The sequence below is a fragment of the Rhodococcus sp. T7 genome (genome assembly GCF_009872365.1).
In the GTDB taxonomy this organism is placed as follows: Bacteria; Actinomycetota; Actinomycetes; order Mycobacteriales; family Mycobacteriaceae; genus Rhodococcus_F.
The window spans coordinates 57,672-111,333 of the sequence record NZ_WXYH01000088.1 but is presented as its reverse complement, the minus strand read 5'-3'; the positions used below and the strand labels follow the sequence as shown (position 1 = coordinate 111,333).

53 protein-coding genes and 2 pseudogenes (1 of these 55 running past the window's edge) are annotated in these 53,662 nt (G+C 67.3%); 29 read left to right on the top strand and 26 right to left on the bottom strand.

Annotated features, from left to right (window positions below):
- Positions 1-113, top strand: a pseudogene (locus MLGJGCBP_RS53715) (MerR family transcriptional regulator); the annotation flags it as partial.
- A 526-nt stretch (positions 114-639) separates the two neighbouring features.
- Here MLGJGCBP_RS53715 and MLGJGCBP_RS11415 read toward each other — a convergent pair.
- Positions 640-1,233, bottom strand: a complete 594-nt coding sequence (locus MLGJGCBP_RS11415) for a PadR family transcriptional regulator (protein WP_160095640.1) — start codon at positions 1,231-1,233, stop codon at positions 640-642.
- Positions 1,234-1,370: 137 nt separating this feature from the next.
- Here MLGJGCBP_RS11415 and MLGJGCBP_RS11410 point away from each other — a divergent pair, with 137 nt between their 5' ends.
- Both MLGJGCBP_RS11410 and MLGJGCBP_RS11405 read left to right on the top strand, forming a co-directional pair.
- Positions 1,371-2,597: a glycosyltransferase family 87 protein gene (locus tag MLGJGCBP_RS11410; protein ID WP_160095638.1), complete on the top strand. Its 1,227-nt coding sequence runs from the start codon at positions 1,371-1,373 to the stop codon at positions 2,595-2,597.
- 115 nt (positions 2,598-2,712) lie between these two features.
- Positions 2,713-2,991, top strand: coding sequence for a DUF2277 domain-containing protein (locus MLGJGCBP_RS11405; protein WP_160095636.1), 279 nt, complete (start codon positions 2,713-2,715; stop codon positions 2,989-2,991).
- Positions 2,992-3,061: 70 nt separating this feature from the next.
- Here MLGJGCBP_RS11405 and ipdC read toward each other — a convergent pair whose 3' ends face one another.
- From ipdC to echA20, 4 genes are read right to left on the bottom strand one after another with little or no spacing between them, the layout of a single operon-like run.
- Positions 3,062-4,123, bottom strand: coding sequence for a (3aS,4S,5R,7aS)-5-hydroxy-7a-methyl-1-oxo-octahydro-1H-indene-4-carboxyl-CoA dehydrogenase (gene ipdC / locus MLGJGCBP_RS11400; RefSeq protein WP_160095634.1), 1,062 nt, complete (start codon positions 4,121-4,123; stop codon positions 3,062-3,064).
- Positions 4,120-4,881 (bottom strand): cholesterol ring-cleaving hydrolase subunit IpdB, encoded by a 762-nt coding sequence (gene ipdB / locus MLGJGCBP_RS11395; protein ID WP_160095632.1) that lies wholly within the window; start codon positions 4,879-4,881, stop codon positions 4,120-4,122. The genes ipdC and ipdB overlap by 4 nt, the downstream gene beginning before the upstream one ends.
- The gene (ipdA, locus tag MLGJGCBP_RS11390) at positions 4,878-5,771 is read right to left on the bottom strand and encodes a cholesterol ring-cleaving hydrolase subunit IpdA (protein ID WP_160095630.1); all 894 of its coding nucleotides are present in this window, start codon (positions 5,769-5,771) and stop codon (positions 4,878-4,880) included. The genes ipdB and ipdA overlap by 4 nt, the downstream gene beginning before the upstream one ends.
- Positions 5,772-5,776: 5 nt before the next feature.
- A complete protein-coding gene (gene echA20 / locus MLGJGCBP_RS11385; protein WP_160095628.1) occupies positions 5,777-6,553 on the bottom strand; it encodes a (7aS)-7a-methyl-1,5-dioxo-2,3,5,6,7,7a-hexahydro-1H-indene-carboxyl-CoA hydrolase in 777 nt (258 codons plus the stop codon).
- An 80-nt stretch (positions 6,554-6,633) separates the two neighbouring features.
- Here echA20 and MLGJGCBP_RS11380 point away from each other — a divergent pair, with 80 nt between their 5' ends.
- The 6 genes from MLGJGCBP_RS11380 (at position 6,634) to MLGJGCBP_RS11355 (ending at position 12,545) form a co-directional block, all read left to right on the top strand.
- Positions 6,634-7,404, top strand: a complete 771-nt coding sequence (locus tag MLGJGCBP_RS11380) for an SDR family oxidoreductase (RefSeq protein ID WP_442972091.1) — start codon at positions 6,634-6,636, stop codon at positions 7,402-7,404.
- Positions 7,401-8,315, top strand: a complete 915-nt coding sequence (locus tag MLGJGCBP_RS11375) for an SDR family oxidoreductase (RefSeq protein WP_160095624.1) — start codon at positions 7,401-7,403, stop codon at positions 8,313-8,315. Before MLGJGCBP_RS11380 ends, MLGJGCBP_RS11375 begins: the two co-directional genes overlap by 4 nt.
- Positions 8,316-8,525: 210 nt before the next feature.
- The gene (locus MLGJGCBP_RS11370; RefSeq protein ID WP_160095622.1) at positions 8,526-9,389 is read left to right on the top strand and encodes an LLM class F420-dependent oxidoreductase; all 864 of its coding nucleotides are present in this window, start codon (positions 8,526-8,528) and stop codon (positions 9,387-9,389) included.
- Between the two features lie 89 nt (positions 9,390-9,478).
- Positions 9,479-10,726, top strand: coding sequence for a glycosyltransferase family 4 protein (locus MLGJGCBP_RS11365; RefSeq protein WP_160095620.1), 1,248 nt, complete (start codon positions 9,479-9,481; stop codon positions 10,724-10,726).
- On the top strand, positions 10,720-11,460 hold the full coding sequence (locus tag MLGJGCBP_RS11360) for a class I SAM-dependent methyltransferase (RefSeq protein WP_011597010.1): 741 nt from the start codon (positions 10,720-10,722) through the stop codon (positions 11,458-11,460). Before MLGJGCBP_RS11365 ends, MLGJGCBP_RS11360 begins: the two co-directional genes overlap by 7 nt.
- On the top strand, positions 11,457-12,545 hold the full coding sequence (locus MLGJGCBP_RS11355) for a prenyltransferase (RefSeq protein WP_160095618.1): 1,089 nt from the start codon (positions 11,457-11,459) through the stop codon (positions 12,543-12,545). The genes MLGJGCBP_RS11360 and MLGJGCBP_RS11355 overlap by 4 nt, the downstream gene beginning before the upstream one ends.
- Here the strand turns inward: MLGJGCBP_RS11355 and MLGJGCBP_RS11350 are convergent.
- Genes MLGJGCBP_RS11350 through MLGJGCBP_RS11330 form a run of 5 tightly spaced genes read right to left on the bottom strand, consistent with a single transcriptional unit; the run spans position 12,521 to position 16,708 of the window.
- A complete protein-coding gene (locus tag MLGJGCBP_RS11350) occupies positions 12,521-13,183 on the bottom strand; it encodes a class I SAM-dependent methyltransferase (RefSeq protein ID WP_160095616.1) in 663 nt (220 codons plus the stop codon). The two genes, MLGJGCBP_RS11355 and MLGJGCBP_RS11350, sit on opposite strands and share 25 nt — an antisense overlap.
- Positions 13,180-13,572 carry a carboxymuconolactone decarboxylase family protein gene (locus MLGJGCBP_RS11345; RefSeq protein WP_087558137.1) on the bottom strand — a complete coding sequence of 131 codons (393 nt, stop codon included), beginning with the start codon at positions 13,570-13,572 and terminating at the stop codon, positions 13,180-13,182. Before MLGJGCBP_RS11345 ends, MLGJGCBP_RS11350 begins: the two co-directional genes overlap by 4 nt.
- Entirely contained in the window at positions 13,569-14,450 is an 882-nt protein-coding gene (locus tag MLGJGCBP_RS11340; RefSeq protein ID WP_160095614.1) for an NAD(P)-dependent oxidoreductase, read from the bottom strand. Before MLGJGCBP_RS11340 ends, MLGJGCBP_RS11345 begins: the two co-directional genes overlap by 4 nt.
- Positions 14,447-15,196: an SDR family oxidoreductase gene (locus tag MLGJGCBP_RS11335; protein ID WP_160095612.1), complete on the bottom strand. Its 750-nt coding sequence runs from the start codon at positions 15,194-15,196 to the stop codon at positions 14,447-14,449. The genes MLGJGCBP_RS11340 and MLGJGCBP_RS11335 overlap by 4 nt, the downstream gene beginning before the upstream one ends.
- 42 nt (positions 15,197-15,238) lie before the next feature.
- The gene (locus MLGJGCBP_RS11330; protein WP_160095610.1) at positions 15,239-16,708 is read right to left on the bottom strand and encodes an aldehyde dehydrogenase; all 1,470 of its coding nucleotides are present in this window, start codon (positions 16,706-16,708) and stop codon (positions 15,239-15,241) included.
- Positions 16,709-16,821: 113 nt separating this feature from the next.
- Here MLGJGCBP_RS11330 and MLGJGCBP_RS11325 point away from each other — a divergent pair.
- From MLGJGCBP_RS11325 to MLGJGCBP_RS11310, 4 genes and pseudogenes are all read left to right on the top strand, one after another.
- A pseudogene (locus MLGJGCBP_RS11325) lies at positions 16,822-17,709 on the top strand (SDR family NAD(P)-dependent oxidoreductase).
- Between the two features lie 469 nt (positions 17,710-18,178).
- Positions 18,179-19,372, top strand: coding sequence for an NAD(P)-dependent malic enzyme (locus MLGJGCBP_RS11320; protein ID WP_160095608.1), 1,194 nt, complete (start codon positions 18,179-18,181; stop codon positions 19,370-19,372).
- Between the two features lie 385 nt (positions 19,373-19,757).
- A complete protein-coding gene (locus MLGJGCBP_RS11315) occupies positions 19,758-21,998 on the top strand; it encodes an NADP-dependent isocitrate dehydrogenase (protein ID WP_160095606.1) in 2,241 nt (746 codons plus the stop codon).
- 234 nt (positions 21,999-22,232) lie between these two features.
- Positions 22,233-22,547: a hypothetical protein gene (locus MLGJGCBP_RS11310; RefSeq protein WP_160095604.1), complete on the top strand. Its 315-nt coding sequence runs from the start codon at positions 22,233-22,235 to the stop codon at positions 22,545-22,547.
- 43 nt (positions 22,548-22,590) lie between these two features.
- Here the strand turns inward: MLGJGCBP_RS11310 and MLGJGCBP_RS11305 are convergent, their stop codons facing one another.
- The 3 genes from MLGJGCBP_RS11305 to MLGJGCBP_RS11295 form a co-directional block, all read right to left on the bottom strand.
- Positions 22,591-23,172, bottom strand: a complete 582-nt coding sequence (locus MLGJGCBP_RS11305; protein ID WP_160095602.1) for a Clp protease N-terminal domain-containing protein — start codon at positions 23,170-23,172, stop codon at positions 22,591-22,593.
- 60 nt (positions 23,173-23,232) lie between these two features.
- On the bottom strand, positions 23,233-23,760 hold the full coding sequence (locus tag MLGJGCBP_RS11300; protein WP_160095600.1) for a hypothetical protein: 528 nt from the start codon (positions 23,758-23,760) through the stop codon (positions 23,233-23,235).
- A gap of 103 nt (positions 23,761-23,863) precedes the next feature.
- Entirely contained in the window at positions 23,864-24,466 is a 603-nt protein-coding gene (locus MLGJGCBP_RS11295; RefSeq protein WP_160095598.1) for a TetR/AcrR family transcriptional regulator, read from the bottom strand.
- 84 nt (positions 24,467-24,550) lie between these two features.
- Between MLGJGCBP_RS11295 and MLGJGCBP_RS11290 the strand changes: the two genes are divergently transcribed.
- The 9 genes from MLGJGCBP_RS11290 to MLGJGCBP_RS11250 all read left to right on the top strand — a co-directional run bounded on the left by MLGJGCBP_RS11290 (position 24,551) and on the right by MLGJGCBP_RS11250 (position 33,386).
- A complete protein-coding gene (locus MLGJGCBP_RS11290) occupies positions 24,551-25,768 on the top strand; it encodes a cytochrome P450 (RefSeq protein WP_160095596.1) in 1,218 nt (405 codons plus the stop codon).
- A 63-nt stretch (positions 25,769-25,831) separates the two neighbouring features.
- The gene (locus tag MLGJGCBP_RS11285; protein ID WP_160095594.1) at positions 25,832-26,392 is read left to right on the top strand and encodes a TetR/AcrR family transcriptional regulator; all 561 of its coding nucleotides are present in this window, start codon (positions 25,832-25,834) and stop codon (positions 26,390-26,392) included.
- Between the two features lie 5 nt (positions 26,393-26,397).
- Positions 26,398-27,624: a cytochrome P450 gene (locus tag MLGJGCBP_RS11280; RefSeq protein WP_160095592.1), complete on the top strand. Its 1,227-nt coding sequence runs from the start codon at positions 26,398-26,400 to the stop codon at positions 27,622-27,624.
- Positions 27,617-28,402: an SDR family oxidoreductase gene (locus MLGJGCBP_RS11275; protein ID WP_160095590.1), complete on the top strand. Its 786-nt coding sequence runs from the start codon at positions 27,617-27,619 to the stop codon at positions 28,400-28,402. Before MLGJGCBP_RS11280 ends, MLGJGCBP_RS11275 begins: the two co-directional genes overlap by 8 nt.
- Positions 28,399-29,751, top strand: a complete 1,353-nt coding sequence (locus MLGJGCBP_RS11270; RefSeq protein ID WP_160095588.1) for a cytochrome P450 — start codon at positions 28,399-28,401, stop codon at positions 29,749-29,751. The genes MLGJGCBP_RS11275 and MLGJGCBP_RS11270 overlap by 4 nt, the downstream gene beginning before the upstream one ends.
- Positions 29,751-29,966, top strand: a complete 216-nt coding sequence (locus MLGJGCBP_RS11265) for a ferredoxin (protein WP_087561149.1) — start codon at positions 29,751-29,753, stop codon at positions 29,964-29,966. Before MLGJGCBP_RS11270 ends, MLGJGCBP_RS11265 begins: the two co-directional genes overlap by 1 nt.
- The gene (locus tag MLGJGCBP_RS11260; protein WP_160095586.1) at positions 29,966-30,514 is read left to right on the top strand and encodes a nuclear transport factor 2 family protein; all 549 of its coding nucleotides are present in this window, start codon (positions 29,966-29,968) and stop codon (positions 30,512-30,514) included. The genes MLGJGCBP_RS11265 and MLGJGCBP_RS11260 overlap by 1 nt, the downstream gene beginning before the upstream one ends.
- Positions 30,508-31,764, top strand: a complete 1,257-nt coding sequence (locus MLGJGCBP_RS11255) for a hypothetical protein (protein ID WP_160095584.1) — start codon at positions 30,508-30,510, stop codon at positions 31,762-31,764. Before MLGJGCBP_RS11260 ends, MLGJGCBP_RS11255 begins: the two co-directional genes overlap by 7 nt.
- A gap of 11 nt (positions 31,765-31,775) precedes the next feature.
- Positions 31,776-33,386 carry an acyl-CoA synthetase gene (locus MLGJGCBP_RS11250; RefSeq protein WP_160095582.1) on the top strand — a complete coding sequence of 537 codons (1,611 nt, stop codon included), beginning with the start codon at positions 31,776-31,778 and terminating at the stop codon, positions 33,384-33,386.
- 42 nt (positions 33,387-33,428) lie between these two features.
- Here the strand turns inward: MLGJGCBP_RS11250 and MLGJGCBP_RS11245 are convergent, their stop codons facing one another.
- The 3 genes from MLGJGCBP_RS11245 to MLGJGCBP_RS11235 all read right to left on the bottom strand — a co-directional run bounded on the left by MLGJGCBP_RS11245 (position 33,429) and on the right by MLGJGCBP_RS11235 (position 35,877).
- Positions 33,429-34,094 carry a GNAT family N-acetyltransferase gene (locus MLGJGCBP_RS11245; protein ID WP_087561145.1) on the bottom strand — a complete coding sequence of 222 codons (666 nt, stop codon included), beginning with the start codon at positions 34,092-34,094 and terminating at the stop codon, positions 33,429-33,431.
- A 100-nt stretch (positions 34,095-34,194) separates the two neighbouring features.
- On the bottom strand, positions 34,195-34,704 hold the full coding sequence (locus tag MLGJGCBP_RS11240; protein ID WP_160095580.1) for a nitroreductase family deazaflavin-dependent oxidoreductase: 510 nt from the start codon (positions 34,702-34,704) through the stop codon (positions 34,195-34,197).
- 9 nt (positions 34,705-34,713) lie between these two features.
- Positions 34,714-35,877, bottom strand: coding sequence for a steroid 3-ketoacyl-CoA thiolase (locus MLGJGCBP_RS11235; RefSeq protein ID WP_087561143.1), 1,164 nt, complete (start codon positions 35,875-35,877; stop codon positions 34,714-34,716).
- A 160-nt stretch (positions 35,878-36,037) separates the two neighbouring features.
- Between MLGJGCBP_RS11235 and MLGJGCBP_RS11230 the strand changes: the two genes are divergently transcribed.
- Together MLGJGCBP_RS11230 and MLGJGCBP_RS11225 are read left to right on the top strand one after the other, a co-directional pair.
- A complete protein-coding gene (locus MLGJGCBP_RS11230) occupies positions 36,038-37,303 on the top strand; it encodes a cytochrome P450 (protein ID WP_160095578.1) in 1,266 nt (421 codons plus the stop codon).
- 84 nt (positions 37,304-37,387) lie between these two features.
- Positions 37,388-38,359: an erythromycin esterase family protein gene (locus MLGJGCBP_RS11225; RefSeq protein WP_236581031.1), complete on the top strand. Its 972-nt coding sequence runs from the start codon at positions 37,388-37,390 to the stop codon at positions 38,357-38,359.
- A gap of 9 nt (positions 38,360-38,368) precedes the next feature.
- Here the strand turns inward: MLGJGCBP_RS11225 and MLGJGCBP_RS11220 are convergent, their stop codons facing one another.
- From MLGJGCBP_RS11220 to MLGJGCBP_RS11200, 5 genes are read right to left on the bottom strand one after another with little or no spacing between them, the layout of a single operon-like run.
- Entirely contained in the window at positions 38,369-38,782 is a 414-nt protein-coding gene (locus MLGJGCBP_RS11220; RefSeq protein ID WP_160095576.1) for a nuclear transport factor 2 family protein, read from the bottom strand.
- Between the two features lie 10 nt (positions 38,783-38,792).
- Positions 38,793-39,656: a TIGR03619 family F420-dependent LLM class oxidoreductase gene (locus tag MLGJGCBP_RS11215; protein ID WP_160095574.1), complete on the bottom strand. Its 864-nt coding sequence runs from the start codon at positions 39,654-39,656 to the stop codon at positions 38,793-38,795.
- A gap of 17 nt (positions 39,657-39,673) precedes the next feature.
- Entirely contained in the window at positions 39,674-40,849 is a 1,176-nt protein-coding gene (locus MLGJGCBP_RS11210; RefSeq protein WP_160095572.1) for a thiolase domain-containing protein, read from the bottom strand.
- Complete coding sequence (locus tag MLGJGCBP_RS11205; protein ID WP_160095570.1) at positions 40,849-41,913, bottom strand: thiolase domain-containing protein; 1,065 nt, start codon at positions 41,911-41,913, stop codon at positions 40,849-40,851. Before MLGJGCBP_RS11205 ends, MLGJGCBP_RS11210 begins: the two co-directional genes overlap by 1 nt.
- Positions 41,914-41,925: 12 nt before the next feature.
- Positions 41,926-42,906 (bottom strand): Zn-ribbon domain-containing OB-fold protein, encoded by a 981-nt coding sequence (locus tag MLGJGCBP_RS11200; protein ID WP_160095568.1) that lies wholly within the window; start codon positions 42,904-42,906, stop codon positions 41,926-41,928.
- A gap of 79 nt (positions 42,907-42,985) precedes the next feature.
- Between MLGJGCBP_RS11200 and MLGJGCBP_RS11195 the strand changes: the two genes are divergently transcribed.
- On the top strand, positions 42,986-44,023 hold the full coding sequence (locus tag MLGJGCBP_RS11195) for an LLM class F420-dependent oxidoreductase (RefSeq protein WP_160095566.1): 1,038 nt from the start codon (positions 42,986-42,988) through the stop codon (positions 44,021-44,023).
- A gap of 87 nt (positions 44,024-44,110) precedes the next feature.
- On the opposite strand, the gene MLGJGCBP_RS11190 is transcribed toward MLGJGCBP_RS11195, so the two are convergent.
- Both MLGJGCBP_RS11190 and MLGJGCBP_RS11185 read right to left on the bottom strand, forming a co-directional pair.
- On the bottom strand, positions 44,111-45,070 hold the full coding sequence (locus MLGJGCBP_RS11190) for a hypothetical protein (RefSeq protein ID WP_160095644.1): 960 nt from the start codon (positions 45,068-45,070) through the stop codon (positions 44,111-44,113).
- Positions 45,071-45,241: 171 nt separating this feature from the next.
- Entirely contained in the window at positions 45,242-46,066 is an 825-nt protein-coding gene (locus MLGJGCBP_RS11185) for a crotonase/enoyl-CoA hydratase family protein (protein ID WP_160095564.1), read from the bottom strand.
- 79 nt (positions 46,067-46,145) lie between these two features.
- Here MLGJGCBP_RS11185 and MLGJGCBP_RS11180 point away from each other — a divergent pair, with 79 nt between their 5' ends.
- Complete coding sequence (locus MLGJGCBP_RS11180; RefSeq protein ID WP_160095562.1) at positions 46,146-47,798, top strand: acyl-CoA synthetase; 1,653 nt, start codon at positions 46,146-46,148, stop codon at positions 47,796-47,798.
- Positions 47,799-48,914 carry an NAD(P)H-dependent flavin oxidoreductase gene (locus tag MLGJGCBP_RS11175; RefSeq protein WP_160095560.1) on the top strand — a complete coding sequence of 372 codons (1,116 nt, stop codon included), beginning with the start codon at positions 47,799-47,801 and terminating at the stop codon, positions 48,912-48,914.
- A gap of 19 nt (positions 48,915-48,933) precedes the next feature.
- On the opposite strand, the gene MLGJGCBP_RS11170 is transcribed toward MLGJGCBP_RS11175, so the two are convergent.
- The 3 genes from MLGJGCBP_RS11170 to MLGJGCBP_RS11160 are packed head-to-tail and all read right to left on the bottom strand — an operon-like array spanning position 48,934 to position 52,860.
- On the bottom strand, positions 48,934-50,520 hold the full coding sequence (locus MLGJGCBP_RS11170; protein ID WP_160095558.1) for a long-chain-fatty-acid--CoA ligase: 1,587 nt from the start codon (positions 50,518-50,520) through the stop codon (positions 48,934-48,936).
- Positions 50,517-51,638, bottom strand: coding sequence for an acyl-CoA dehydrogenase family protein (locus MLGJGCBP_RS11165; RefSeq protein ID WP_160095556.1), 1,122 nt, complete (start codon positions 51,636-51,638; stop codon positions 50,517-50,519). Before MLGJGCBP_RS11165 ends, MLGJGCBP_RS11170 begins: the two co-directional genes overlap by 4 nt.
- Before the next feature lie 10 nt (positions 51,639-51,648).
- Entirely contained in the window at positions 51,649-52,860 is a 1,212-nt protein-coding gene (locus MLGJGCBP_RS11160) for an acyl-CoA dehydrogenase family protein (protein ID WP_087561130.1), read from the bottom strand.
- A 247-nt stretch (positions 52,861-53,107) separates the two neighbouring features.
- Between MLGJGCBP_RS11160 and MLGJGCBP_RS11155 the strand changes: the two genes are divergently transcribed.
- Together MLGJGCBP_RS11155 and MLGJGCBP_RS11150 are read left to right on the top strand one after the other, a co-directional pair.
- Complete coding sequence (locus MLGJGCBP_RS11155; RefSeq protein ID WP_072947890.1) at positions 53,108-53,299, top strand: ferredoxin; 192 nt, start codon at positions 53,108-53,110, stop codon at positions 53,297-53,299.
- A 104-nt stretch (positions 53,300-53,403) separates the two neighbouring features.
- On the top strand, positions 53,404-53,662 hold the start of the coding sequence (locus MLGJGCBP_RS11150) for a 3-oxoacyl-ACP reductase (protein ID WP_160095554.1). 659 nt of this gene lie beyond the right edge of the window; 259 of the gene's 918 nt are visible here — the first part of the coding sequence; the start codon lies at positions 53,404-53,406; its stop codon lies off the right edge, out of view.

Sequence of the window (53,662 nt, the reverse complement as noted above, 5' to 3'; positions counted from 1 at the left end):
TCGAGTCCGCGTGCCGCATCATCATCCTCGAAGACCAACTCGCCGAGGCCCGACGCCTCAACGCCGAACTCCAACACCCCACAGCGGATGGGCCCCACCCCGCACCCCACTGAAACACCGCCCCCTGTTCGGAACGCCATCGCGAGGCCTATTCCTGGGGATGTCGCCCTTCCCCAGCCTCACCCCGAGCCTTTCCGTGAACGGGCTGTCCGTATCAGCCAGCGCTGCACCACGTGCGCCTCGGCGGGCGGGCCGTTCAACCCCCGATTGGTGCTCGGAAACCATGTGTCAGTCCTCGACAGAGGATTGGTCGAGATTGCAACAATGGAACTGTGACCGATGCAAGCACGTCCCCACCTCCGGAGAGCGACATACTTGCCGTGATGATCCGGCCACCGGCACCGGTTGCACCAAACTCAGTCCGGCAGCGACCAGGAGAACACCGCTGTCGCCCCGAGCAGCCGGCGGTGAGACTCCCTCACGAGTCCACAAGGTCGGCGGGAAGGTGGTGCGGCGTCGGCAAGGGTGTCCGTGTCGGTGGGTTCAGGACCGGTCCCTAGCCCACCGACACATACGTACGTATGAGGAACTGCGGCGCGTCGCCCGTTGGGCTGCCGGGGTGGATGCCGGACGGGAGGCTCACGCGATCACGTCGTGGATCGGCGGTGCGGGCCACGCGAGGCGACCGTCGCGGATACCGGCGATCGTCGACGCGATCCAGTCCAGTTCGGCCCGTGCCGTATGGAGCGCGTAATCCGCCTCGACGACGAACAGGGCCGGCACTCCGTCGTTGAGCGCTCGGGTGAGCTTGTCCTGGTCGGATTCGATTCTCGCGGTGAGACTTTGCGCGCGTTCGGTGAGCGCGTCGACGGCGCCCTCGCGTCCCAGTGTACCGAGATAGCTGATCGCGGCGAAGAACGGTGAGAACTCCCGTGCGGCGCTGCGGATCTGGACGTCCAGTCGGCTCACCAGTTCCGTGCGCCCGGCATCGGTGAGGGCGTAGACGGTGCGGGCGGGCCGCCCTTCGCGTTGTGCACGTTCGTGTTCCTCGATCCAGCCCGCTGCCGCGAGGGCGGCGACCACATTGTTCAGCGACCCACGGTTGAGCGGCCACTGTCCGTCTTCGCTGCGCTCGCGCAGCGTGACCTCCACCTGGTAGGGGTGCATCGGCGATTCGAGGAGCAGGCCGAGCACCGGCAGGACGAGGGGGTTGTCGAGCACGCGTCCAGGCATGGTCGAAATATACCAGTCTAAATAAACTATGACGAAGCACGCGTTTCGGACGGCACGACCTCGCCTTTGTCACGATTGGGTCACGGCCCGCTACGGTGGATCGTTGACCACGACGCCGATCATGAAAGAACAAATTCTTGTTACAGAGTGAATCGAAGTTCAGGGATTATCGTCTCCATGCCGTCGCGCTCCTCGTGGGCGTCCTCTCCGTGGGGGTGGTGGCCTACCGAGAGTTCGATGCGGCAACGGGCTACCTGATGGACCTCTCCGTGTTCCGCGACGCCGGCCACGCCTTCGTCAGCGGGCTGCCGCTCTACTCCGCGGACTTCCCGAGCAGTTCCGGGTTCAGGTTCATCTACGCACCGTTCGCGGCGATCCTCTTCGCGCCGATGGCGGAGATCGACCCCGCGGTCCTGCAGGCGCTGTGGTGCGCCCTCAACCTCGGGCTCGTGTGGTGGATGGTCAAGGTGGCGCTGTCGAAACTCGACGTCGGCCGCCCCGAACTTCTCGCTCTGCTGTCGATGGGGCCGGTACTGCTCCTCGAGCCGATGCGCTCGAACTTCGACTTCGGTCAGATCAACATCATCCTGATGGCGCTCGTGGTCGCCGACTGCACCGGGGTGATCCCGAAGAGGTTCCGCGGAATCGCGATCGGCCTCGCCGCGGCAATCAAGATCACCCCGGCAGCCTTCCTGCTCGTCCTGCTCGTCCGCCGCGACTTCCGCTCGATCGGACGGTCGCTCGCCACGATCCTCGTCACCGTCGGACTCGGTTTCTGGCTCCTGCCGCGGTCGTCGGTGTGGTTTTGGACCACCGAATTCTTCGCCACCGGCCGTGCGGGCGCGCCCGACTTCTTCCGCAACCAGGCCGTCACCGGCGTCATCGCCCGGCTCGGGGCGGAGGGCAGGATGGCCAGCATGCTCTGGGTGCTCAGCGCGGCCGTCATCGTCTCCGCCGCCGCGTGGTCGGCGTACCGGTTCACCCGGTCGGGTGAACACCTGATCGCACTGTCTGTCGTGGCCCTGGCGTCGCTGCTCGCCGCGCCGTTCGCCGTCACCCACCACTGGGCGTACAGCATCCTGCTGATTCCGATCTTGATCGCACCGCAGTACCGCAGCTGGCGGCCGCTGATCGGCGCCGCGACGCTGATCTTCCTGATCGGCCCCAACTTCGTGCTGCAGTCGTCCTCGTCCGGCTGGGTGGAGGCCGCCGTCCGCGAGGTGATCGGCAGCTCGCAGTGCCTCGTCGCCCTGGTCCTGCTCGGCGCCGCCGTCGTGGCCGCGCGGTCGCGCACCCCGCTCCCGGACGTCGAGACCGACGCCGTGCACGCGGACGCCGATGCCCTGGAGCCTGCCCGCAGCTGACACCCCGCTTTCCCGCCGGGCGAATGTACCTTCGGGCGCCTCGGCAACGCCGAGAGGTACATTCGCCCGGCGCCGACGAGCCGCGCGGACGACCGGGCGGCGCTATCGTCGAGTCATGTGCCGAAACATCACCGAGCTGCGCGGACTCGAACCGGCGGCCACCGCGGAGGAGATCGAGGCGGCGGCGCGTCAATACGTCCGGAAGGTCAGCGGAATCCAGAAGCTCTCCGACGCCAACCGTGAACCGTTCGAGGAGGCGGTTGCCGTCGTCACCGAGGCCACCACGAAACTCCTCGCCGCATTGCCTGCGCGCAAGCAGCCACCGCAGACCGTGCCCCCGCTGCGACGGCCGGAGGTCCGGGCGCGCATCGCGGCGAAGGCCGCTTCTTCCTAGCCGGACGAACGGGACGCTCGTTGCGTCAGATCCAACGAGCGTCCCGTTCGTTCGGGCTCAAGCTCAGTCCTCAGGCGCGCAGGCCGCCGAGTGCGTCGATGCGTTTGATCGCGTCGGCGACGATGCCGTCGATGAGGTCCTTGCACGTGGGCAGGTCGTCGAGCAGTCCGACGACCTGACCGGAGGCGAGGACGCCGGCGTGGGTGTTGCCGTCGACGAGTCCGGCCTTGAGCAGCATCGGGGTGTTGGCGGCCATGATGATCTGCTGCCAGGTGCGGTCGCCGGACTTCTTCATGGCGAGACCGTCCTTGACGAGCGTCGACCATTTCATGCCGGTCATGGCCTTGAATTTCGACGCGTTGCGGGCGGCGGCGACGAGCCCGCGGACGTTGCCGGAGTGTTCGAGGCTGTCGACGAGTTCGGTGTTGAGGACCCGGTGGGGCATGCCGTCGACCTTGCGGGAGACGGTGGTGTCCTGCAGTCCGCGGGCGAGGTATTCCTGTTTGACGGAGTCGGGGACCGTCGATTCCTGGGTGAGTAGGAAGCGGGTGCCCATCGCGACGCCGGCGGCGCCGTACGCGAGGGCGGCGGCGAGTCCACGGCCGTCGTAGAAGCCGCCCGCGGCGACGACGGGAATGTCGACGGCGTCGAGCACCGACGGCAGCAGCAGGGTGGTGGCGACGGGGCCGGTGTGACCGCCGCCCTCACCGCCCTGCACGATGACGGCGTCGGCGCCCCAGGACGCCACCTTCTTCGCGTGTTTCGCGGCACCGATCGACGGAATGACCACCACCCCGGCGGCTTTCAGCTTCGCGATCAGTTCCTGCTTGGGGGCGAGAGCGAACGACGCGACGCGCACGTTCTCCCGGATGAGCAGGTCGATGCGTTGCGGGGCGTCGGTGGCGTCGGCGCGGATGTTCACCCCGAAAGGCTTGTCGGTGAGTGTCTTCGTCTTCGTGATCGCGGCGGCGAGTTCGTCGTACGTCATCGTGGCCGACGCGAGGATGCCGAGACCGCCGGCGTTGGCGGTGCCCGCGACGAGACGCGGTCCGGCGACCCAGCCCATTCCGGTCTGCACGACCGGGTGTTCGACACCGACCAGTTCGGTCAGTGCGGTGCGGAGCGTGCTCATACCGATACCTCCCGGTCGCGCAGGCTGCGGGGGTCGAGGACCTCGCGGATCAGCCGCAGTTCTTCCTCGGACGGGTCCCGGGTGACGGGTGCGTCGTCGAGACCGGCGACCTCGAACGAGGTGTTCTCGGCGACCTGTTCCGCGGTGACGCCGGGGTGCAGCGACAGCGCCCGGAACGTGTGTCCGGGTCCGCCGAAGTCGAAGACCCCGAGGTTGCTCACCACCCGGTGCAGGTGGTGGAACCGGTAGGCCGGATTGTCGGGGTCGATCTGGTCGTAGCCGACGCCGGAGACGATGTCGACCTTGTCGCAGAACACCCGCGACGTGTGCTTGCCCACCCAGTAGCTGGTGGGGTGGTTGATTGTGTTGCCGGGCGCGCCGCGGACGCCGAACATCTGCCGGGTCGGCTGTTGCAGCGGGCCGAACGCCGAGAGGTTCTGGTTACCGTGCCGGTCGATCTGGTTGGCGCCCATCACCACGTGGCGGCGACCGGATGCGACGACGTCGAACACCTTCCGGAACGGCATCCAGCCCTCGATCGGTGCCTTCGCGCCGACGGCGGGGGTGTCGGCGAAGATCAGCGCTTCGCCGTCGGTGATGAGCAAATCCGGTTCGGTGGTCAGTCGTGCGAGGCGGGCGCCGATCAACGGCAGCGTCGCCATGGGGCTGGCCATGATCTCGCCTGCGCCGGAGAAGATCTCGGCGCACGCGATCGCGCAGTACTCGGCGCGGGTGACGGCGGTGGTCGTTTCGGTCATGCCTGGGACTCCTCTGCAAATCGCTTCACGGCCGCCTGGTAGTCGTCCTCGCTGCCGGACAGGTAGGTGTCGACGAACTGCTGCCATCCCTCGGGGGTCTTGGCGGATTCGGCGTAGTGGCGCTGGAACTTCTCGTCGCGGCCGTAGCTGTCGCCTGCGAGGGTGAAGTGGGCGCCGTTCGGTGCCTCGACGACGCCCTCGACCATCATGCGGTTGAGGATCAGGTTCTGCAGCGGAACGGTTTTCACCAGTTCCTCGGTCTCCACCACGCGTTCGACGGAGACGAACCGCTTCTCGGCGGCCGCGCAGTACAGGTCGTCGAAGTACGGGTCGACTCCGGTGTAGGCGGCGTTGCCGTGCTTGTCGCCCAGATTCAGATGCACCAGTGCCGCATCGAGATTCAGGGCCGGCATCGCAATCAGCGTCTCCGATTTTCCGGACGCGTCGGGGTAGGGGGAGGTGACGGTGCGCAGTTCGTCGCCCCAGAAGTTCCGGACGTCGGAGCCGAGTCCGGCGCGGATCGGCAGGAACGGTAGCCGGGCAGCGGCGGCCTCGAGTCCGCACTTGACCATGCCCTCGTCCATTTCGCGGACCTCGATCTCGCCGCCGGTGCGCGCCTTCGCGAACCACGGGTCGTAGAACGGGGCCGAATCGAGGGACACGAAGCCGTAGTACGCCTTCTTGACCTTGCCCGCCGAGCAGAGCAGCCCCAGGTCGGGGCCGCCGTAGGTGACGACGGTGAGGTCGGTGACGTCCGAGCGCAGCAGCGCCCGGACCAGTGCCATCGGCTTACGGCGCGAACCCCAGCCGCCGAGGCCGATGGTCATTCCGCTGCGCAGTTCCCCGACCGCGTCGTCGAGCGACATTCTCTTGTCGCGCTTGCTCGCCATCGATGTCAGCCTTTCCTGTTGTTCGAGTTGGAGCGGGGTTTGCCGGTTTCGACGAACTCGTCGCGGTGCTCGTCCGCGACGCCCGCCAGGTTGAGTTCGAAGGTGTAGCCCTGCTCGAGGCGGTAACTGGTCTTGACGTCGACGGGGTCGATGCCGTTGATCGCCTCTTTGGCGCAGCGGATGACCCGGGTGTCCTTGGCCGCGATCTTGGCGGCGATGTCGCGGGCGGTGTCGTCGAGTTTCTCGCGCGGCACCACCTCGTACACCGACCCGAAGTGCTGGAGTTGCTGGGCGGTGACGTTCTGCGCCGTGTAGTACAGGGTGCGCATCATGTGCTGGGGGACGAGCCTGGCGAGGTGGGTGGCGGCGCCGAGTGCCCCGCGGTCGACCTCGGGCAGTCCGAAGACGGCGTCATCCGATGCCACGATCACGTCCGCGTTGCCGACCAGACCGATGCCGCCGCCGACACAGAACCCGTTGACGGCTACGACGACGGGCACGGCGCAGTCGTAGACGGCGGCGAACGCGGCCGCGCAGCCCCGGTTGGCGTCGACCAGCGCGCCGTACCCGTCGGTGGCCTGCATTTCCTTGATGTCGACGCCGGCGTTGAACCCGCGTCCCTCCGCTCGCAGGATCACCACATGGGTGTCCGAGTTCCGGCCCGCGTCGAGCACGGCGTCGGCCAGCTCGAACCAGCCCCGGGAGGGGATGGCGTTCACGGGCGGGTAGTCGACGGTGACCGTGGTGATGCCCCCCGGATCTGTCTCGCTCCGAATTCCCACTGCATTTCTCCTCGTCAGATCCGCACTTCACGCACCAAGCAATTGCTTGGTAGGGTAGCACGATGGAAACAGGTTCCAACATGACCGGAAGTGTCGTGCTCGTGACCGGCGGAGTTCGCGGGGTGGGCGCGGGCATCAGCCGCACCTTCCTGCGCGCGGGGGCGACGGTGGTCGCCTGCGCTCGACGGCCGGGCGACGACCCCGTGGAGGTGGACGGACGCGCCGCCGAATTCCTGCCGTGCGACATCCGCGACCCGGAGCAGGTGCAGGGTCTCGTCGACCGGATCGTCGAGCGCCACGGCCGCCTCGACGTGCTGGTCAACAACGCAGGCGGGGCGCCGTTCGCCCTCGCGGCGGACGCGAGCCCGAAGTTCCACTCGAAGATCGTCGAGCTGAACCTCCTTGCCCCGCTGCTCGTCTCGCAGGTCGCGAATGCTCAGATGCAGACGCAGGATTCGGGTGGCGCGATCGTCAACATCTCCAGCGTCAGCGGGTCGCGGCCCTCGCCCGGCACCGCGGCGTACGGGGCGGCGAAGGCCGGGGTCGACAGTCTGACCACCAGCCTGGCGGTCGAGTGGGCGCCGAAGGTGCGGGTCAACTCGGTGGTCGTGGGGATGGTCCGCACCGAACTCGCGCACCTGCACTACGGGGACGAGGCGGGGATCGCGGCCGTCGGGAACACGGTCCCGCTGGGCCGGATGGCCTGCCCCGAGGACGTCGGCAACTGCGCGGTGTTCCTGGCTTCACCGTTGGCGGCGTACGTCAGCGGTTCGACACTGACCGTCCACGGCGGCGGGGAACGTCCCGCCTTCCTGGCGGCAGCAACGGTATCTACAGAGGAGAAGGCATGAGTGGAGTGGTCGACGGTCGCGTCGTCATCGTGACGGGCGCCGGGCGCGGAATCGGACGCGCCCACGCGCTGGCGTTCGCCGCCGAGGGGGCGAAGGTCGTGGTCAACGACATCGGGGCCGGACTCGACGGTTCCGCGACGGGGGAGAGCCCCGCCGAGCAGGTGGTCGCGGAGATCGTGGCCGCGGGCGGCGAGGCCGTCGTCAACGGCGACGACGTCGCGGACTGGGCCGGGGCCGAGAACCTGATCCGGACGGCGATCGACACGTACGGGCGGCTCGATGTCCTGGTGAACAACGCCGGGTTCCTGCGCGACCGCATGCTCGTCGGGATGAGCGAGCAGGAGTGGGACGCCGTCGTGCGCGTGCATCTCAAGGGACATTTCGCGACGCTGCGGCACGCGGCCGCGTACTGGCGGGCCGAGGCGAAGGCGGGCAATCCGGTCGACGCCCGGATCGTCAACACCAGTTCCGGTGCCGGACTGCAGGGCTCGATCGGGCAGGGCAACTACGCCGCCGCGAAGGCGGGGATCGCCGAGCTGACAATCCAGGCGGCCGCGGAGTTGAGGAACTATGGCGTCACCGTCAACGCGATCGCACCCGCCGCCCGCACCCGGATGACGGTCGGCGCCGGCGGCGCGATGGCCGAGGCGATGGCTGCCCCCGAGGAGGGCTTCGACGCGATGGCGCCGGAGAACATCTCCCCGCTCGTCGTGTGGCTGGGCAGTGTGGAGTCGAAGGACGTGAGCGGGCGGGTGTTCGAGGTCGAGGGGGGCAAGATCACCGTCGCCGAGGGCTGGCGGCACGGTCCCACCCAGGACAAGGGCGCGCGCTGGGAGCCGAAGGAGATCGGGCCCGTCGTCGCCGACCTGCTCGCGAAGGCGGAGGACCCGGTCCCGGTCTACGGCGCCTGAGCAGGTGAGCGGCAATGCGTGCCCCAGCACACATCGCCGCTCACCTGCCCGACCTGCCCCGGACGAACGGGACGCCCGTTGCGTCAGATCCAACGAGCGTCCCGTTCGTCCGGCCGCGCGGAGAACTGGAGAGTTGTTTGGACACATTGATAAACAGGTGTCCAGAAGTTACTGTGCATGAAGGAAATGGCTCTCGGCCAAGGAGAATTCGTGAAATTCGGCATAACGTTGTTTACGAGTGACCGCGGGATCGAGCCGGCCTCGGCCGCGAGGGGTGCAGAGGCCAATGGATTCGACTCGTTCTACGTGCCCGAGCACACGCACATTCCGGTGAAACGCGATGCGGCGCATCCGCAGACGGGCGACGCGTCGCTGCCCGACGACCGGTACATGCGCACCCTCGACCCGTGGGTGGCGCTCGCCACGGCGGCGGCGGTCACCGAGCGGATCGAACTGGGCACGTCGGTGGCGCTGCCCGTCGAGCACGATCCGATCACGTTGGCCAAGACGATCGCCTCGCTCGACCACCTCAGCGGCGGGCGGGTGATCCTCGGCGTGGGGTACGGGTGGAATCTGGACGAGCTCACCGACCACAACGTCCCGCCGGGGCGTCGCCGGACGATGCTGCGGGAATACCTCGAGGCGATGCGCGCGCTGTGGACGCAGGACGAGGCGTCCTACGACGGCGAGTTCGTGAGCTTCGGTCCGAGCTGGGCGTGGCCGAAGCCGGTGCGGGTGCCGCCGGTGGTCGTCGGCGCCGCAGGCAACGACAAGAACTTCAAGTGGATCGTGAAGTCCGCCGACGGCTGGATGACCACTCCGATCGAGCAGGACATCGACGACCGCGTCGCCGCGCTGCGACGGATGTGGCACGAGGCCGGCAGGGACGGCGAACCGCGGATCGTCGTGCTCGACGGCAAGCCGGACGTCGACAAGTTGCGTCGCTGGAAGGACCTCGGCGTCACCGAAGTGGTGTACGGAGTGCCCGACCGCAGCGAGGAGGAGGTCCTCGCCTACCTCGGACGCCTGGCGGGAAAACTCGAGGGATTGCGCGAGTCGACCGCGGTGGGGTGAGTGAGTGCGGTTGGATGGAACGAGGACACACTCGGGTAAGAACGTGTTCTAGTATTGCTTGCCAGTTGCTCGAGGAGAGGCCGAAGTCCGTGCGCATCGCACTCTTGTCGTACCGAAGCAAGCCCCACTGCGGTGGGCAGGGTGTGTACGTCCGCCATCTCAGCCGTGAGCTGGTCGAACTCGGCCATCAGGTGGAGGTGTTCTCGGGCCAGCCGTACCCGGACGTCGACCCCCGGGTGACGCTGACGAAGGTCCCCAGCCTCGACCTGTACCGCGAGCCGGATCCGTTCAGAACGCCGCACCCGCGCGAGTTCCGCGATGCCGTCGACGTGCTCGAGGTCGCGACCATGTGGACGGCCGGTTTCCCGGAACCGCTCACGTTCAGCCTCCGGGCAGCGCGACTGCTGAAGGAGCGCGCCGACGAGTTCGACGTGGTGCACGACAACCAATGCCTCGGCTACGGACTGCTGCAACTCCAGCGGGCCGGGCTCCCCGTCGTCGCCACCATCCATCACCCGATCACCCGCGACCGCGAACTGGATCTCGCGTCGGCGAAGTGGTGGCGCAAGGTGACGGTCCGCCGCTGGTATGGCTTCCTGCGCATGCAGAAACGGGTGGCGCGAGCCATCCCCGCGCTGCTGACGGTGTCGCAGTCGTCCGCCGACGACATCAGTGCCGCGTTCGACGTTCCCGCCGCGAACCTGCGGACCATCCCGCTGGGTGTCGACACCGAGGTCTTCCGACCCCCGTCCGCCGCGCGGGTGCCGGGCCGCATCGTGTGCATCGCCAGCGCCGACATGCCGCTGAAGGGGGTGTCGACGCTCCTCGAGGCGGTCGCGAAGGCGCACACCGAGCGCGCCGTCGAACTGGTGCTGGTCACCAAGCTGGCACCCGGCGGCGTCACGGAGAAGCTCATCGAGGAATTGGCCATCGGCGACGTCGTCCGCACCGTGTCGGGCATCGACGACAGCGAATTGGCGGCGCTGCTGGCGTCGGCCGACGTCGCGTGCGTCCCGTCGCTGTACGAAGGTTTCTCGCTGCCCGCCGTCGAGGCGATGGCGTGCGGTACCCCGCTGGTCGCGAGCCGTGCAGGTGCCATTCCCGAGGTGATCGGAACGGACGAGGAGGCGGGGGTGCTGGTGACGCCCGGCGACCCGCAGGAACTCGCGGACGTGCTGGGCGCGTTGCTCGACGATCCGCAGCGCCGCGCCCGGCTCGGGGGCGGTGGCCGCCGCCGCGTGCTCGAGCGCTACAGCTGGGCCGCAGTGGCCGCGACAACCGCGCAGACCTATGCCGAAGCGATAGCGCAGACCCGTCAAGGAGGCCGATCGTGCTGACAGTGGACTTCGACCGGCTGGGTGTGAAGCCCGGCGACAAGGTGATCGACATCGGGGCGGGTGCCGGACGGCACTCGTTCGAGCTGTATCGACGCGGGGCCGACGTCATCGCCTTCGACCAGAACGCCGACGAACTCGCGGATGTCGAGAAGATGTTCGTGGCGATGGCCGAGGTCGGTGAGGTCCCCGCGGGCGCCTCGGCGCGGGTGGAGGTCGGCGACGCGCTGAACCTGCCGTACGAGGATGCGACGTTCGACGTCGTCCTCATCTCCGAGGTGCTCGAACACGTTCCCCGCGACGGCCGCGCCATCGCCGAGCTGACCCGCATCCTCAAGCCGGGTGGTGTTGCAGCGGTGACGGTTCCGCGGTGGCTGCCGGAGAAGATCTGCTGGGCGCTGTCCGACGCGTACCACGAGGTGGAGGGCGGCCACGTCCGCATCTACCGCGCCGACGAACTGGCGGAGAAGCTCACCGCCGCCGGGCTGGAGGTCCGGGGCCGGGACCACGCGCACGCCCTGCATTCCCCGTACTGGTGGCTCAAATGTGCGGTGGGGGTGGAGAACAACGACAATCCCCTCGCGAAGGCCTACCACCAGGTTCTGGTGTGGGACATGATGAAAGCGCCCTGGCTGACGCGCACCGCGGAGAAGGTGCTCAACCCGGTGGTCGGCAAGAGCGTCGTGTTCTACCTCGAGAAGCCGAGGGAACCGAGCGTGGTGAAGGCGCCGCGGTGAGAGCCGCCGACGTCCCGTCGGTGCCGAACGTGCTGTCGGAGAGCCAGGTCAGGCAGACGGCACGGTCGATCGCGGCAGCGCAGGAGTCGTCGGGGGCGCTGCCGTGGTTCGCCGGCGGGCACACCGACCCGTGGGATCACGTCGAATCCGCCATGGCCCTCTCGGCGGCCGGGCTGCTCGACGAGGCGGAGGGTGCGTACGAGTGGTCGCGGCGCACGCAGCGACCGGACGGTTCGTGGCCGATGAAGTTCCGCGACGGAACCGTCGAAAATCACGATTCCGACAGCAACTTCTGCGCGTATCTCGCGGTGGGGGTGTGGCACCACTACCTGATCACCGGTGACCGGAACTTCGTCGACAGGCTGTGGCCGTCGGTGCAGGGCGGCCTCGACCTGGTCGTCGACATGCAGGCGCTCAGCGGCGAAATCTGGTGGGCCCGCGGCGAGAACGGCCAGGACTGCACCGAGGCGCTGCTGACCGGGAACTCCAGCATTCACCACAGCCTGCACTGCGGTCTCCTGCTCGCCCGGTTCGTCGACGACCCGCAGCCGGAATGGGAGTTCGCGAAATACGCACTCGGCCACGCGATCAGGCAGCACCCGGAGTCGTTCGCGATCAAGGACGAATACTCCATGGACTGGTACTACCCGATCCTCGGGGGCGCCGTCCGCGGTGAGACCGCATCGGACCGCATCGATTCGCGGTGGGACGACTTCGTGGTCGAGGGACTCGGCATCCGCTGCGTGGACCACCGGCCGTGGGTGACCGGCGCCGAAACGTGCGAGCTGGTGCTGGCACTCGACGCGATGGGGGAGCACACCCGCGCGCTCGCGCAGTTCACCGCCATGCAGCACCTGCGGGACCCGGACGGCTCGTATTGGACCGGTCTCGTCTACAGCGACGGCAAACGGTGGCCGGTCGAGCAGACCACATGGACGGGCGGGGCAATGATCCTCGCCGCGGACGCGTTGTCCCGCACCACGCCCGGACACGGAATCTTCCGGGACGCGGCGCTGCCCGTGGGACTACCGATCGGCCTCGACCGGTGCGGCGACTACTGTCAGGCCAGCGGTTCGCCGGTCTGACCGCCCACCCGCTCGAGGACGCGCAGCGACCCGGTGACGGACGTTTCCTTGAATTGTCTTGTCGCCAGTGCTCGTTCGTAGATCTCGAACGGCGGTCGCCCACCGTCGGCGGGGTTCGGGAACACATCGTGGATCACCAGGGCGCCGCCCACGGTCACCCACGGCGCCCACCCCTCGAGATCCGCCGACGCCGCTCCCGACGTGTGCCCGCCGTCGATGAACACGAAGTTCACGGGGGTGCGCCAGAACGTCGCCACCGTCGACGACCGGCCCAGCACCGCCACCACGTACTCCTCGAGCCCCGAATCGGCCATCGTGTGCCGGAACCGGCCGACCGTGTCGAGAAGACCGGTGTGCGGGTCGACGAACGCCGGTTCGTGATACTCCCAGCCCGGCTGGTGCTCCTCGGAACCGTGATGGTGATCGACGGTGACGACGCGGGCGCCGCGCGCCCTCGCCGCCGCCCCGAGATAGATCGTCGAGCGGCCGCAGTACGTGCCGATCTCGACGCCCACCCCGCCGGGAGTCAGGTACTGCATCGCGGCCTCGTGCAGGGCCGTCCCCTCGTCCTCCGGCATGAAGCCGGGGACGGAGTCGGCGAGTCGAAGTAGCTCTGGTGTCAGATGTTCGGTGCTCATGTGGCCTCTGCGTCCGGGGCGGCCGCTCTGGCCGCTTTCTTCCGCTTGTGTAGCACTCCGCCGATCATCGCGTCGAGTTTCGTCCCCAACGGCCAGCCCACGTAGTGGCACAGGAACAGGGCGATCTCGCGGAGTTGGTCCTCGTCCAGTTCCTCGTTGTGCAGGGCCGCGCCCACCTGGATCTCGGCGACGTCGACGAGTCCCTGCGCGGTGAGCGCCCCGAGCAGCAGAAGCCGGCGGTCGCGGATGCTCAGCCCGGGCCGCGACCAGATGTCGGCGAACAGGTGGTCGGCGGTGACGGCGAAATGCGCGCCGGGGCCGTCCTGCATCTCGAATCCGTAGACCTTCTCCATCATGGCCAGGCCACGGGTGCGGGTGTCGTCGGTCATGGCTGCTCCTCCTCGTCCTCGTTCACGGTGCTGTCGACGCCGAGTCCCGGACCGAGACCCGACAGCGCGAGGCGCGCGAGTGGCAGCGCGACGTCGAGTCGGGCGCCGAGCCCGATCGCCAGCGACAGGTCCTTCTCCCCGAGGTCCCGGACGTGGGACATGATCGGGTACCAATTGTCGTCCTCGTCGAGCGCGTCGGTGGTGTCGCGGAGCATGATCGCGCCGGCGCCCCCGGTGATCGCGTCGGTGTGGCGGACCACCTTGCCGAGTTCGGTGATGTCGAGTCCGGCGGCCTCGGCGAGTCGCTGCGCCTCGGCGGCGGCGGTGAACGAGACGAAGTGCAGCAGGTTCCGGGCCAGCTTCATCCGGGTGCCCGCGCCCACGTCGCCGGCGTGCACGACCAGTTCGGCCCAGTGCCCGAACGGTTCCCGGACCTTCTCGAACGCGTCGTCGCTCGCCCCGACCATCACCGCCAGCTTCCCCTGGTGTGCCCCAGGGGCGCCGCCGCTGACGGGTGCGTCGATCAGGTCGACGCCGTGCGCCCGGCACCGGTCGGCGAGTTCGACGGCGGTGACGTCGCTGATGGTGGAGTGCACCGCCACGACCGTGCCCGGTCGCGCGGTGTCGAGCAGTTCGGTGACCACCGCGCGGACCTGTTCGTCGTTCAGCACGGTCACCGAGATGACGTCCGCGTTCGCCGCGACCTCCCGCGGATTCGTCGTGATCGTCGCGCCCGCCTTGCGGAACGGTTCCAGCGCCTCCGGCCGGGTGTCGCACACGACGAGTGTGCCCGGCCGGTCGAGCAACCGCTTCGCCATCGGCGCACCCATGTTGCCGAGCCCGATGTAGCCGACGGACACCTGTTCTGTCGTGGTCATCGGAAGATCTGTCCGCCGTCGACGTTGAAGATCTGCCCGGTGATCCAGGCGGCCTCGTCGGAGAGGAGGAACAGGCAGGCGCCGACGAGGTCGTCGGGGGTGCCCATTCGTTTGAGCGGCAACGTTTTCACCATGTCTGCCACCATATTTCCCGGCGTCACGGTGCGGGTGGCTTCGGTGTCGATCGGCCCGGGCGCGATGGCGTTGACCCGGATGTTCATGCCGCCCACCTCGTGAGCCAGTTGCTGGGTGAGTCCGTTGATCCCGACTTTCGCGAGGCCGTAGAAGCCGGAGTACAGCCACGCCGCGGTCGACGACTGATTGACGATGGAGCCGCCCCCGCGCTCGTTCATCGCCGGCCACACGGCGCGCGTCACGTTGAGGGCGCCGTCGAAGTTCACGGCCATGAACTTCTTGTAGTAGTCCCACGGCACCGTGATCAGCAGGTCGAGTTTCATGCCGCCGTAGATCGCGGCGTTGTTCACCAGATGATCGATTCCGCCGAACTTCTCGACGGTGAACGCCGCGAGTTCCTGTGCCGAGGCCTCGTCGGCGACGTCGACGTCCTTGAACACCGCGATCCCGCCGTCGGTACAGATCTGCTTGGCCACGGTCTCGCCGAGTTCCGCGTTGAGGTCGGCCACCACCACGTTGGCGCCCTCGCGGGCGAGGGCGCGCGCGTACCCCTCGCCGATGCCCTGTGCGGCGCCGGTGACGATGGCCGTCTTACCGTCGAAACGTCCCATATCGATTGACTCCCTGCACTATCGGGCCGGCTCGCCGGCGTATTATCGGGCCGGCTCCGCGACCAGCTTGGTTTCCAGGTATTCCTCGAAACCGGCCACACCCATCTCGCGGCCGATCCCGGACTGCTTGTAACCGCCGAACGGGGCGTCGGCGGAATACCAGACGCCGCCGTTGACGCTGAGCGTCCCGGTGCGCACGCCCTCGACCACGCGCTGCACCCGTACGGGATCCGTGCCCCACACCGACCCGGACAGCCCGTACGGCGAGTCGTTGGCGATGCTGATCGCGTCCTCGTCGCCGTCGTGCGGAATGATCACTAGCACGGGCCCGAAGATCTCTTCCCTCGCCACCCTTGCGGTGTTGTCTAGGCCGCTGATCAGGGTGGGTTCGACGAAGAATCCGCGCTCCCGATCGGCGGGGCGTCCGCCGCCGACCACGATCGTGCCGCCCTCTTCCCGGGCGAGTCGCAGGTATTCCTCGACCCGGGCGCGTTGCCGGGCGGAAATGAGTGGCCCGCAGATGGTACCGGGGTTCGCAGGATCGTCCGCGTTCAGTCCGCCGAGTGTGCGGGCGGTGGCCTCGACTGCCTCGTCGTACTTCTCACGGGGAACCAGCAACCGGGTGGTGATGGCGCAACCCTGCCCCGCGTGGGTGGACACGGTGAACGCGGCGATCCCGCACGCCCCGGCGAGGTCGGCGTCGTCGAGCACGATGAACGCGGATTTGCCGCCGAGTTCGAGGAAGACCTTCTTCAACGACTGGGACGCCGCCGCCATGACGGCCTTCCCCGTCGTGGTCGAACCGGTGAACGACACGAGGTCGACGCGGGGGTCGGTTGCGAGTTGCGCGCCGAGGGCATGGTCGCTCGACGTGACGATGTTGACGACGCCCGCCGGGAGATCGGTCTCCTCCGCGATGAGATGCCCGACGAGGGCAGCGCACCAGGGGGTGTCGGGGGCCGGTTTGAGCACTACCGTGTTGCCGGCCGCCAGCGCGGGGCCGATCTTGGCGAAGTTGATCTGGTGTGGGAAGTTCCACGGTGTGATGGCGCCGACCACCCCGACGGCCTCCTTGAGGACGCGGCGGCGGGTCTTGATGCCCATCGGTTCGGCGACGCCCAGATCCTGTTCCCAGGCATAGCTTTCGGCGAGGTCGGCGAAATAGCCAAGGTCGGCCACCGGGCCCTCGAGTTGCGGTCCGCTGGTGAGGAAGGCGGGCGCGCCGACCTCCGCGATGGTGAGCTCGCGCAGTTCCTCGATGTGGGACTGCAGTACTTCGCGCAGCTGTCGCAGGCAGCGGGCGCGGAAGGCGTGGTCGCTGGACCACGTGGTGTGGTCGAATGCTCGCCGGGCCGCGGCGATCGCGGCGTCCATGTCGGACTCGGTCGCGTCGGCGGCCCGTCCCAGCACTTCCTCGGTGGCAGGGTTGATCACCTCGAACGTGCCGCCGGAACCGGGAATCAGTTTGCCGTCGATCAGGAGAGCAGAGCTGTCGGTGGGGCGCAGAGTCATGGATTTTCGCTTCCGAGTCGGGTGAGTGTCACAGCGATCTCTGAAAACTGGACATGTGTCTGGACTATAGTTTGAACAACTGGATGCCGCAATGATCAGTTCCCGGAGGCGCGATGACGACAGGCGAGAAGAGGCGACTGGACGGGCGAGGGGCCGTCGTCACCGGCTCGAGCAGAGGGATAGGGCGGGCGGTGGCGCACGTGCTCGCAGCGTAGGGGGCCGGTGTCGTCGTCAACGGCCGCGATCGGAACGCGGCGGAGAAGGTGGCCGACGAGATCGTGCTCCGAGGCGGCCGCGCGATCGCGGTGGCGGGTTCGGCCGCCGACGACGGCGTCGCGGAGGCGCTGGTCGACGCCGCGGAATGCGCGTTCGGTGACGTGGACGTCCTGATCAACTGCGCGGGCGTCGCGGAGCCCGCCGGTTCGTCCATTCTCACCGTCACCGACGAGCAGTGGCGGGAACTGATCGACGCGCACCTGACGGCGACGTTCCGCACGTGCCGGGCCGTCGCGCCGCTGATGGCCGAACGAGGAAGCGGAGCGATCGTGAACACGAGTTCGTTCGCATTCCTGGGCGACTACGGCGGAACCGGATATCCCGCGGGCAAGGGTGCCGTCAACAGCCTGACCCTCGCCATCGCCGCCGAACTGGCCGAATCCGGCGTGCGCGCCAACGTCGTATGTCCCGGCGCGAAGACGCGACTGTCCGAGGGGGAGGAGTACGAGCAGCACATCGAGGACCTACACAGGCGGGGAATGCTCGACGACGCAACGCGATACGGCTCACTGCATCCCGCGCCCGCGGACTACGTCGCCCAGCTGTACCTCTTCCTCGCCAGCGACCTCGCCGCAGGCATCACCGGGGGAATCTTCGCCGGATCAGGTTGCTTCGTCGGCAGATTCGACCGACCGACTCCGACCCTGATGGCCTACCGCGACCACACGACCGAGCCGCCGTGGTCGCTCGACGACCTGGCGGAGCTGGTGGGTGCGGTCACCTGACTCGAGAGGGTGCTCGATACACCAGCGATGCCTATAACTACGTTTGAGGGGCTCAAAGTAAGTTAAGGCGGCGCACCACAGAGCACCCGCCACAGTTGCAGTCACACCCCCGCAGTCGCCGATTCGCGGACCGACACCTCTCCGCGGCGTAGGCTGCGATTCCGGTGAGCATGTACTCCAATGGTTTTGCGCCGCCAATCATGCCTGCCGCACCGTTGGGTCTCGTCGATCGTCAACTCGTGCCCGCGCGCGGTGACCGTCGTGCCATGTGGCGGGACGAGCGCGTCCACGACCAGTTGCTCCAGTATTCAGCACGTCTGCAAGCCATTCGATCGCATCTGTCCCGCTGTCGTCGTGGAGCAGTGACGCCACGGGAGGTGGGAGCTCCCTGGGCCGCGCACGCCCACGCCGATCGATTGTGACGACACGCTGACGTGGGTTGTCGATACGGAAAGGGAATGGGTAGAGAATGACCACCGTGTCCGAACCCACCGCATCGCAGAAGGTCGAACTGACCGACGAGGAGATCTTCGCCGGCCACGTCGGGGGGAAGCTCTCCGTCGAGACCACGGCCGCCCTCGATTCGCAGCGCGCCCTGTCCATCGCCTACACCCCCGGTGTCGCGCAGGTGTCCCGCGCCATCCACGCCGACGAAACCCTCGCCGACCGCTACACCTGGACCAACCGCCTGGTGGTCGTCGTCTCCGACGGCTCCGCGGTGCTCGGCCTCGGTGACATCGGCCCCCGCGCCTCCCTTCCGGTGATGGAGGGCAAGTCGGCGCTGTTCAAGAACTTCGCCGGGCTGAACTCGATTCCGCTGGTCCTCGACACCAAGGACCCCGACGAGATCGTCGAGACCCTGATCCGGCTGCGCCCGAGCTTCGGAGCCGTCAACCTCGAGGACATCTCCGCACCCCGCTGCTTCGACATCGAGAAGCGCGTCATCGAGGCGCTGGACTGCCCGGTCATGCACGACGACCAGCACGGCACCGCCATCGTCGTCCTCGCCGCGCTGAAGGGCGCGGTCAAGGTCCAGGACCGCGACATCCGTGGGTTGCGGGTGGTCATCTCCGGTGCCGGCGCCGCCGGTGTCGCGTGCGCGAACATTCTGCTCGCCGCGGGGATCGCGGACGTGACCGTTTTGGACTCGAAGGGCATCGTATCGACGGACCGTCAGGACTTGAACGCCGTCAAGGTGGATCTGGCCGCGCGCACCAACCCGGCCGGTCGCCGCGGCGGCGTCGTCGAAGCCCTCGACGGTGCGGACGTGTTCCTCGGGGTGTCCGCGGGCACCGTCCCGGAAGAGCTCATCGCGACCATGGCGGAGAACTCCATCGTGTTCGCACTGTCGAACCCGGACCCGGAGATCCACCCCGACGTCGCCCGCAAGCACGCGGCGATCGTCGCCACCGGGCGCTCCGATTTCCCGAATCAGATCAACAATGTGCTGGCCTTCCCTGGTGTGTTCAAGGGTGCGCTCGACGCCGGTGCCCGGCGGATCACCGAGGGCATGAAGCTCGCCGCCGCCGAGGCAATCCTCTCGGTCGTCGGTGACGAGTTGGCTGTGGACAAGATCGTTCCCAGCCCGCTCGATCCTCGCGTTGCCCCCGCTGTGGCGGAGGCAGTTGCCGCCGCTGCTCGCGCAGAGGGCGTCGCCGGCTAGCGAGAACCCACCCGAGCACCCCGATCCGGAACCCGCACCCACGGTTCCGGTGTCGGGGTGTTCGTAAGTGCACGATGAAGGCTGTAATGCCAAGGGATGCAAGAATGTCAATCCCGATCGATACGCTGACGGTGGTCCGGGAGGCAGTAAATCCACGACAGTGTGCGGATGACAGTCCAGCCGATCTTCTCGCGGTCGCCTGCCAGGACTTCTGTCCCGGACCCGAACTGGACCCCAGGCTGCAGGGCGGTTTGTTACTCACGGGTAGCGGTGCTCGGACAAGTCGCCGGCGATGCCGCAACGTAACCTGATACTCGTCGCGATCCGATAACTGCACGCTGAACCTGTGAATTTAACCGAACTGACGCGGGAGAACAACAAACAAATGAGCGCCCATAAGCCGCCGACCATCATCTATACGTTGACCGACGAGGCGCCGCTGCTCGCGACGTACGCCTTCCTGCCGATCGTGCGGACCTTCGCCGGTGCCGCGGGCATCGAGATCGATTCCAGCGACATCTCCGTGGCGTCGCGGATCCTGGCAGAGTTCCCCGAGAACCTCACCGAAGAGCAGCGCGTCCCCGACAACCTCGCGGAGCTGGGTCGCCTGACGCAGCTGCCCGAGACGAACATCATCAAGCTGCCCAACATCAGCGCGTCCGTGCCGCAACTCCTGGCCGCCATCAAGGAACTGCAGGGCAAGGGCTACAAAATTCCCGACTTCCCGGACGACCCCAAGTCCGACGAGGAGCGCGACATCCGTCAGCGCTACGGCAAGATCCTCGGCAGCGCCGTCAACCCGGTCCTGCGTGAGGGCAACTCCGACCGTCGCGCACCCCGGGCTGTCAAGCAGTACGCCCGCAAGCACCCGCACAGCATGGACGAGTGGTCGATGGCCTCGCGCAGCCACGTCGCGCACATGCGGCACGGCGACTTCTACCACTCCGAGAAGTCGATGACGCTGGACCGGGCGCGCAAGGTCCGGATGGAGCTGGTCACGAAGGCCGGCGAGACGGTCGTCCTCAAGCCCGAGGTGGACCTGGGCGAGGGCGACATCATGGACAGCATGTTCATGAGCAAGAAGGCGTTGCTCGACTTCTACGAGGAGCAGATGGAGGACGCCCGCAAGACGGGCGTCATGTTCTCGCTCCACGTCAAGGCGACGATGATGAAGGTGTCGCACCCCATCGTCTTCGGCCACGCGGTGAAGACCTTCTACAAGGATGCCTTCGCCAAGCATCAGGCACTGTTCGACGAACTGGGCGTCAACGTCAACAACGGTCTCGGTGATCTCTACGACAAGATCGAATCACTGCCCAGCACGCAGCGCGAGGAGATCATTCAGGACCTGCACGACTGCCACGAGCACCGCCCCGAGTTGGCCATGGTCGACTCCGCCCGCGGCATCTCGAACTTCCATTCGCCCAGCGACGTGATCGTGGATGCCTCGATGCCCGCGATGATCCGCTCCGGCGGCAAGATGTACGGCGCCGACGGACGGCCCAAGGACGCCAAGGCCGTGATGCCGGAGTCCACGTTCGCGCGCATCTACCAGGAGATCATCAACTTCTGTAAGACCAACGGCGCATTCGACCCGACGACCATGGGCACCGTCCCCAACGTCGGGCTCATGGCGCAGAAGGCCGAGGAGTACGGCTCGCACGACAAGACCTTCGAGATTCCGGAGGAGGGCGACGCCAACTTCGTGGATGTCGAGACCGGTGAGGTGCTGCTCACCCAGCACGTCGAGGCCGGCGACATCTGGCGCATGTGCACCGTCAAGGACGCGCCGATCCGCGACTGGGTCAAGCTCGCGGTCACCCGGGCACGCAACTCCGGCATGCCGGTCCTGTTCTGGCTCGACCCGTACCGCCCGCACGAGAACGAGCTGATCAAGAAGGTCAACCTGTACCTGCAGGATCACGACACCGAGGGCCTCGACATCCAGATCATGTCGCAGGTGCGCTCGATGCGGTACACCCTGGAACGCCTGATCCGCGGTCTGGACACCATCGCTGCGACCGGCAACATCCTGCGCGACTACCTGACGGACCTGTTCCCGATCCTGGAACTCGGGACGAGCGCCAAGATGCTGTCGATCGTGCCGCTGATGGCCGGCGGCGGCATGTACGAGACGGGTGCCGGCGGCTCGGCGCCCAAGCACGTCAAGCAGTTGGTGGAGGAGAACCACCTGCGCTGGGATTCGCTCGGTGAGTTCCTGGCGTTGGCCGTCAGCCTCGAGGAACTCGGCACCAAGACCGACAACGAGCGCGCGAAGATCTTGGCCAAGACGCTCGATGCGGCCACCGGCAAGCTGCTCGACGAGAACAAGAACCCGTCGCGCAAGACCGGTGAACTCGACAACCGGGGTAGCCAGTTCTACCTCGCGAAGTACTGGGCGCAGGAACTTGCCGCGCAGAGCGAGGACAAGGAACTGGCGGAACGTTTCGCCACGCTCACCCAGGCGCTGGACGAGAACGAAGACGCCATCGTGCGGGAACTCATCGAGGTGCAGGGAACCACGGTCGACATCGGCGGCTACTACAAGCTGGACGGCGAGAAGACCGCCGCCGTGATGCGTCCGAGCGCGACGTTCAACAGCGCGCTCGAGGCCGTGCGGGACTGAGCCTGAATCACGACACCCCCGGGTCTGACCCGGGGGTGTCGTGGTTTTCGGAGTTGTTTGCAAACAACGCAATTCGTCGATGATGTTGTCTAGATCGTGGCGACGGGGCGACGGCCGGTCGTGGTCGGTCCCACCCCGGTCGCGGTGCTACTGCTGGGCGCATCGCGGATGATGGGTGGTGTGGACGAGGTGACACCCGCAGGGTCGGGGAGGGGTTGGCGGATTTCTCTGGGCGTGACCGCAGGCTTGCTATTGGGATTCTTCGCGTATGCGCCGATGGTGATGGTGTGGCAGCGCTTCGCGGAAACTCCGCAGCCGCGGGTGTATCCGCACGGCTCGTTCACCTCGTTCGGATCTGATCCGCCTCCGGTCGAGTACTGGGTCAGTTGGGCGGGTCCGATGGTGATGGTCGTGGCATGCGGTCTGATGACGGTGCCGTGGCACGCGGCCCGGCAGTTCGCTCTGCCGTTGGTGTGCGCGTTCGTGCCGACGGCTGCCTTGGTGGCGTGGTTCTTCATCGGAATGGAGTTGTTCTTCGCCCCGGACTGACTGTGTTGCAGCGGTGTTGGGGCTCTGCAGTATTCGGCGGTGGCTACTCGGGTTGTTCGAGGGCGTCGACGATGCGGTCGTGAAGCCAGGTGTCGAGGCGTTGTCCGGCGGCGCGGGCGGCGAGATCGGCGCGGGTGTGTTCGACGTCGCTGAGTCGGATGGGGATCACGTGCGTGGGGCCGGTGGTCGGATGCTGTTCGAGTTCGCGGCGGAGGTGTTCGCGCATCTCGGTGATGCCGATCGGGGCGATCTCGGTGAGGATCCGTGACCCGGTGGAGGCGGGGTCGTCCAGGAGGGCGAGCAAGAGGTGGGCGGTGCCGATTTCCTCGTGCCCGAACAGCGCCGTCTGGCGCAGGCTGGATTCGATGATCTTCTTGGTCTTCGGGGTGAACGGGATGTGCCCGGTGGGGTCGAAGCCTTCGTCGGGGCTGATGTCGGTGAGCTTGCTCTCGACGGCGTGTGTGGTGACTTCCCAGGACGTGAGGGCGTCGCCGCCGGGTCCGCCGGCCTCGAGAATCCCGACGAGGAGATGCTCGGTGCCGACGGCGGGTTGGTGGTGTGTGCGGGCGGTCTCGGCGGCGACGATGACGACCCTGCGTGCGTGGTCGGAGAACCGTTCGAACATCCTCACCCTTCCTTGCCTGCGCCGCGGACGATCAGTGCGGTGTTTCAGTGACGAATGCGGTCAACTGCCGAAGATCTTGCCCAGATCACTCGCGTCGGGGACGGTTGCGGCGGGTGGCGCGGGGGCGACACTCGGCACCGTGACGACCGAGGATGCTTGCTCCACGGTGTAGGCGGGCATCGGGAACTGGACCAGGAATTGTTCGATGCCGGGGTAGTCGGACACCCACAGGGCTGGGTCTTCGCCCTCCCTCCCGCAGGAGGCGAGTGCGACGTAGGAGCCGTCGGGGACGTCGAGCACCGACTGGGTGGTCGTCCCGGGCGGTATGTCGTCTTGCTGGTAGAGGGATTGCCCGGGACCGACGACTTCGGCGATGGGTGGGAGCACGCCGTCGGGGGCGAGGGCGAGCGAGGTCGTGCAGCCGATGGTGGCACCGGTGTTGTTGGTGATCGTGTTGGTGACGGTCGATCCGTCGACGCCGAAGGCGTAGGTGACGTCGGTGGCTTCAGCGGCCGATGCCGGGGCGGCGGCGATTGCAAGGGGGATGGTCGCTGCGGCGAGGAGGGTGGTGCGGGCGATCGTGCGCATCTGTGTCCTGTTCGTCGGGCCGTGGGTCGTCCTCTGTGAATGGTGCAGCACAAAGCGACCGATCGGAATGGTTTCGGAGAATTGACGTCGCGGGCCGCTGCTCTCAGGACCGTGCGGGCGCGTGCTCCGGCCATCCGACGCTGGCGAGTGCGCCGCGCAGTACGGATTCGTAGATCGAGTCGAGGTCCAGTTCGTTGCCGAGGAAGTCGGTGTTCACCAGCATCACGAAGCCGTGCATGGCGGCGAAGACGCTGACGGCGGCGTCGAGGGTGTCCTCGGGCGGCAGTCCGCACGACGCCAGCATCGTGCGGAGTGCCGTGTTGGCGTCGAGTGCGGCAGAGATGAAGGCGTCCCGGTCGACGGGGCTGGTGGTGAGTGTCTGATACCGGTGCGGATGCGCGGTCGCCCAGGCGCGGTGCGCGTCGACGAGGGCGCGGAGCCCGTCGGGACCGGTTCGGCCCATGGCGATTTCGCGCAGATGCGCGCCGAGTTCCGTCATGGTGCGCACCTGGACGGCGCCGCGGATGTCGTCGAGGTTGCGGACGTGGTTGTACAGCGAGGCGGTGACGACGTTCAGCCGGGCCGAGAGGCTCGTCATCGACAGTTGCTCCCAGCCGAGTTCGTCGATGATCTCGATCGCGGCATCGACGACCTTGTCGCGGGTGAGGGTGCGACGTCGGATCGGTGCGTTCTGCCCTTTCGCCATGGCCTCAGCATACGGTCTTCCATTTTAAATGAAAGTATGTAGTTTAAGACGCATCCCATTCGTTTATCGATCGAGGAGCAGTGAATGACCGCATCTCGGATTGATCTGAAATCTCCCGATGTCTACACCGAGGGAGTGCCCTACGCGTTCTTCGACCACCTGCGGGCGAGCGAACCCGTCTACTGGCAACCCGAGGAGAACGGCACCGGATTCTGGGCGGTGACCAGGCACGCCGACGTCGTCGCCGTGTCCCGCGACAGCGCGACGTTCTCGTCGGCGGTGGGCACCACCCAGATCGACGACTTCGACGAGCAGACCCGCGCGAAGCAGGCCGCCATGCTCGTCAACCTCGACCCGCCCGACCACACCCGGTTACGGCAACTGGTCAGTCGCGGATTCACCCCGCGCATGGTCAAGGTGCTCGAGGGGCACATCCGCGACATCTGTACCCGGATCGTCGACCGACTCCTCGAGGCGCGTGACGTCGACTTCGTCCCCGAGGCGGCGGCGCCGCTACCGCTGGAGGTCATCGCGGCACTGCTGGGGGCGCCGCCCGGGGACGTCGACAGGCTGTACGACTGGTCCAACCGGATGATCGGGTTCGACGATCCCGAGTACGGCACCACCCAGGCCGACGGGGAGATGGCCGCCGCCGAGATCTTCCTGTACGCGAACGAGCTTGCCGCGCAACGCCGCATCGAGCCGCGGGACGACATCGTGACCAAACTTGTGCAGCCGGACGAGAACGGCGACACGCTCACCGAGATGGAATTCAACATGTTCTTCGTCCTGCTCGTGGTGGCGGGGAACGAGACGACGCGCAACGCGACCGCCGGTGGGATGCAGGCGTTCATCGATCACCCCGATCAGTGGCGGCGACTGCAGTCGGAGCCCGACCTGGCCTCGAGCGCGGTGGAGGAGATCCTGCGGTGGGTGACTCCGGTGATGGATTTCCGGCGCACGGCCACGCGGGACGCGTACATCGGCGACCAGTTGGTCCGGGCCGGCGACAAGGTGGTGATCTACTACCCGAGCGCGAACCGGGACGAGGCGGTGTTCGACGAACCGTACCGGTTCGACATCGGCCGGAGTCCCAACCCGCAGATCGCATTCGGCGGCAGCGGGGTGCACTTCTGCCTCGGCGCGCACTTGGCGCGGCTCGAACTGAGGATCCTGTTCGAGACCCTCGCCGCGCGGATCGACCACGTGGAACCCACCGGGCCGGTGTCCCGGCTGCGATCGAATTTCATCAGCGGCTTCAAGACGATGCCGGTGCGGATTCACCCGCGCAGTCCGGTGTGAGACCCCGATTTTCGTTGCCAGCCGCCAGCAACTGTAGTAGCGTCCAGACACGTGTCCAGTAGTATGAATTTCGAGTCGACCCGCCGCCGTCTGACCGAGAAGCAGGCCGACACCGTCGACCGCCTCACCAGGGCGGCAGTCGAAGTACTGCGTGAAGAGGGATTCGCCGGGCTCACCGTCCGCTCGGTGGCCGGGATCGCCGGTGTCGCGCCCGCGACGGCATACACGTACTTCTCCTCGAAGGAGCACCTCGTCGCCGAGGTCTTCTGGCGGCGTCTCGCCGGCTCGCCGCAGCCGGTGGACGACGGACTCGATCGCACTGGACGCGTCGTTGCCGTGCTCCGCCACATCGCCCTGCTGGTGGCGGACGAACCCGAACTCGCCGGAGCCGTCACCAACGCGCTACTCGGCCGCGACCCCGACGTGGAGCACCTCCGCGCCCGCATCGGGCTGGAGATCCGTGATCGCCTCGCCACCGCACTGGGCGAGGGCCACGACCCCGACGTCCTCGAGGCGCTCGAGCTGCTGTACGCCGGCGGCCTGGTCCGCGCGGGCATGGGATACGGGTCCTACGCCCAATTCGCCGATCGACTCGAAACTTCCGCCAAGCTGATTCTGGAGTAGATGCCATGACCGCAGCCTCGATGCCCGGGGTGTCACACAATCCGGTGACGTTCAATCCGTACGACTATGGCTTCCACGAAGATCCGTACGTCACGTATCGAAGACTGCGGGAAGAAGCGCCGGCCTACTACAACGAGGAACTCGACTTCTGGGCGTTGTCCCGGCACGAGGACGTCGTCGCGGCCTTCCGCGACAACCAGCGCCTGTCGAGCGCGAACGGGGTGTCGCTCGACCCGGCGGCCTACGGTCCGCACGCCCACAAGACGATGTCCTTTCTCGCGCTGGACGATCCGCGGCACATGCGGATGCGTCAGTTGGTGTCCCGCGGGTTCACCCCGAGGCGGGTGAACGAACTCGAGGGGCGGATCCTGGACCTCACCCGGCAGTACCTCGACCCGGCGCTCGAGGCGGGCGAGTTCGACTGGATCGCCGAATTCGCGGGCAAACTGCCTATGGACGTGATCTCGGAACTGATGGGGGTGCCGGAGGCCGACCGCAGCGAACTCCGCCGGCTCGCCGACCTGGTGGTGCACCGCGAGGAGGGCGTCCTCGACGTGCCGCACGCCGCGATGGAGGCGTCGCTCTACCTCGTCGGCTACTACGCCGACATGCTGGCAGAGCGGCGCAGGAAGCCGACCGAGGATCTGACGTCCGCCCTGCTCGAGGCGGAGATCGACGGTGACCGGCTCACCGACGACGAGATCATCGCCTTCATGTTCCTGATGGTGGTGGCGGGCAACGAGACCACCACCAAGCTGCTCGGCAACGCGCTGTACTGGGGGTTCCGCTATCCGGGCGAGGCCAGGCACGTGTTCGAGGACGCGAGCCGGGTGCCGGACTGGGTGGAGGAGACCCTCCGCTTCGACACATCCAGCCAGATGGTCGCGCGGACGGCGGCCGTCGACCTCGACTTCCACGACCGGACGATTCCCGCCGGCGACAAGGTGCTGATCCTCATCGGCTCCGCGAACCGCGACTCGGCGGTATTCGAGGACGCCGACGAATACCGGATCGGCAGGGACACCTCCAACAAGCTCGCGAGCTTCGGCGGCGGCACCCACTTCTGCCTCGGCGCCCACATGGCGCGGCTCGAAGCGCGGATCGCCCTCACCGAACTCGTCTCCCGCATAGACGATTACGACATCGACGAGGCGAACAGCGTGCGGGTCCACTCGACCAACGTCCGCGGTTTCGCCACCCTTCCCCTGAAAGTGCAGGTCCGCGATGCCTAGGTTCGAGCCCAACCCGCAGCGCCGGCCGTCGATCGTCGCCGGGGCGTCGTCGGGCATCGGCACGGCGACGGCGTACGCACTCGCCGAGGCCGGCCACCCCGTCGCGCTCGGCGCCCGCCGGGTCGCGGAGTGCGAGGAGATCGCGGAGAAGATCCGCAGCAACGGGGGAGAAGCGTTCGCGCACTTCCTCGACGTCACCGACACCGCGTCGGTCGACGACTTCGTCACCGCGGCGGAGAGCGCGCTCGGCCCCACCGAGATCGCGCTGTCGGGTGCCGGTGACCTGGAGTTCTCCGTCGCACACGAGATGGACCCGGACCAGTTCCTGGACCAGATCAACGTCCACCTCGTAGGGGCGCAGCGTCTCGCGCACCGCATCCTTCCCGGCATGATCGTGCGCAGGCGCGGAGACTTCGTCCTCATCGGATCCGACTGCGCGGACACGCCCCGGCCCCGGATGGGCGCCTACAACGCCGGTAAGGCCGGGGTCGAAATGATGGGCAGGCAGATGCGAATGGAACTGGAGGGCACCGGTGTCCGGGCATCGGTCGTGCGCCCGGGACCCACCCAGACGTCGATGGGAATGAACACCACCGAGGAGGTCATCGGACCCGTCCTCGACGACTGGGCGAAATGGGGATTCGCTCGGCACTCGTACTTCCTGCGCGCCTCCGCGATCGCCGACGCCGTCGTCGCGACCGTCAGTGCGCCCCGCGGTGCACACCTGGTGCTGATCGAGGTGCAGCCCGAGGCGCCCCTCCGAAAGGATGGAGAATGAATCTGGTTACCCCGCAACGTGTGTCCGGTGGTGAGCACGAGCACGGACATCTCGACGAGCTGCGCACCGACCCGATCGCGCTGATGCGCCGCGTCCGGGAGGAGTGTGGAAACGTCGGCGTCTTCCAGCTCGCGGACAAGAAGGTGGTGTTGCTGTCCGGCGCCGAGGCCAACGAATTCTTCTTCCGCTCCACCGACGAGGATCTCGACCAGCAGGCCGCCTACCCGTTCATGAAGCCGATCTTCGGCGAGGGAGTCGTGTTCGACGCGAGCCCCGAGCGCCGCAAGGAGATGCTGCACAACCAGGCGTTGCGCGGTGAGCAGATGAAGGGGCACGCCGCGACGATCGCCCACGAGGTCGACCGGATGGTGGCGCAGTGGGGCGACGAGGGGGAGATCGACCTGCTCGAATTCTTCGCGGAGCTGACCATCTACACATCCTCCGCCTGCCTGATCGGCAAGAAGTTCCGGGAGCAACTCGACGGCCGGTTCGCGCACCTCTACCACGAACTCGAGCAGGGCACCGATCCCATCGCCTACGTCGACGCGTACGCCGACATCGAGAGCTTCCGCCGGCGGGACGAGGCGCGGGTGCAGTTGGTGGCCCTCGTCCAGAAGATCATGACCGGGCGCATCCAGAATCCTCCGCAGGGCAGGGAGGATCGGGACATGCTCGACGTGCTCGTCTCGATCAAGGACGAGAACGGCGACGAGCGCTTCACCGCCGACGAGATCACCGGCATGTTCATCTCGATGATGTTCGCCGGGCACCACACCACGTCCGGCACCGCGGCCTGGACGCTGATCGAACTGCTGCGGCACCCGGACTACGCCAAGCAGGTGGTTGCGGAACTCGACGACCTCTATTCGGACGGCTCCGACATCAGCTTCGGGGCGCTCAGGCAGATCCCGAAACTCGAAGCGGTACTGAAGGAGACGCTGCGGCTGCATCCTCCGCTGATCATCCTGCTGCGCGTCGCACGGGGCGAGTTCGAGGTCGGCGGCTACCGGATCGCCGAGAACGACCTCGTGGCGGCGACACCGGCGATCTCCAACCGGATCACGGAGGACTTCCCGAACCCGGACACGTTCGATCCGGAACGGTACATCGACCCCAACCAGGAAGACATCGTCAACCGCTGGACGTGGATCCCGTTCGGCGCGGGCAGGCACCGCTGCGTCGGAGCTGCGTTCGCGCTGATGCAGCTGAAGGCGATCTTCTCGATCCTTCTGCAGGACTGGGAGTTCGAGATGGCGCAACCGTCCGAGACGTACCGCAACGATCACAGCAAAATGGTGGTTCAGCTGCAGCAGCCCTGCACGGTGAGGTACCGGAAGCGAAGCACGTGATGAAAGTCGAAGCCGATCTCGACCTGTGCCAGGGCCATGCCGTGTGCGAGATGGAGGCGCCCGACGTGTTCGTCGTCCCCAAGCACGGCAAGGTCGAAATCCTCGACGCCGACCCACCCGGGAACCTGCGCGCGGAGGTCGAGAGCGCCGTGCGTTTCTGCCCGACCCAGGCCCTGCGGATCCTCGCGGACACCGACTCAGAAGGAGAATCCTGATGGCCCCTTTCGACCGCGCCGAACTCGACGAGATGGTGCAGCGCTGGGTGGACGAGAACAAGCGGTGCGAGGCGCTCGGCGACTGGAAGCCGCTGGCCGAGATGTACACCGAGGACGCCACATACGGGTGGAACTACGGACCGAAGGACGACTTCATGGCCGTGGGCCGGGACGAGATCCGCGAACTGGCGCTCGGGCAGGAAATGAACGGCCTCGAGGGCTGGGAATATCCCTATCAGCAATTCGTCGTCGACGACCGCAGCGGCGACGTCATCGGATTCTGGAAACAAGTGTCCGAACGCACCCGGGACGACGGCACCCACTATCAGGTCACCGGGATCGGCGGCAGCTGGTTCCGGTACGGCGGCAACTTCCAATGGTCCTGGCAGCGTGACTTCTTCGACTTCGGCAACGTCTCGGCCCTGTTCCTCGAGATGATCACGAACAATGCGATGTCCGACGGCATGAACGCGCGGATCCAGCGCGTGACGTCCGGTCGGCTGCCGGGGTGGTATCCGGTCGGGAAGGCCCCGGTCCCGCTGTGGTGAGCACGGTGAAGGTGCCGGCGTCGTTCGCGGATCTGTCCCGCGAGGATCTGGCGATCCTTGTGCCGGAACTGCTGCTGTGCGGTCACCTCATCGACCGCTCCGGGATGCCCCACCTGATCGGGGCGTTCGGCCGCGAGGGCATGACGCAGGTCGCGATCGAGGAATGGATGGCGTCGAGCCCGATCTACGCGCGGCGCATGCAACGCGCACTGGGGTTCGAGGGCGACGGCGTCGTGACGATCTTCAAGGGCCTGCAACTCGACATCGGTGCGCCGCCCCAGTTCATGGACTTCCGGTACCGCGTCACCGATCACGACCACGGCGAGTTCTGGCTGGACCACTGCGGGGCGCTGATGGACGTCGAACCGATGGGCGACGAGTACGTCACGGCCATGTGCCACGACATCGAAGACCCGACGTTCGACGCCACCGCCCTGGCCACGAACCCGCACGCGCAGGTGCGTCCGGTGCACCGTCCGCCGCGACGGCCCGCGGACCGGACACCGCACTGCCTCTGGACGGTCACCATCGACGACGCGCACGAGCCGCCGCCGGTCCCGGAAGGGCTGGTGACGGTGGGGAAGTCGCGGGCGGCGACGGTCGGGCTGTCGCCGATCGACACCGGCGGGCCGGGGCGGCACGACTACGCGGGTGCGCTCCTCGCCGACCTGCGGTTCCCGGACTTCTCCCATTCGGCGCTGACCCGGATCGCGGAAGAGGTGTGTGTGCAGCAACACCTGCTGACCCTGGGTTTCCTGCTCGCGGTGCGGGCACGCACCGATCCCGGCGCCGCGCTCGACATCGCCCGTAAGCAACTCACCGGCATCGCCGGCCTCACGTCGGAGCGGATCCGGAACGCGCTGGGCCTGCCCGCGGATCTGGAGGGCCTGGCCGTCGTCCTCGCGGTGCATCCGGCGCTGAATCCCCGACAGTACGTGGACGTCACGATCTCCCTCGGCGACCGACTGCTGCTGACTCTCGGCCGCGAGTGCGGCGCGTCGGCGGACGGGGCATGGCCGTCCATGATCGACGGCAAGCACCTGGCGCCGTTGACCGCGTTGGTGCGCGGAGTGTCGCCGAAGTTCGCCGTGCAGGTGGTCGAGGAGACGGACACGGCGCTGACGGTGGAGGTCGTGACCGGTGAACCGCCGGCGAAGGAGGCACCCGAGGTCGCGCTCACCCGGTTCAGCACCGGGGCCGACTTCGCCTTCACCGATCGAGGAATTCCCCTCCCACTCACAGTCGTCTGAGAGGACACTCCGTGGCCTACAACCTGGCAGACCTGTTCGAGCACTCCGTCGACGTGATGCCGGAGCGGGTGGCGCTGATCTGCGGCGCTCGCCGCGTCACGTACCGGGAACTGGAGGACCGCGCCAACCGCCTGGCCCACCACTTCCTGGACGCGGGACTGACCGCCGGTTCGCACATCGGCGTGCACCTGCACAATTCCATCGAGACCATGGAGACGCTGCTGGCGGCGTACAAGATTCGCGCGGTGCCGGTCAACATCAATTACCGGTACACCAGCGACGAACTCGCCTACGTGTACGGCAACGCGGAACTCGACGCCGTGGTCCACCACCGGATCTACGCGCTGCGCATCGCGGAGGTCCTGCCCTCGCTGCCGAGGATCCGGCACACCGTCGTCGTCGAGGACGATGTCGGCGGCGCCGGTCTGCCCAGCGACTCCGTCCCGTACGAGGAGGCGCTGTCCGGCAGCGGCGACCGCGACTTCGGCGAACGCAGTTCCGAAGACCTGTTCATGATGTACACCGGCGGGACCACCGGACGTCCGAAGGGGGTGGTGTGGACGCACGAGGCCATCTGGCGCGTCCTCGGCGGTGGTCTCGACTTCTACACCGGCGAGGCGATCGACGACGAGTACCAGCAGTCGCGGGTGGGGTCGCAGGGGGAGCCGACGCTGTGGTTCGCGTTGCCGCCGCTGATCCACGCGGCCGCGATGATGCCGACGTTCACCGCGCTGTTCAGCGGGAACACGGTGCTGCTGGAATCGAAATTCGACGCCGACCGGACGTGGGAACTCGTCGAGCGGCATCGGGTGCAGATCCTCATCATCACCGGCGACGCGATGGGCCGGCCGCTGATCGAGGCCCTCGACCCGGCCCGGACCGACACGTCGAGCCTCGGTGTCGTCGCGTCGGGCGCCGCGCTGTTCTCCCCGGTGATCAAGGACGCGTTCCTCGAGGCGTTCCCGGGGCTGCTGGTGTCCGATTCGATCGGTGCGTCCGAGACCGGTTTCGGGGGAATCGGTTTCGCGACCAAGGGGGAGAGTCAGGTGGGAGGTCCCCGGGTCCCGGCGGGGCGGTACGCGCTGGTGATCGACGACGCGGGCCGTCCCGTCGAACCCGGCTCCGGGATCGACGGCTGGTTCGCCAAGGGCGGGTACGTTCCGCTGGGCTACTACAACGACCCGGAGAAGACCCGGGAGATCTTCCGCGAGGTCGACGGACAACCGGTCGTCGTCACCGGCGACCGCGCGCGGATCGAGGCTGACGGGTCGATCACCCTGCTCGGTCGCGGCAACATGGTGATCAACACCGGCGGCGAGAAGGTGTTCGCCGAGGAGGTCGAGAGCGCGGTGAAGGCGTACCGCGACGTCTACGACGCCATCGTGGTCGGCGTCCCCGACGAACGGTGGGGGCACCGGGTGTCCGCGGTCGTGCAGGCGCGCGACGGCCGGGGCGTCGACTTCGCCGGTCTCGAGGACCACGTGCGGCAGAGCCTGGCCGGCTACAAGATTCCGCGGCTGGTGTGGGTGGAGGACATCCTCCAGCGCACACCGAGCGGCAAACCCGACTACCGCTGGGCCCAGGGCGTCACCAAGCAGCGCGACCCCGACCACCGCACGTGAGCGGCGAAGTGTGCTCCCGCACGCTTCGCCACTCACCTGGGGTCAGGCGGGAGCGCGGACGACCAGGACCGTTCCCGGGAATTCGGCGGCGAGTTCCTGACGGCTGTGCTTCACGGCCGCGGTGCCGTAGCCCTTCTTCCGGGCGTCGGGGGAGATCCAGATCGCGACGTCGACCTCGCGTCCCGACAACTCGCCGAACACCATGCCGACGGCCGTGTTCTCCGCGGTGTCCTCACACACGAACCACGCGGCGGACTCGTCGTCGACTCGGCTCAGGCCCTCCGCACGTTCCTTCTCGACCCGCTCCTCGGACCATGGTGTGCCCGCGTCGTCGACCTGTTCGACGCAGCGGCGCCGGAACAGGGCGGCGTCCTCGTCGGTTTCGGTGAACGGGCGGAGGCGGAAGTTGCGGCCCGTGCTCGCAGGCCGGTCGGTCGCGGTCCACTCCAGTGTGGCGTCGAGGTCCTTCAGTTCCGACTGGATGCGGCGCCGCTCGACCTTGGTGAGGCGGCGGAACGTCAGGTTGAGGACGGCTTCCGCGTACGCCTCGGTCGTCTCGAGGAGCCCGGCGACAGTGGTGAGGGCCTCGGCGTGGTCCTCACTGTCGACGATGGCGTCGAGAACCTCGTGCCGCTGCTCGAGTGCGCGCAGCAGGACCGCGGTGAGCTCTCGACGGTCGTGTATCCGATCTTGAACCTGTGTACTCATCTGCAATTCCTCGCCCTCGGCCGTCGTACAAGTCCGTACGCGTCAATACTGCAAGATGTCCTCCGACATGGCACGCGTTACCCGACGGTACATACAACTGCTATCGGGGCGTGCAGACGACGACGGGGATCGTGCGCTCCGTCCACGCCTGGTAGTTGTCGAAGTCCGCGTACATGTCGACGAGCCGCGGCCAAAGTCGCGCGCGTTCGTCGGGATCTGCCACCTGGGCGGTCATCGGCCGGACCCGCGACTTCACCTGCACGGTCACCTGCGGGTTCGCGCGCAGGTTCAGGTACCACATCGGGTGCTTCGGGAGGCCGCCCTGCGACGCGACGAGGATGATGCGGTCGCCGTCCTCGAGGAACAGCAGCGGGCTGATCCGGGGTTCGCCGCTCTTGCGGCCGGTGGTGGTGAGCAGGCAGACGGGCAACCCGCGGGGGAAGGCGCTGCCGATCCGCCACTTGCTGCCCAGTCGCCCGCCCGTCCGCCGATACAGCACAACGTTGATCTTCGACATCCACTTGATGACGGAGGCCGTCCACTTCGAGTCGAGGCCCGGCGGGCGAGCGGAGCGAGGGGAATTTGGCTCAGGTCGGGCGGGCGCATTCATCGGGTGGCCCTAGATCCGCTCGATGATGGTGCCGGTGGCGAGCGCGCCGCCGGCGCACATCGTGATCAGGGCCGTCGACCCGTCGGTGCGCTCGAGTTCGTGCAGGGCCGTCGTGATGAGCCGGGACCCGGTGCTGCCCACGGGGTGTCCGAGCGCGAGCGCGCCGCCGTTGACGTTCACCCTGTCCATGTCGGGCTCGTGCACCGACGCCCACGACAGCAGGACCGACGCGAACGCCTCGTTCACCTCGAACAGGTCGAGGTCGCCGATCTTCATGCCGCTGCGTTCGAGGACGCGTGCCGTGGCCTGGACGGGTCCGTCGAGGTGGAATTCGGGTTCGGAGCCGACGAGCGCCTGGGAGACGATGCGGGCCCGCGGTTTCAGGCCGAGGGCGCGCGCCCTGGCCTCGTCCATCAGCATGACGGCCGCGGCGCCGTCGGAGATCTGCGAGGACGTGCCCGCCGTGTGGATGCCGCCCTCGAGGACGGGCTTCAGCTTGGCGAGCGACTCCGCGGTGGTGTCGCGCAGACCCTGATCGCGGGTCACGACCCGGGTCTCACCGGTGAGGTTGCCGTCCTTGTCGACGACGGGTGCGGTCACCTGCAGCACCTCCCGGTCGAAGCGTCCTTCGTCCCACGCTTGCTTGGCGCGGGCCTGTGAACGCACTCCGAGGGCTTCGACGTCGGCGCGGGTGATCCCGCGACGGCGGGCGATGCGCTCGGCGGCCTCGAACTGATTGGGCATGTCGATGTCCCAGTCGGCGGGCCTGCGCGGGCCGGCGTTCTCCCCGACGTTCGCCCCGAGCGGCACCTGGCTCATGGCCTCGATGCCGCAGGCGATTCCGACGTCGATCGCGTCCGTGGCGATCAGGCCCGCGATCAGATGGTTGGCCTGCTGCGCGGATCCGCACTGGCAGTCGATGGTGGTGGCGCCGACCTGCCAGGGCAGTCCGGCGTGCAGCCACGCGGTCCGGGTGATGTTGTTCGATTGCGCACCGGCCTGGGTGACGCAACCACCGATCACCTGCTCCACCAGTTCGGGGTCGATGCCGGAGCGGTCGAGGATGCCCCGCTGAGCGGCGCCGAGGATCTCTGCGGCGTGCAATCCGGACAGCCAGCCACCGCGCTTTCCGATGGGGGTGCGAACTGCCTCGACGATGACGGGTGTGCCCACGGCGGGCTCCTTTCCTTGTCCTCAGAAAATAGAACAGGTTCTGCTATCCGGGCAAGGTCTGAATGAGCTTTCCTTTGCTAGTCGCCCGGCTTGTGCTTCAATGCTAGTAGAACGTGTTCCACATCACTGAGTGGTGTATGGCTTAGGGCAGGAGACAGCAGTGGCGCAGCCCAATCTTCCAGAGGGTTTCGACTTCACCGACCCGGACATCTACGCAGAACGCATCCCCTACCAGGAGTTCGCCGAACTGCGGAAGACTGCGCCGATCTGGTGGAACCCGCAGCCGCCGGAGATCGGTGGCTTCCACGACGACGGCTACTGGGTCGTCAGCAAGCTCGAGGACGTCAAGGAGGTGTCGCGGCGCAGCGACGTCTTCTCCACCCACGAGAACACCGCGATCGTGCGCTTCGCCGACGACATTCCGCGCGAGAACATCGAGATGCAGCGTTTCATTCTCATCAACAAGGACGCTCCCGAGCACACGAAACTCCGCAAACTCGTCTCCCGCGGCTTCACGCCGCGCGCGATCAACAGCCTGCGCGAAGAACTCACCGAACGCGCCGAGCGGATCGTGAAGGCCGCCGCCGAATCGGGCGCCGGCGACTTCGTCACCCAGGTGGCATGTGAGCTTCCGCTGCAGGCGATCGCCGAACTGCTCGGCGTGCCGCAGGAGGATCGACAGAAGGTATTCGACTGGTCGAACCAGATGACGGGCTACGACGACCCCGAACTGGACATCGACCCGAACGCCGCGTCGATGGAGATCCTCGGCTATGCGTACCAAATGGCGGACGAGCGCAAGAAGTGCCCCGCCGAAGACATCGTCACGACGCTGATCGAGGCGGACATCGATGGAAATGAGCTCTCTCCCGAGGAATTCGGCTTCTTCGTGATCCTGCTGGCGGTTGCCGGCAACGAGACCACCCGCAATGCCATCACGCACGGCATGATGGCGTTCCTGGATCATCCCGATCAGTGGGAGCTCTACAAGAAGGAGCGTCCCAAGACGGCGGCGGACGAGATCGTCCGGTGGGCGACCCCGGTCAACTCGTTCCAGCGAACCGCACTGGAAGACACCGAGCTCGGCGGCGTGCACATCAAGAAGGGGCAGCGAGTCGTAATGCTGTACGGCTCGGCGAATTTCGACGAGGACGCGTTCGAGAATCCGGAAAAGTTCGACATCTTGCGGGAGCACAACCCGCACGTCGGCTTCGGCGGCACGGGGGCGCACTTCTGCCTCGGAGCCAACCTCGCGCGCCTCGAGATCGACTTGATCTTCAATGCGATTGCGGATCACCTGCCGGATATCAGTAAGCTGGGAGATCCGCGGCGGTTGCGCTCGGGCTGGCTCAACGGTATCAAGGAGTTTCAGGTCGATTACAAGACTGCGTCAGGCGGTTGCCCGGTCAGACACCGACCCCACTGATTCAGCGGCGTCGGAGGGTACCCTCATCCTCTCCGACGCCGCTGTTCCCTTTCGCCGGCGTGTGTCCAGGAAGTGCAAGCCGCCATGACCGTGCAGTCCACCGTCCGCGACGCGGGTGCGGTTTTCTCGGCCCCGGGTGATCCGAGCGTCACCGCCGCCCTCGGCGCGTTCCTTCGCGGTCTGGACACCGCGCCCCGCCTGCTCGGATTCGGGGAGCCCATGCACGGGGAGGAGGGCTTTCTGCTGCTCCGCAATCAGATGTTCCGGTACCTCGTCGAACGCGAGGGGTACCGATCCATTGCGATCGAAAGTAGTTGCCTGAAGGGGATACTCGTCGACTTCTTCGTGCGGGGCGCGAGCGGTCTGCCGCTCGACGAGGTCATGGCGCAGGGTTTCAGCCACGGCTTCGGCGAGTCCTCGGCCAACCACGACCTGGTCCGATGGATGGCCGAGTGCAACAGTCGACGCGACCCCGACGAGCAGGTGCGGTTCTCCGGTTTCGACGGCCCCATCGAGATGACGTCGGCCGACAGTCCCCGGCAGGCCCTGATCTTCCTCGACACCTACCTGCGGACCCACCTCGGCGAGCGGGATCTGCCCTGCACTCCGGACCGGATCTCCGCGCTGATCGGCGACGACGACCGCTGGAGCGACCCGGCCGTCGCCATGGACCCGACCCGATCCGTCGGTGCCACCGCCGAGGCCGGACAGTTGCGTCTGATCGCCGACGACCTGATGACGCTGCTGGCGTCGGAGGCGCCTCGCCTCGTCGCGGCGGGGACGCGCGACGCATGGTGGGAGGCCGAATTGCACGGCCGCGTCGCCACCCGCCTGCTCAGCTATCACGCCGGGATGGCGGAGAACTCCCCGCGCCGCATCACGAGGCTCCTGGGGATCCGCGACACCCTCATGGCGGACAACCTGTCCGCGCTGGTGCGGAGGGAGGCCGATCGCGGCCCCACGTTCGTCTTCGCCCACAACGGCCATCTGCCCGCGTGCCTCGCCGAACTCGACGCCGTCCTGTTCGTCCGGCACCTCGACGAGGCCGCGGGGTGACCCGCACCCTCAGACCTTGCGCAGTGTCTTCATCGCCCGCTCGACCTCCCAGAAGGCCCGCAGCGACGTGATCTTGCCTTCGTCGTTCACGCGGTAGACGAACACGCCCTCGGCGTCGATCTGCGATCCCGCCACCGTGGACCGGATGGTCCCGATGTTCACGTTCTCGTTGCCGCACACCAGCGAATCGGTGATGAGGAACTCCAACGATTCGGTGGTCGCGATCGTCATGTCGTAGAACCGGGAGATCGCGTCGAGGCCGTGATGACCCTTCCCTTCGGGGTCGAAACCCGAAGGGCCGACGGGATCTTCGACGCACGCGTCCTCGGCGAACAGGGCCAGCCACTCGTCCTTGCGTCTGCCGCTGGCAGCCGCGCGGGACGCCGCTCCGGCGAGGCGGGCAGGATGGTCGGTTGTCGTCATGTCCACACTCCTATCCGATGTACTGGTCGGCGAATTTGCGCAGCGACTCCTGCTTGGCGTCCAGGGGTCCGTCGAAGCCGATGCCGTCGAACACCCACGGGACGACGATCGTGTCGGTCACTCCGGCGTCGGCCAGTTCGGCGTACCCGTCCTTGCCGAAACGGTCGATGCAGACGGTCTGGATCTCGTACGGCAGATCGGCGCGGCCGTACTCTTCCCGCAGTTCCCGCAGTCGCGCGATGACCTGGACGAGATCGTCGAACTTGATCATCGCCGACGTCCAGCCGTCGCCGACCCGGGCCGCGCGGCGCAGGGCCACGTCGGTGTGCCCGCCGACGTAGAACGGCACCGGCTTCGTCGGGGCCGGGCTCATCTGCAGGCGGTCGAAGTCGTAGAACTGGCCGTGATACTCCACCATCCCGCCGCCGAGGATCAGCTTGATGACGTCGATCATCTCGTCGACGCGCGCGCCGCGCTTCGCGTACGGCACCCCGCACCATTCGAATTCCTCCGGTGCCCAGCCGATCCCGACTCCGAAACCGAACCGGTTGCCGATCAGGTTCGCCACCGATCCCACCTGGCGGGCCAGGAGCACCGGATTGCGGGACCCCAGCTTGAGGACCTGGGTGTAGAACTCGATCTTCGACGTCACCGCGCCCATGGCGGCCGCCGCGATCAGCGGATCCACCCACGGCGTCTCCTCGGTCCACATCCGGGAGCCGTCCGGTGTGTACGGGTAGTCCGCGCTCTGCTTCTCCATGAAGAACAGCGAGTCGGGGAGTGCGATGGACGAGAACCCGCACTCCTCGGCTGTTTTCGCGAGAGCCGGCAACTGATCGAGGGGATTCATGGCGATGCCGACGGTGAATTTCACTGGTGACGTCCCTACTACTAGTTGTTCGGCCGGTCGGAACCGACCACCCACATCGAGAAGTACTGCGAACCGCCGCCGTAGGCGTGGCCGAGTGCCTTGCGTGCGTCCTTCACCTGGTGGTCGCCGGCGCGGTGCATCACCTGCATCGCCGCCTCGGCGAACCGGATCATCCCGGAGGCGCCGATGGGGTTGGACGACAGGACGCCGCCGGACGCGTTGAGCGGGAGCCGGCCGCCGATGGCCGTCTCGCCGGCCTCGGTGAGCTTCCAGCCCTCACCCTCGGCGACGAAGCCCAGATTCTCGAGCCACATCGGTTCGAACCAGGAGAAGGGGACGTAGATTTCGGCCACGTCGATCTCGTCGAGCGGATCCTTGATGCCCGCGGCCTTCCACAGCGCGGCCGACGCGTCCCGGCCGGCCTGGGGATTCACCTGGTCGCGTCCGGCGAACGTGGTGGGCTCGGTGCGCATCGCGGTCGCGTGAATCCACGCCACCTCACGACCGTCCGCGACGACCTGCTCGGCGGCCTCCTCGTTTCCGATCACCAGCGCGCAGGCGCCGTCCGAGGACGGACAGGTCTCGTCGTAGCGGATGGGATCCCACAGCATCCGCGAGGACTGCACCGATTCGAGGGTGATGTCGGGTTGCTTGAGGTGGGCGTACGGGTTGAGGCTGCCGTTCAGCCGGTCCTTCACCGCCACCATCGCGCCGATGTGATCGGGTGCGCCGGACCGCCGGATGTACGAGCGGACGTGCGGGGCGAAGTACCCGCCCGCGCCTGCGCCGACCGGCATGTGGAACGGAATCGGGGTGGACAGCGCCCACATGGCGTTCGACTCGGACTGCTTCTCCCACGCCACCGTCAGCACCCGTTTGTGCACCCCCGACGTCACGAGGCTCGCCGCCACGCACGCGGTCGAACCGCCGACCGAGCCCGCCGTGTGCACACGCAGGAGCGGTTTTCCGTTGGCGCCCAGCGCGTCCGACATCGCGAGCTCCGGCATCATCGACCCCTCGAACAGGTCCGGTGCCTTGCCGACCACGACGGCGTCGATATCGTCCCAGCCCACCCGCGCGTCGTCCATCGCGCGGTCGATCGCCTCGCGCACCAACCCGGCCATGGACACGTCGTGCCGTTTCGCCACGTAATGGGTCTGACCGGTGCCCAGTACGGCGGCCAATTGCTTCGCCATCAGTTGCGTCCCTCCAAGACTGCGACCAGATTCTGTTGCAGCACAGCACCACTCGTGGCATGCGCCAGCGTGCGCCCGGCGTTGCCGTCCATGATGGCCTTGGCTGCGTAACCTATGCGTTCCAGACCCGCGGAGAACATCGGGTTCCCGCTCAGCGGGCCACCCGACGGGTTGATCGTCGTCGCATCGGACAGTCCGATGGCCTCGCGGAGGATCAGTTCCTGATGGGTGAACGGACCGTGCAGTTCGGCCACGTCGAGACCGCCGACGTCCCCGCCGGTGGCGGCGCGGGCGGCGGCCGTCGTCGACGGCGAGACCGTCAGGTCGCGGGCGCCGAACCCGGGCGAGTCGATCCGATGGTCGACCCCGGTGATCCAGGCCGGCCGCTCGCACAGTTCACGCGCGCGGTCGCCGGCCGCGAGCACGACTGCGGCGGCGCCGTCCGTGATCGGTGCGCAGTCGTGGGCGCGCAACGGATCCGCGACGAACGGGCTCGCGAGCAGTTCGTTGATGTCGACGTGCCCCGACAACTGGGTGTTCGGGTTGCTCTCGGCCGCGGCCCGGCTGCGCGCGGCCACCGCCGCCATCTCCTCGGACGTCCACTTCCCGGCGTCGAGTCCGAGACGCGCCTGCAGTCCGGCGAGCGACACCGAGTCGAGGGCCAGCGGCGCGACCAGGTAGGGGTCGAGTTGCATCGAAAGGATCTTGCGGAGATTGCCCGCCGACGACTTGCCGAAGCCGTAGACCAGGGCGGTGTCGACCTCGCCGGTCATGATCTTGATCCAGGCCTCGTAGAACGCCCAGGCCGCGTCCATCTCGACATGCGACTCGTTGATCGGGGGAACCGCACCGATCGAGTCGACGGCCGAGATGAACGAGAACGAACGACCGGCCAGGTAGTCCGAGGAGCCCGAGCACCAGAAGCCGATGTCGGACTTCGTGATTCCCAGCTCCTCGTAGAGCTGCTGGAAGCAGGGAACCAGCATCTCGACGCCGTTGGTGGTGCCGGAGGTCTCACGCACGTGCGGAGCGTGCGCGAACCCGACGACTGCGATATCTGTCATTGTGCCGCGCCCTTACAGGTGGTGTTTGTAGGTGTCGTACTCGGCGTCGGGCTCGCCCGTCGGCCGGAAGTACTCGATGTTCTCGAGCGTGTAGTCCCACTCCTCGCGTGGCTTCCACTTGGCCTCCACACGCATGCCCATCCGCACGTCGGCGGCGTCGCAGTCGAGGATCAGGTGAAGGAACGCGATGTCCGCGCCGTCGAGTAGCACGTAGGCGGCGACGTACGGCGGCGTGATCCGCTGCCCGAGGAAGGGAACGTTCACGATGCAGAACGTCGTGACGATGCCCCGGTCCGGCAGTTCCACCTGCTCCTTCGTCGGCACGCCGTCGGTGGGGTTGGCGCTGCGCGGCGGGATGTACACCTTGCCGCCCGGCCCGGAGCGCCCACCGATCAGCTTGCCCTCCTTCAATCCTCGGAGGTAGAAGCTCTCCTCGGCGGACGCGGAGTGCAGGTAGTCGAGATCGATCGGCATCGTGACCATCGTGACCGGTTCCGACTCCGAGTCCGGTCCGGATTCGCCGGTCGACTCCCCAGGTTCGAAGCACACGATGTCCTGGATCCGCCCGACGCGATCCTGCGCCCACCGCGCCCGCACCCGCATGCCCGTGCTCATCCCGGCGGGGGAGCCGACGTCCACGGCATGCACCAGCGACGTGTCGGCGCCGTCCAGCTTGATCAGCGCCCACGCGAACGGGGTGGTGAGTGGCTGTCCGGCAATCGGTTCCGGCATCCACGTCCAGCTCACCACGGTCCCGGCGTCGGAGACCCCGACGAAGTCGGTGAGGGGTTCGGCGGTGTTCGGGTCGAATTCGGGCGGCGGGACGTAGACGCGTCCGTCCGAGCCGCGGGCGCCGATGACCTTACGGTCGCGCAGCGCGGTCACGAAGGCTCCGACGGTCGGGCCCAACGATCGGGTGTAGTCGAATTGAAGTTTCAGCGGGGCGCTCAACGGTTCGTTCGAGAATTTTTCGGCCACCGCGCTCTTTCCCATGCTCACAACTTCGAGTAGAACAGGTTCTAGTGTTTGTGGCAAGGGTCACTTCTGACGACGGTCGATGCGGAGGCACACGATGAAGCTCGGGTTGCAACTGGGATACTGGGGCGCGCAGCCGCCGGCGAACGCCCCGGAGTTGATCGCCGCCGCCGAAGCCGAAGGATTCGACGCCGTCTTCGCCGCCGAATCGTGGGGATCCGACGCCTTCACCCCCCTCGCCTGGTGGGGGTCGAGCACCGAACGTGTCCGGCTCGGCACGTCCGTCGTCCAGATCTCGGCACGCACACCCACCAGCACCGCCATGCACGCCCTCACCCTCGACCACCTCAGCGGCGGCCGCGCGATCCTCGGACTCGGCGTCTCCGGACCGCAGGTCGTCGAAGGCTGGTACGGGCAGCCGTTCACCAAACCGCTCGCCCGCACCCGCGAATACGTCTCCATCGTGCGCAAAGTGCTGTCGCGGCAGGAACCCGTCACCAGCGACGGCCCGCACTTCCCCCTGCCCTACACCGGTCCCGGCAGCACCGGCCTGGGGAAACCACTCAAGCCCATCACCCACCCGCTCCGCCCCGACATCCCGATCTGGCTCGGCGCCGAAGGCCCCAAGAACGTCGCGCTCACCGCCGAGATCTCCGACGGCTGGCTCGCCATCTACTACTCACCCCGCCTCGCCCCCATGTACAACGAATGGCTCGACGAAGGCTTCGCCCGCCCCGGCGCCCGGCGCAGCCGCGAAGACTTCGAAGTCGCGGCCACCTGCCAAGTCATCGTCACCGACGACCGCGACGCCGCCATCGCCGGCCTCAAACCGATCACCGCCCTGTACGTCGGCGGCATGGGCGCCCCCGAACTCAACTTCCACGCCCAGGTGTACACCCGCATGGGCTACGGCGAGCAGGTCGAAGAAATCGGGCGCCTCTTCCGCGCAGGCCGCAAGGACGAAGCCGCCGCCGTCGTCCCCGACGAAATGGTCACCGAAACCATGATCATCGGCAACGTCGACGAAGTCCGCGCCGACGTCAAACGCTGGGCCGACGCCGGCGTCACCATGCTCCTCGTCTCCTGCCGCAACGCCGACCACGTCCGCGAACTGTCCGCCGCGGTCCTCGGCTGACTCCGTCCCTCTGCCCCCGCCCCCTGACCTCCCGCGCGCGCCGGGCGAATGTACCTTTCGGCGCACCTGAGGCGCTGAAAGGTACATTCACCTGCGCGCGTCGAGCATCCGGACCGCCGGCCGGGGGCGGGACGACGCCAGTTCGTAGTGCGACCGGAGGTCGGTGATCACGCGGTCGGGGTCGTCGCGGACGGCGCTCGGCAGCGTCGGAAGGACGATGATGCCGTGGTTCTGCATCCGGGTGCGGCGCTCGACGGTCGATTTGTACGCCTTGGGTGCCAGATGCCAGTCGAGAGAGTCGATGTCCCACGCGAACGCGACCTCGTCGATCCACCCGTCCGGCATGGCGATGAACTGCCCGGCGGCGTCGACGATCCTGCGGTTGAAGACCATTGGAGGTAATCCGCTACGCAGCCACAGTCTGCGGGCCTCGGCCTCGGACACCGAGTGGACGTCGGCGCTCACCTCGCGCAGTACGACGCGGGGGAGTGCTGCGCCGCGGCCGCTGCCCGAGTCCAACTCCGCGATCAGCTCGGCGACGCTCACCTCGCCCCGCTGGACCACCTCGGCGATGAGGGATCGAGCGCTGTCGAGGGTGCGGCACCGTCGCGCCGCGTCGAGCAACGCGCGCGGAAGCGGTGCGCAGGGAAGTCCGTTGCGCGTCACCGGTACCGGCAACCTCGTCGTACGTTCGACGAGAACGAATCCCGTGGACTGCACGCGCCGGTGCGTGGCGATCAGGACGTGGGCCTCACCGGAGTACGACGTTCCGTAGCCGTACTCGTGCAGCGCGGCACGACCGGTGAGGAGTGCGTTCTCACCGCTGAGCACGATCGCCGCCACTGCACGCTGACGCGCAGTGGGGTGGCCATTGCCGAGCATCACGACGCCCGGGAGGAGGCGTTGCCACGGTCCGCCCGGACGGCATCGAGCGTCGATCGCCGAATTCGACACACCCCATCGCCTCAACTCGGCGGTGCGGATGATTCCGGACCGGCTCACTCCGTACAGGTCTTCGAGGCGATGCCCCCACTCTCCGCGTCGCATGGAGTCGATCATGGCCCACCCGCCGTCGGCGGCAGTCCCGGTCACCAGGCGTTTTGGTGTGGCCTGTGGATAACTAGAGGCTGTGGATAACCCTCACACGCTGGGCGAATGTACCTCTCGGCGCCTCAGATGCGCTGAAAGGTACATTCGCCCGGCGGGAAGGGGTCGAGGTCAGCGGCCCTCGAACTTCGGCGCCCGCTTTTCGGAGAAGGCGCGGGGGCCTTCCTTCGCGTCGGCGCTCTTGAAGACCTCGGTGCCGAGGGCGGCGTCGATCTGGAAGGCCTCTTCCTCGTGCATGCCTTCGGTGTCGCGGATGGTCTTCAGGATGGCCTGGACGGCGAGGGGGCCGTTGGCGGAGATGAGGTCGGCGAGTTCGAGGGCCTTGTCGAGGGCTTGGCCGTCGGGGACGACGTGCCCGATGAGCCCGATCTCCTTGGCCTCGGGGGCCTTGATGTGACGTCCGGTGAGCAGGATGTCGGCGGCGACGGTGTACGGGATCTGCCGGACGAGGCGGACGGCGGAGCCGCCGAGGGGGAACAGTCCCCATTTCGCTTCGGAGACACCGAATTTGGCGCTCGCTCCGGCGACTCGGATGTCGGTGCCCTGCAGGATCTCGGTGCCGCCGGCGATGGCGGGACCCTCGACCGCGGCGATGAGGGGTTTGGTGAGGCGCCGACCCTTGAGCAGCGCCTCGATCTTCGACAGGTCCCAGCCGCCCCCCGAAAAGGAGTCGCCGGGGTGCTGCGACGTCATGGCCTTGAGGTCGGCGCCTGCGCAGAAGGCGCCGCCGGCGCCGGTGAGGATGGCGACCCGAATGTCCGGGTCGGAGTCGACCTGGTCCCACGCGTCCCGCATGATTGCCATCATTTTGCCGGACAGCGCGTTCTTCGCCTCGGGGCGGTTCATCGTGACGATCAGGACGTGCCCGCGTTTCTCGACGAGGCAGTGCGGCGACTGTGCCGAAATGTCGGATTTCTCGGTCGTTGTAGAGGACACTGAAGTCTCCCGAAGGGTGTGTGAGCTGGCTCTCAAATTGGGTCTTGCCAGAAACGGTAACACGTTCTACTTTGTTGACGTGGCCCTTAATATCGCAGACCTCGTAGAGCACGCAATCGACCTCGTTCCGGACCGTGTCGCGTTGGTGTCCGACGACCGGGAAGTGACGTACGCGCAGATGGAGGAGAGGGCCAATCGCCTCGGCCACTACCTGCGTGAACAGGGTGTCCGGCCCGGTGACAAGGTGGGCATCTACTGCCGGAACCGCATCGAGGCCATCGAGGCCATGGTGGCGGTATTCAAGATCCGTGCGGTGATGGTGAACGTCAACTACCGGTACATCGAGAACGAGTTGCAATACATCTTCGACAATTCGGACATGGTCGCGCTCGTGCACGAACGCCGGTACTCCGACAAGGTGTCGAACGTGCTCCCCGAGACGCCGCTCCTGAAGACCACCGTCGTGGTCGAGGACGGCACCGATCTCGACTACGAGGGTGTCGAATACGAGGCCGCGCTGGCGCAGGGTTCCCCGGACCGCGACTTCGGCGAGCGCAGCAACGACGACCTGTACATGCTCTACACCGGTGGCACCACCGGAAAGCCGAAGGGCGTCATGTGGCGTCACGAGGACGTCTGGCGGGTGCTCGGCGGCGGCATCAACTTCATGACCGGTGAATACGTCGAGGACGAGTGGGATCTCGCGAAGCTGGGCGCCGAAAGCCCCGGCATGACGCGTTTTCCGATCCCGCCAATGATCCACGGCGGCAGCCAGTGGGCGGTGTTCCAGAGTCTGTTCGGCGGCGGAAAGTGCGTCATGCACCCCGAATTCGACGGCCACGACGTGTGGCGGATCGTCGATGAGCACAAGGTCAACCTGATCTTCATCACCGGAGACGCGATGGCGCGCCCGATGCTCGACGCGCTGGTGGAGGGCAACGAGGCGAGCGGCGAACCGTACGACCTGTCTTCGCTGTTCCTGATGGCGAGTTCGGCGGCGCTGTTCTCGCCCAGCATCAAGGAGAAGTACCTCGAACTGCTGCCCAACCGGATGATCACCGACTCCATCGGCTCGTCCGAGACCGGGTTCGGCGGCCTCAGCGTGGTCGCGAAGGGCGACTCGCACGGTGGCGGCCCGACGGTGAAGATCGACGCGTCCACCTCCGTGCTCGGCGAGGACGGCAACCCGGTGGAGCCCGGCTCCGGCGTCGTCGGCATCCTGGCGCGCAAGGGGCACATCCCGATCGGCTACTACAAGGACGAAGAGAAGACCAAGGCCACGTTCAAGGAGATCAACGGCATCCGCTACTCCATCCCGGGCGACTTCGCGCAGGTGGAGGCGGACGGCACGGTGACGATGCTGGGCCGCGGTTCGGTGTCCATCAACAGTGGCGGCGAGAAAATCTTCCCGGAGGAGGTCGAGGGCGCACTCAAATCGCATCCCGACGTCTTCGACGCCCTGGTGGTCGGCATCCCCGACGAACGCTTCGGCCAGCGGGTGGCCGCCGTCATCCAGACCCGCGGTGCGACGCGCCCAAGTCTGCACGAGATCGCCGACGCGGCACGCAAGGAGATCGCGGGATACAAGGTTCCGCGCAGTCTCTGGTTCGTCGAGGAGATCAAGCGCTCGCCGGCGGGCAAACCCGACTACCGCTGGGCGAAGGAACAGACCGAGACCCGGCCGGCCGACGACCACAACGGCAACGGTTCGCCCGAAAGTAAAGGCGCGTAAATGCATACGAGTTTGAGCGAGAAGTTCGGCATCGAGTACCCGGTCTTCGGGTTCACTCCGTCCGAACACGTGGCGGCGGCGATCTCCCGGGCCGGCGGTCTGGGAGTGCTCGGCTGCGTCCGGTTCAACGATCCCGAGGAACTCGAGTCCGTCCTGGCGTGGATGGACGAGAACACCGACGGCAAGCCGTACGGTGTCGACATCGTGATGCCCGCGAAGGTGCCCACCGAGGGCACGTCGGTGGACCTGGAGTCGCTTATCCCGGCGGAACACCGCGCGTTCGTCGACCGGACGCTGTCCGAACTGGGGGTGCCGCCGCTGGATTCGGGTGCCGAACACGCGACCGGCGTGCTCGGCTGGCTGCACTCGGTGGCGCGGTCGCACGTGGACGTTGCTCTGAATCATCGAATTGCGTTGATCGCCAACGCCCTCGGTTCACCCCCGAAGGACGTCATCGACCAGGCCCACGAGAAGGGTGTTCCGGTGGCCGCGCTGGCCGGCGCCGTGGAGCACGCTCGCAGGCACGTCGCGAACGGTGTCGACATCGTCATCGCGCAGGGGTACGAGGCGGGTGGGCACACCGGTGAGATCGCGTCGATGGTGCTGGTTCCCGAGATCGTCGATGCCATCGGTGATTCCGCCGCCGTCCTCGCGGCCGGTGGTATCGGCAGCGGACGGCAGGTGGCCGCGGCGCTGTCGCTGGGGGCGTCGGGGGTGTGGATGGGGTCGTACTGGCTCACCACGTCCGAGTACAAACTCGGCAGCGCGTCGGCGGAGGGCCCGTCCGCGATCCAGCGCGCTCTCCTCGGGGCGACGTCGGCGGACACGGTGCGGTCCCGGATCTACTCGGGCAAACCCGCGCGCCTGCTCAAGACCAAGTGGACCGACGCCTGGTCGAAGCCGGACGCGCCCGCGCCGCTGCCGATGCCGCTGCAGAACCTGCTGGTCAGCGAGGCTCATCAGCGGATCGCCGCATCCGAGAACCCGGATGTCGTGGCGATGCCGGTCGGGCAGATCGTCGGGCGGATGAACGAGATCCGGCCGGTGGCCGAGGTGATGGACGAACTGGTCAAGGGCTTCGACTCGGCGGTCTCCCGCCTCGACAGCTTCCGGTAGGTGAGTGGCACGGTGTGCGTCAGCACACCGTGCCACTCACCTGGGAGTAGCGGTCTCCGGTGAGGACCCACACCGGATCGGCGCACTGCGTGGCCTCGGCACTCAGCACGCGGGTGAGCACCTTGAACGTGGCCGTCCGCGGGAACTCCGCGCACACCCGGATCAGAGTCGGGCGCTGCTTCGGACCCAGATCGGATTGTGCGTCGAGGAAGTCCGCGAACGCCACGGGATCGAAATCCCGGGTCGGCACGACGGCCGTCATCACCCGGTCCCCGACGTCGACGTCGGGCACCCCGTACACCGTCACCTGGGTGAAGCCGTCGTATCGCAGGAGGATGCGTTCGATGGGCGCCGCACCGAGGTTCTCACCGTCGACGCGCAGCCACCCGGAACTGCGGCCCGCGAAGTAGACGAATCCGTCGGCGTCCCGGTAGGCGAGGTCGCCGCTCCAGTACTGTCCGTCGCGGATCCGCTCGGCGTCGGCCTCGGGGTTCTTGTAGTAGCCCGCGAACGCCCCCGGCCCCGCGACATTGACGAGTTCACCCGTCGCGGCCTCGGCGTTGACGACCCGGCCGGCCGTATCGAATTCGGCAGGCGGGCAAGGACAACCGGTGTCGGGATCGAGAACCGCGACACCGTCGGGGAGCCTGCCCAGAGAACCCGCCGGCGTCCCGGGTGCCGAGGAGATGGCGATGCCGCCCTCGGTGGAGCCGAACCCGTCGATCACCGCGGTGCCGAACCGACGCGCGAACGCCGTGACCGCGGGCGCGGACCCCTCGTTGCCGTACATCACCCGCAGGGTGTTGTCGGCGTCGTCGGGCATTTCGGGGGTTGCCAGCACATACGACAGCGGCTTGCCGACGTAATTGGCGTACGTGACGCCGAACCTCCGCACGTCGGACAGGAAGTTCGACGCGGAGAACTTGCGCCGCAACGCAATCGAGCTGTGTCCCGCGAGCGCCACGGACCACGCCGCCATCATGGCATTCGAATGGAACATGGGCATCGACATGTACACGACGTCGTCCGGGGACAGCGCGAACCGCTCGGCGAGCATGACGCCGGGTCCGGTGATCTTCGCGTGCGTGCACCGCACCGCCTTCGGGTCGCCGCTCGTGCCCGATGTGAAGATGAGCATGAACAGGTCTTCGGGCGCGGCGGCCCTCGGCGTGCAGTCGGGGCGCTCCCCGGCGAGCAGATCGGACCATGCCGGTGAATCCACGTCGACGACGGGAACACCGGCGTCGACACCGTCCAGCAGGGCGGACCGGCCGGATTCGGTGAAGACCACCTGGCAGTCGGCCAACGCGATGTCGCGGACCAGCGCCTCGCCGCGCCGAGTGGTGTTGAGCCCCACGAGCACGGCGCCGGACAGCGCCGCCGCCCCGGCGAGGAGGGAGAACTCGGGGACGTTGTCCATCAGAACCCCGAAGTGCCGGGGCCGTTGCGCGTCGAGGAGGTCGTCGAGAATCGCGGCGCGCCGCAGGCTCGCCCGCACATGTTCGGACCACGACACGAACCGGTCCTCGAAGTACAGGCCCTGCGCGCCGGAATCCGCAACACCGAGCAGCAGGTCCGACACTGTGCGGGCGAGCGTGACGGTCATGCCGGGACGGTGGCCAGTTCGGCGCCGAGGACCCGCAACTGCTGTGTGGCCGAACCGAGCCGGAACTCGAGCGCCTTGGCGGCGAGGAAGTAGCGGTGCACGGGGTGGTCTTCGTCGAGTCCGACGCCGCCGTGGACGTGGACGAGGGTGTGCGACACCCGGTGTCCGGCGTCGGACGCCCAGAAGTTGGCGGTCTGGACGTCGCCTTCGCTGGGCAGTCCCTCGCTGAGCCGCCACGCCGCCTGCCACAGTGTGAGCCGGACGCCCTTCACGTCGATGTAGCCGTCGGCGAGTCGCTGGGCCACGGCCTGGAAGCTGCCGATGGGCCTGCCGAACTGCACCCGCTCCCGGGCGTAGGCCGCGGTGAGTTTCAGGGATTCGTCGAGGACGCCGTACTGGTACGCGCACGCGCCGAGCGTGCCGCGCTCGACGATCCAGTCGACGATCTCGCGGCCCTGCTCGACGCTGCCGAGAATGCGGTCCCCGGTCAGCGACACTCCGCGGAGGGTCACCTCACCGACGCTGGCCAGGTCGACGGTCTGCTGGCGGGTGACGGTCACCCCGGCGTCGTCCGGGCGGACGAGGAAGACCGCGACCCCGTCCGGGGTGGTTGCCGGGACCAGGAAGAGATCGGCGGACGGTGCCGCGTCGACCACGATCTTGGTGCCGTCGAGGGTCCAGCCGTCCGCGCCGGGTTCGGCACGGGTCGTGGGCGTAGCCGGGTGGTCGCCCAGTTCCTCGTCGAGCGCCACCGTGAGGATCTTCTCGCCTCTCGCTGCCGGAGTGCCCCAGTCGGAGCGCTGCTGTTCGTTTCCATACTGCGCGAGCGCCCCGGCCGCCATCACGATCGACGACAGGTACGGGACCGCCGCCACGGCACGGCCCAGTTCGACGAGGATGCTGCACTGCTCGAGGACGCCGAAACCGTCGCCGCCCACCGATTCCGGCAGCGCGGCACTGAGGACCCCCGACGACGCGAGCGCGGACCACAGCCGGCGATCGAGACGGTCCTCCGCCGCGTCGAGTTCGCGCAGCCGGTCGTTGGTGACGAGATCCGAGACGATTCCTCGGGTGAGCCCGGCAAGATCCTGCTGGGCCTCGGTGGGAGTGAAGTCCATGGTGGTAGTCCTAACGCTTCGCGGGGGGCAGGCCGAGGGCGGTCATGGCGATGATGTCGCGCTGCACCTCGTTGGTTCCGCCGCCGAACGTGAGGATCAGCGACGACCGGTGCATCCGCTCGAGCCGCCCGCGCAGGAGGACGCCGGGGGAGTTCTGCCGCAGCGTCGCCGACGGTCCGAGGATCTCCATCAGCAACCGGTACGCCTCGGTGGCGAACTCCGTGCCGTACACCTTGTTCGCCGACGCCGCCTCCGGGCCGGGAGCGTGCGCTGAATCATCCCCCGTCGCTTCGCTCGCCCCGGTGGAGGAGGCGATCTCCCAGTTCATCAACTTGAGATACTCGGCCTTCGCGTGGACGCGGGCGAGATTGATCTGCACCCATTCCTGGTCGATGACGCGGCGGCCGTCCGGCAGCTTGGTGTTCTGCGCCCATTCGCGCACCTCTCGCTGGGCGGTGAGGACCGGCCCGGCGGACGTCAGGGCGACGCGTTCGTGGTTGAGCTGGTTGGTGATCAGCGCCCAGCCGCCGTGCTCGGGGCCGACGAGCGCGGACGAGGGCACCCGGACGTCCTGGTAGTAGGTGGCGCTGGTGTCCGGTCCCGCCATCGTGTGGACGGGGGTGTACGAGAAGCCTTCGGCAGTGGTCGGGACGATCAGCATGCTGATGCCCTTGTGCTTCTTCGCGTCGGGGTCGGTGCGGCACGCCAGCCACACGTAGTCGGCGTACGCGATCAGACTCGTCCACATCTTCTGGCCGTTGATGACGTAGTCGTCGCCGTCCTTGACGGCGGTGGTGCGGAGGCTGGCGAGGTCGGTGCCCGCTTCGGGCTCGGAGTAGCCGATGGAGAAGTGCAGTTCGCCGGCCGAGATCCTGGGAAGGAAGAACGATTTCTGCTCGGGGGTGCCGAAATGCATGATCGTCGGCGCCACCGAGTTGATGGTGAGGAAGGGGACGGGGGCGCCCGCGATGGCCGCCTCGTCGGTGAAGATCAGCTGTTCCATGGCGGATCGTTCCTGGCCGCCGTACTCCTTGGGCCACCCGAGTGTCAGCCAGCCGTCCCTGCCCATCTGGGCGACGACGTCGCGGTAGACGTTGCCCTCGCCGTATTCGCCGGTGGTCGCGGCCAGTGCCTCTCGACGTTCCGGCGTCATCAGCTTCGCAAAGTACGCGCGCAGCTCTTCCCGCAGCTGTTGCTGCTGCGGTGTGTACGTGATGTGCATCGAAATACCTCTCCGGTCCGAGAGCGAAATCAGCTGAAATCTGGCACAGGTTCCAGTCTCTGCGGTGCATCGGCGGAGTCGGCTCGGGCCGGCCCCGGAGCGTGCCCGTCAGGCGTGCCCGCAGTCGTGGAACGAATCATTGCACACGACTGGAACAGGTTCTAGTGTTATCGCAGGAACGGCGTGCGCCACAGCCCGGCCGCACCCGGATCCGCGAGTGACGAAACGAGAAGAAGTGAGGGTTGCCATGGAGGTCAGAGTCGATTTCGACCGTTGCGAGGCCAATGGTGTGTGCGTGGGGATCGCACCCGACATCTTCGAGCTCGACGACGACGATCAGCTGCACATCACGAGTGCCGTTCCTCCCGCTGACCGGGAGGAAGACGTGCGTACGGCGATCGCCCAGTGTCCGAGGGCCGCGCTCACGGAGCATCCCTGAGGATTGTTGCCCGCAATGAGAACACGTTCTACAGTGACGTCGACCTACCGCCGCGCCGTGGTTCACGACCTGCGGCGAGCGCACAGAACCAGGAGAGCGTGTTCATGAATGCTGCGGCTGACCGCGAAGTGACCTTGGACGGCAAGGTCGCCGTCGTGACCGGTGCCGGATCCGGCCTCGGGAAGTTCGAGGCGATCGCACTGGCCCACGCGGGTGCGTCCGTCGTCGTCAACGACCTGGCCGCGAACGAGGCCGTCGAGGCAACCCTCGAAGAGATCCGGGGCCTGGGCGCCAAGGTCGAGTTCGTGGCAGGGGACATCGGGGAACGGGCCACCGCCGACGCGATCATGGAGGCGGCGCAGA

Excerpts from the sequence above, each read along its gene's own strand:
- MLGJGCBP_RS11260 (WP_160095586.1), top strand. The coding sequence starts at position 29,966 with ATGGCCCCTTTCGACCGCGCCGAACTCGACGAGATGGTGCAGCGCTGG.
- MLGJGCBP_RS11415 (WP_160095640.1), bottom strand. The coding sequence starts at position 1,233 with ATGCCTGGACGCGTGCTCGACAACCCCCTCGTCCTGCCGGTGCTCGGC.
- MLGJGCBP_RS11340 (WP_160095614.1), bottom strand. The coding sequence starts at position 14,450 with ATGACCACGACAGAACAGGTGTCCGTCGGCTACATCGGGCTCGGCAAC.
- MLGJGCBP_RS11300 (WP_160095600.1), bottom strand. The coding sequence starts at position 23,760 with ATGCGCACGATCGCCCGCACCACCCTCCTCGCCGCAGCGACCATCCCC.
- MLGJGCBP_RS11205 (WP_160095570.1), bottom strand. The coding sequence starts at position 41,913 with ATGACAGATATCGCAGTCGTCGGGTTCGCGCACGCTCCGCACGTGCGT.
- MLGJGCBP_RS11350 (WP_160095616.1), bottom strand. The coding sequence starts at position 13,183 with ATGAGCACCGAACATCTGACACCAGAGCTACTTCGACTCGCCGACTCC.
- MLGJGCBP_RS11335 (WP_160095612.1), bottom strand. The coding sequence starts at position 15,196 with ATGGGACGTTTCGACGGTAAGACGGCCATCGTCACCGGCGCCGCACAG.
- MLGJGCBP_RS11320 (WP_160095608.1), top strand. The coding sequence starts at position 18,179 with ATGACCACCGTGTCCGAACCCACCGCATCGCAGAAGGTCGAACTGACC.
- MLGJGCBP_RS11200 (WP_160095568.1), bottom strand. The coding sequence starts at position 42,906 with ATGGGAAAGAGCGCGGTGGCCGAAAAATTCTCGAACGAACCGTTGAGC.
- ipdB (WP_160095632.1), bottom strand. The coding sequence starts at position 4,881 with ATGACCGAAACGACCACCGCCGTCACCCGCGCCGAGTACTGCGCGATC.
- MLGJGCBP_RS11210 (WP_160095572.1), bottom strand. The coding sequence starts at position 40,849 with ATGGCGAAGCAATTGGCCGCCGTACTGGGCACCGGTCAGACCCATTAC.
- MLGJGCBP_RS11265 (WP_087561149.1), top strand. The coding sequence starts at position 29,751 with ATGAAAGTCGAAGCCGATCTCGACCTGTGCCAGGGCCATGCCGTGTGC.
- MLGJGCBP_RS11225 (WP_236581031.1), top strand. The coding sequence starts at position 37,388 with ATGACCGTGCAGTCCACCGTCCGCGACGCGGGTGCGGTTTTCTCGGCC.
- MLGJGCBP_RS11275 (WP_160095590.1), top strand. The coding sequence starts at position 27,617 with ATGCCTAGGTTCGAGCCCAACCCGCAGCGCCGGCCGTCGATCGTCGCC.
- MLGJGCBP_RS11245 (WP_087561145.1), bottom strand. The coding sequence starts at position 34,094 with ATGAGTACACAGGTTCAAGATCGGATACACGACCGTCGAGAGCTCACC.
- MLGJGCBP_RS11290 (WP_160095596.1), top strand. The coding sequence starts at position 24,551 with ATGACCGCATCTCGGATTGATCTGAAATCTCCCGATGTCTACACCGAG.
- MLGJGCBP_RS11240 (WP_160095580.1), bottom strand. The coding sequence starts at position 34,704 with ATGAATGCGCCCGCCCGACCTGAGCCAAATTCCCCTCGCTCCGCTCGC.
- MLGJGCBP_RS11380 (WP_442972091.1), top strand. The coding sequence starts at position 6,634 with ATGACCGGAAGTGTCGTGCTCGTGACCGGCGGAGTTCGCGGGGTGGGC.
- MLGJGCBP_RS11285 (WP_160095594.1), top strand. The coding sequence starts at position 25,832 with ATGAATTTCGAGTCGACCCGCCGCCGTCTGACCGAGAAGCAGGCCGAC.
- MLGJGCBP_RS11280 (WP_160095592.1), top strand. The coding sequence starts at position 26,398 with ATGACCGCAGCCTCGATGCCCGGGGTGTCACACAATCCGGTGACGTTC.
- MLGJGCBP_RS11190 (WP_160095644.1), bottom strand. The coding sequence starts at position 45,070 with ATGCGACGCGGAGAGTGGGGGCATCGCCTCGAAGACCTGTACGGAGTG.
- MLGJGCBP_RS11305 (WP_160095602.1), bottom strand. The coding sequence starts at position 23,172 with ATGTTCGAACGGTTCTCCGACCACGCACGCAGGGTCGTCATCGTCGCC.
- ipdA (WP_160095630.1), bottom strand. The coding sequence starts at position 5,771 with ATGGCGAGCAAGCGCGACAAGAGAATGTCGCTCGACGACGCGGTCGGG.
- MLGJGCBP_RS11315 (WP_160095606.1), top strand. The coding sequence starts at position 19,758 with ATGAGCGCCCATAAGCCGCCGACCATCATCTATACGTTGACCGACGAG.
- MLGJGCBP_RS11175 (WP_160095560.1), top strand. The coding sequence starts at position 47,799 with ATGCATACGAGTTTGAGCGAGAAGTTCGGCATCGAGTACCCGGTCTTC.
- ipdC (WP_160095634.1), bottom strand. The coding sequence starts at position 4,123 with ATGAGCACGCTCCGCACCGCACTGACCGAACTGGTCGGTGTCGAACAC.
- MLGJGCBP_RS11165 (WP_160095556.1), bottom strand. The coding sequence starts at position 51,638 with ATGGACTTCACTCCCACCGAGGCCCAGCAGGATCTTGCCGGGCTCACC.
- MLGJGCBP_RS11345 (WP_087558137.1), bottom strand. The coding sequence starts at position 13,572 with ATGACCGACGACACCCGCACCCGTGGCCTGGCCATGATGGAGAAGGTC.
- MLGJGCBP_RS11195 (WP_160095566.1), top strand. The coding sequence starts at position 42,986 with ATGAAGCTCGGGTTGCAACTGGGATACTGGGGCGCGCAGCCGCCGGCG.
- MLGJGCBP_RS11330 (WP_160095610.1), bottom strand. The coding sequence starts at position 16,708 with ATGACTCTGCGCCCCACCGACAGCTCTGCTCTCCTGATCGACGGCAAA.
- MLGJGCBP_RS11270 (WP_160095588.1), top strand. The coding sequence starts at position 28,399 with ATGAATCTGGTTACCCCGCAACGTGTGTCCGGTGGTGAGCACGAGCAC.
- MLGJGCBP_RS11170 (WP_160095558.1), bottom strand. The coding sequence starts at position 50,520 with ATGACCGTCACGCTCGCCCGCACAGTGTCGGACCTGCTGCTCGGTGTT.
- MLGJGCBP_RS11160 (WP_087561130.1), bottom strand. The coding sequence starts at position 52,860 with ATGCACATCACGTACACACCGCAGCAGCAACAGCTGCGGGAAGAGCTG.
- MLGJGCBP_RS11375 (WP_160095624.1), top strand. The coding sequence starts at position 7,401 with ATGAGTGGAGTGGTCGACGGTCGCGTCGTCATCGTGACGGGCGCCGGG.
- MLGJGCBP_RS11155 (WP_072947890.1), top strand. The coding sequence starts at position 53,108 with ATGGAGGTCAGAGTCGATTTCGACCGTTGCGAGGCCAATGGTGTGTGC.
- MLGJGCBP_RS11405 (WP_160095636.1), top strand. The coding sequence starts at position 2,713 with ATGTGCCGAAACATCACCGAGCTGCGCGGACTCGAACCGGCGGCCACC.
- MLGJGCBP_RS11220 (WP_160095576.1), bottom strand. The coding sequence starts at position 38,782 with ATGACGACAACCGACCATCCTGCCCGCCTCGCCGGAGCGGCGTCCCGC.
- MLGJGCBP_RS11295 (WP_160095598.1), bottom strand. The coding sequence starts at position 24,466 with ATGGCGAAAGGGCAGAACGCACCGATCCGACGTCGCACCCTCACCCGC.